The sequence below is a fragment of the Streptomyces sp. NPDC059398 genome, from assembly GCF_042751845.1.
Lineage (GTDB): Bacteria > Actinomycetota > Actinomycetes > Streptomycetales > Streptomycetaceae > Streptomyces.
Genome location: NZ_JBHYWP010000037.1, coordinates 1 through 44,740, shown reverse-complemented (window position 1 = coordinate 44,740; position 44,740 = coordinate 1). Strand labels below are relative to the sequence as shown.

Here is a 44,740-nt window from a genome sequence, read left to right as displayed (position 1 = left end):
TGTCGCCCCACAACCTCCCCGCTAGGTCGCGGGCGGGGGGCGCGCCCCCCGGGCCCCCCGGCGCCCCCCCCCCCCCCCCCCCCGCGGGGGCCCCCCCCCCCTTCTCCGTGCGTCCGGGTTCAGCGGAGGCCGAGCAGATGCTCCATGGCCAGCTGGTCCAGCGCCTCGAAGGCCATGGAGCGCCCGGCGGCCGCCCCCGCGTCGAACTCCTCGTACGCGGAACGGTCCGCCAGCAGCCCCTTGACGCCGTCCGGGGCGGTGGGCAGGGCCAGTTCGTCCAGGCGTGAGGCGGCCAGCGCCTCCCGGACGGCCGGGTCGGCGCGGAAGGCGAGTGCGCGCTCCTTGAGGATCAGATAGTTGCGCATGCAGTTCTTCGCGGACTCCCAGACGCCGTCGAAGCCGTCGGTACGCACCGGCTTGAAGTCGAAGTGGCGCGGACCGTCGTACCCGGCGCTCTCCAACAGGTCGACCAGCCAGAACGCCTGGCGGACGTCACCGGCCCCGAAGCGCAGGTCCTGGTCGTACTTGATGCCGGACTGGCCGTTGAGGTCGATATGGAAGAGCTTGCCCGCCCAGAGCGCCTGGGCGATGGAGTGGGCGGCGTTCAGCCCGGCCATCTGCTCATGGCCCACCTCCGGGTTCACCCCGTACAGCTCCGGGCGCTCCAGCCGGCCGATGAACGCGAGGGCGTGGCCGACGGTGGGCAGCAGGATGTCGCCGCGCGGCTCGTTCGGCTTGGGCTCGATGGCGAAGCGCAGCTCGTACCCCTGCTCCACGACATAGTCGCCGAGCAGGTCGAACGCCTCCTTCATCCGGTCCAGTGCCACCCGGACGTCCTTCGCGGCCCCGGACTCCGCGCCCTCGCGGCCGCCCCAGGCCACATAGGTCCGCGCGCCCACCTCCACCGCGAGGTCGATATTGCGGATGACCTTGCGCAGCGCGAAGCGCCGCACGTCGCGGTCGTTGGAGGTGAAGCCGCCGTCCTTGAAGACGGGGTGCGTGAACAGGTTCGTCGTCGCCATCGGGACCCGCATACCGGTGCGGTCCAGTGCCGCCCTGAAGCGCGCGACCTGTGCCGCGCGCTCGCTCTCCGACGAGCCGAAGGGGATCAGGTCGTCGTCGTGGAACGTCACGCCGTGCGCGCCCAGCTCCGCCAGGCGTTCCACGGACTCGACCGGGTCCAGGGCGGGGCGGGTCGGGTCGCCGAAGGGGTCGTTGCCCTTCCAGCCGACGGTCCACAGCCCGAAGGTGAACCGGTCGGCCGGGGTGGGGGTGAAGCGGTCCGGCATGATCAGCCTCTCTGCCGACGAGGGAGTGAGCGCCCGGCCGCCGTCCAGAGCTGCCAGGTCATTTTGTTTGCTGACAGTACTAATACGCCATGACTCTGGATGTTTCCAGGGTTTCTCCTTGACCGGCCGGAGCTGACCGGGTTGGAGCGCGGCCGACCTGACGTCTGCGGGCTGCACCGGTTCTGATTTGTTGTGTACGTGACCGAAAGGAGAGGCGGGCCCGGAAGTCCCGGACCCGCCCCTCGGTTCACTCCGTCCGGTCGTTCACCGGCTCGTCAGGAGAGCAGTTCCACCTCCGCCAGGGTCGCGGTGCCCGTGCTCACCAGGCGGTACTTCTTGTAGGTGCCCGGGTGGGCCACCGAGAAGACCCGCGTCTGCTTGTCGTAGGAGAACGACTCGTGCGAGCGCTTGTCCAGCGTGGTCCACTTCGTACCGTCGTCGGAGCCCTCCAGCTTCCACCCGGTCGGGGCCTTGGCCCGGTCCGAAGAGGTGAGGGTGTACTGGACGGTCCGCGTCGCCGACTTCACCGGCAGGTCGGCCGAGGTGAACGAGGCGTCCGTCTTCGACGTGTTGTCGAAGAGCGCACCGGAACCGGTGGTCGCGTCCTCGCGCGGCGACGGCACCTTGTCGTCCTTGGTGATGGAGACCGGGGCCGCCTTCTTGCCGGTGCCCCACTTGGACGGCTGCGGGCCCATGGCGAAGTCCAGGGTGCCGCCGTGCTGCAGGACGTCGTTCGGCAGCGCGGTGGAGTTCCACGCCTTGCCGTTCACCTTGAGGCCCTGGACGTAGATGTTCTTGGCGCTGTTCTGCGGCGCCTTGATCACCAGGTCCCTGCCGTTCTCCAGGTGGACGGTGGCCTTGGTGAACTGCGGTGAGCCGATGGCGAATTCGCCGCTGCCCATCACCAGCGGATAGAAGCCGAGCGAGGAGAAGACGTACCAGGCCGACTGTTCGCCGTTGTCCTCGTCGCCGAGGTAGCCCTGCCCGATGTCACTGCCCACGTACAGGCGGCTGAGCACGTCGCGGATTTTCTCCTGCGCCTTCCAGGGCTGCCCGGCCGCGTCGTACATATAGGTGACGTGGTGGGCGGGCTGGTTGCTGTGCCCGTACTGCCCCATCCGCACATCCCGTGCCTCGATCATCTCGTGGATGACGCCACCGTACGAGCCGGTGGTCTCGGGGCCCGCGGTCTGCGGAGTCGCGAAGTAGGTGTCCAGCTTCTTCGCCAGACCCGCCTGGCCGCCGTAGAGGTTGGCCAGACCGCGCGAGTCCTGCGGAGCGGTGAAGGCGTACCCCCAGCCGTCGGTCTCCGTGTAGTCGTAGCCCCAGACCTTCGGGTCGTACTTGTCGGCCGGCAGCCGCCAGCCGCCGTCCGGGGTCCTGCCCTGGAAGAAGCCGACCTCCGGGTCGAAGAGCTTCACATAGTTCTGCGCCCGGTTGAGGAAGTACTCGGACTCCTCCTTGTAGTGCGCCTCGTGGGTCTTCTTGTAGAGCGCCTTGCCCATCTGGGCGATGCCGTAGTCGTTGATGTAGCCCTCCATCGACCACGACATGCCCTCGCCGGTCGCGGTGGAGGCGTAACCGGTGAAGGGCGAGGTGTCCATGCCCTTGCGGCCGACGCCCGAACTCGTCGGGACGACCGTGGCGTTCTTCACGGCCGCCGCGTACGCCGCCTTCGCGTCGAACTTCACGCCCTTGACATAGGCGTCCGCGAACGCCACGTCCGAACTGGTGCCGGTCATCAGATCGGCGTAGCCGGGGGAGGACCAGCGGGCCGTCCAGCCGCCGTCCTTGTACTGCTGGACGAAGCCGTCGACCATCTTCCCCGCCTTCTTCGGGGTGAAGAAGGAGTACGCGGGCCAGGTCGTGCGGTAGGTGTCCCAGAAGCCGTTGTTGACGTACACCGAACCCTTCACGATCTTGGCGCCGGTGTGCGTCGGGGTGTTGTCACCGGCCTTGGCCGAGAAGGGACTCGCGTACTCGGTCTTCGAACCGACCTTCTCCGAGCCCGAGTTCGGGTACAGATACAACCGGTACATGGAGGAGTAGAGCGAGGTCAGCTGGTCGTGGGTGGCGCCCTGCACCTCGATCTTGCCGAGGATCCTGTCCCACTGGGAGCGGGCCTTCGCCTCCGTCCCCGCGAAGGTCGACGACGCCGGGAGCTCCTGGGCGAGGTTGGACTTCGCCTGGGCCACGCCGATCAGAGAGGTGGCGATGCGCAGGGTCACCGTGTGCTTCCTGCCCGGCTTGAAGCGCATATAGCCGGTGACGTTGTCGCCGCCCCCGCCGGTGAGCTTGGAGCTCGCCGTGACCGGGGTGTCGACGGTGCCGTACACGAACATCCGGGTGGCGCCGGTCGAGAGGCCGCTCTTGACGTCCGAGTAGCCGCTGAAGGTGCCGGTCTTCGGGTCGAGCGTGAGGCCGCCGTCGTTGGAGATGTTGTCGAAGATCATGCTGGCGTTGTCACCGGGGTAGGTGAACCGCATCATCGCCGCGTGGTCGGTCGGCGTCATCTCGGCCTTGAGGCCGTTCTCGAAGGTGACCCCGTAGTAGTCGGGCTTCGCGACCTCGTTCTCGTGCTTGAAGGGGAGGGCGCGCTTGGTCCGGGTGGCGTCCGGGGTTCCGGATGCCACCGACGGCATCAGCTGGAAGGTCTGCCGGTCGCCCATCCACGGGCTCGGCTCATGGCTGGCGCTGAAGGCCTGGAGGGTGGGCAGATTGTCGGCGTTGTTGCCGTTCGCATAGTTGTAGAGCCAGGTGCTGGAGCCCGCGTCGGTGACCGGCGTCCAGAAGTTGAAGCCATTGGGGACCGCGGTCGCCGGGAAGTTGTTGCCGCGCGAGAAGGAGCCGCTCGAATTGGTGCCCCGGGTGGTGAGGGCGTAGTCCGAGAGGTGCGCGGACGGCTTCTCGGCCTTCTTGGCCGCCAGCGAGATGTCGTCGATCCAGCCCCGGAACGTCGCCGGGCCCTTGGGGGAGTCGTACGCCACCAGGATCCGGTCGACGGTCTTGCCCGCGGCGACCGTCCCGATGTCCGACGCGACGGAATTCCACTGGTTGACGTAGAGCCGCTTGGCGGCCCCCTGCCCCTGCGGCGTCAGCAGCCCGCCGTTGGAGTCGGTGGCCTTCAGGTCGCTCAGATAGGTGCCGTCCGTGAAGGCGAGGTCGACCGCCACATTGGTGGACGGATAGTTCAGATCGGTCTTGCCCATTTCGGGGAAGACCTTGTAGGACAGCTCGGTGTTCCGGCTGATCCGGGTGTTGACGTCGAAGACCTTGTTGTACGAGTACGCGCGGCCCGTGCCCTTCTGGGTGCCCTCGTACCGCAGCGACCTGGTACCGGTGAAGCCGGCGCCCGTCTTGGCGGTCGGCGACGACGTGGGTCCGCTGTCCACCCGGGTGACCATGTCGGACGGCGGGGGCGTGCTCGTGTCGCCGTTGGAGAACTGCACGTCGGCGAGTTGCGTCGCGTCGGTGGCGCCGTTGTTGGCGGTGATGTCCAGGCGGTAGTGCGCGTACGCGGTGTCCGCGCCCGCGATGTCGTACGACTTCGTCTGGAAGCGCTTGTCGAAGTCCTGGCCCTTCTCGGTGCTGAGGGTCTTCCAGTCCTTGCCGTCGGTGGAGCCCTGGAGGGTCCAGTCCTTCGGGTCGCGCTCGGCGTGGTCGTTGGCGGACGTCATCGCGTACGTCTTGAGCTTGACCGCCTCGTCCAGATCGAACTCCACCCAGGCCGTGGGGTGGAAGGCGAGCCACTTGGTGTCCGGATTGATATCGATGAGGCTGCCCTTGCCCTCACCGCTTCCGGCGTTCTCGTCGCTGGCGCGCACCGTGACGACATGGTCCGTGACATTGCCGGGTATTCCCGCATTGATGGTGCCATCGATACCGGAGGAGCGTTTATGGCCGTCCGGGCCCACTTCCACGGTATTGCGCCAGTCCGGCTGCGGCTGGTCCGTCTCGAACGAAGAGCTGAACCCCTTGTCCGCCGCCTTGGGTTGGGCGGATTGGGCGACGGCCGCGCCCTGCCCCGTAACGACAAGCACAAAAGCGGCCGCCACCAGGGCGGCTGCCGGCCCGGCCCTGTGCCGAGGTCTGGTCTGCATGAGGGTCTTTCCTCTCACCTAAGCGCTTTGGACAACGTTGTCACGCTGATACGCAAGGTCCAGTAGGAAGGTAAGTGACATCCGAGTCAAGGGGGTTGACGCCGCACGGGCGGAAGAATTGAACGCGCTCTCACGACAGAGCCCTGCCCGGTGGGCGGAGTGCACCAGATGTCTGTGAGGTCTCAACTCGGGAAAGACTGACGTTCAAACCTGCATTCGATCTTGCCCAGTTGAAGGGAAGTGGACTATACCTGTCGACGTCCGCCACGCCGTGTCATCGGCGGCGGGCCAGGGGGGCGGGGATTCGGGGCGGGGCCTTCACGGCACCTCGGCCGTATTCCCAGCTTTCCCTCCTGTATCCAGTGCAACCCCAGCGTCAACTGAACGCGGTGGCGGGGCCCTTCGCCTGAGGCGAATTCTCAACGGGCGACCGGTACACCGCCTGAGTCCTGTAGAAGGCGAGGACTTGAGCATGGGATCCACCTCCGCCCGCACCAATGAGGGCCTCGGCCGTCGTGACCTGATCAAGCGGTCTGCCGCGCTCGGCCTGATCAGCGTCCCGACGATGAGTTTCCTCTCCGCTTGCGCGAGCAGTGACAGCAGCAGCGACAAGCAGGTCAAGAAGGGCAAGACCTCCGCGAGCAACCCGCTGGGTGTGAACGCGACCGCCCCGCTCGACATGGTCGTCTTCGACGGAGGCTTCGGCACCGACTACGCCAGGGCCGCCAACGCGCTGTACTCGAAGGCGTACCCCAAGTCGAAGGTGAACTTCTCGGCCACGCAGAAGATCCAGTCGGAGCTGCAGCCGCGCTTCAACGGCGGCACGCCGCCCGACCTGATCGACAACTCGGGCGCCGAGCAGATGGACATGGGTGTCCTGATCGGGAAGAAGCAGCTGACCGATCTGACGCCGCTGCTGGACGCGCCGTCCGTCGACGACCCGAGCAAGAAGGTCAGGGACACCCTCCGCGCGGGCATCGTGGAGATGGGTCAGTTCGACGGCGAGCCCTGCTACATCATGAACTACGCGTACACCGTCTACGGCGTGTGGTACTCGCAGACCGCCCTGGACAATCTCGACGTCGAGTACCCCAAGACCTGGGACGACATGCTCGCCGTCTGTGCCAAGGCGAAGAAGAAGGGCATCGCGGGCTGGACGTACGCGGGCAAGTACCCGTACTACATCCCCTTCTCGCTCTTCCCCTTCATCGGCAAGATCGGCGGCCGTGAGGTTCTCGACAACATCGACAACCTGGCCCCGAATGCCTGGAAGCACCCTGCGGTCAAGGCCGCCTTCGATGCCTACTACGAGCTCTTCAAGAAGGGCTACATCCTCAAGGGCACGCCCGGCATCGACCACATCCAGTCCCAGACGGCCTGGACCGAGGGCAAGGCTCTCTTCATCCCCAACGGCTCCTGGGTGGAGAACGAGGCGGCGAAGACCACGCCCAAGAACTTCCAGATGAAGGTCGGCGCACCGTCCAGTCTCGACTCGTCGGACAAGCTGCCGTACGGCACCATCTGGGCCTGCGGCGGTGAACCCTTCATCGTGCCGAAGAACGCCCACAACCCCTGGGCGGGCATGGAGCAGCTGCGCATCATGCTCAGCGAGGCCTCCTCCAAGAGCTTCACCACCAAGGTGAGGTCGCTGTCCGCCTTCAATGGCGGCACCGACGGTCTCAAGCTGTCGACGGCCCTCCAGTCGGGACTCGACGCGCTGAAGGCCGCAGGGGACAACGTCCTCAACCCGCGCCTGCAGGACTGGTACGTCAAGCTCCAGAAGGAGCAGATCGGCGTCTCCGTCCTCGGCGAGATGATGGCAGGCCGCATGACCCCGGCCGAGGCTGTCAAGAAGTGTCAGCAGTACACGGACGCGGCGGCCAAGGACACGTCGATCAAGCACTACAAGCACCAGTGAGCACGCGTCACCAGCGGCGGCACCCGCCGGAAGATCGGGGTCGGAACCATGCAACAAGGTAAGTACCGGTTCATTGTGGGGTTCTTGATACTCCCACTGGCGTTGTACGCAGTCTTCGTCATATGGCCGTTCATTCAGTCGATCTATTACTCGTTCACCGACTGGACCGGCCTGAGCCCGGACTTCAAGATGGTCGGCTTCGACAACTACAGCCGGATGCTCCATGACTCCACCTTCTGGAAGTCACTGGAACACAGCGTTCTGTTCGTGCTGTTGCTGCCGCTGGTGACGCTCGCCCTCGCGCTGTTCTTCGCCTTCATGCTGAATGTGGGCGGGCGGCGCCGCAAGGGCGCCGCCGTCGCGGGCGTACGCGGATCCGGCTTCTACAAGATCGCGTACTTCTTCCCGCAGGTGCTGTCGATCGCGATCGTCGCCCTGCTCTTCAGGTTCATCTACAACCCCGACGGGGGCATCCTCAACGGCGCCCTGAGCGCGGTCCACCTGGACAGCATCCAGCCGAACTGGCTCGGCGACCCGAAGCTGGCGCTCTGGTGCATCTTCGCGGTCCTGGTCTGGTCCCAGGTCGGCTTCTTCGTGGTGCTCTTCTCGGCCGGTATGGCCTCCATCCCGAAGGACTTCTACGAGGCGGCGCTGCTGGACGGCGCGAGCCGGGTCACGACGTTCTTCCGGATCACGCTGCCGCTGCTCTGGGACACCGTGCAGTCGGGCTGGGTGTACATGGGCATCCTGTCCCTCGGGGCCGAGGCGTTCGCCGCGGTGAACATCATGAGCGTGGGCCCCGGCGGCCCCGCCCAATCGACCACCGTGCTGCCGCTGTTCGTCTACCAGACGGCGTTCCGCGACGGAGCGGCCGGATACGCGACAACGATCGGCGTCGCCCTCCTCGTACTCACCATGGTCTTCGCCGCCATCGTGATGCGACTGGGCCGGCGCGAGCGGCTGGAGTTCTGAGATGAAGACCACTGAAACCCCTCCGGCCTCGCTCACCAAGGAGCAAGGGCCCACGCAGCCCGCCGCCGAGGCGCCCGTCGCGCCCCCGGAGAAGAAGAGCGGCAGCACCCTCAACGTCTTCTCGCACGGCGTCCTCATCATCTGGGCGGTCCTGGTCGTCGTACCGCTGCTGTGGGCGGTGATGTCCTCGTTCAAGAACGACCACGACATCCTCGCCGAGCCGTGGAAGCTGCCCGACCGGCTGCACTTCGAGAACTGGTCGCGTGCCTGGGGCCAGGCGCACATGGGCCAGTACTTCGGGCACACCATCGTGGTCGTCGGCTGTTCGCTCGTCGGCACGCTGCTGCTCGGCTCCATGGCCGCCTATGTGCTGGCGCGCTTCGACTTCCCCGGGAACCGGTTCATCTACTTCCTGTTCGTCGGAGGGATGAGCTTCCCGATCATCCTGGCGCTGGTGCCGTTGTTCTTCGTCATGAACAACATGAGCCTGCTGAACACGACCCAGGGCCTGGTCCTGGTCTACATCGCCTACTCACTGCCGTTCACCGTCTTCTTCCTCACCTCCTTCTTCCGGACGCTGCCGGGAGAAGTGGCCGAGGCGGCGACCCTCGACGGTGCCTCGCACACCAGGACCTTCTTCCAGGTGATGCTGCCGATGGCCAAGCCCGGACTGATCAGCGTGGGCATCTTCAACTTCCTCGGCCAGTGGAACCAGTACCTGCTGCCCACGGTGCTCAACACCGACCCGAAGCACCGGGTGCTGGCCCAGGGCCTGGTCGAACTGGCCACCAGCCAGGGGTACAAGGGCGACTACTCCGGCCTCTTCGCCGGTCTGGTGATGGCGATGCTGCCGGTCCTCGCGGCGTACATCATCTTCCAGCGGCAGGTCGTCGCCGGCCTGACCGCGGGAGCGCTGAAGTAGAACTCCCGCCTCAGTTCCCCCTCTTTTCCCACCCGAACCGCCCGGCGGCATCCGCTGTCGGGCGGTTCGTCCGTTTCGCGCCGGAGGCCGCCCGCTCATCCGTGTCTGCCCTTGCTCAAGGTCTTGACGGGAGAGAGGGCCAAAGGGTCAGCTGAGAGTTCACATGTTGGAGATAGGGCGGGGCTCAGCACACGCGCCCCGCGCGGGGACGGCCGTCGTGCCGTCCGCCAGTGGCAGGAGTGGATGAGTCGATGGAGACTCCGGGGTCGCAGACGTCTCTGCACCGGGCCAACCTTGAGCGGGTCGTACGCGCGGTGCGTATGGCGGGCTCGCTCACCCAGGCGGAGATCGCCCGAAGCACGGGGCTCTCGGCAGCCACCGTCTCCAATATCGTCCGTGAGCTGAAGGAGGGCGGCACGGTCGAGGTCACCCCGACCTCCGCCGGCGGCCGCCGGGCCCGCAGTGTCTCGCTGAGCGGCTCGGCGGGCATCGTGATCGGCGTCGACTTCGGGCACACGCACCTGCGGGTCGCGGTGGGAAACCTCGCCCACCAGGTGCTCGCCGAGGAGTCCGAGCCGCTCGATGTGGACGCCTCGTCCGCCGAGGGCTTCGGCCGGGCCGAGGAGCTGGTCAACCGGCTGATCGAGGCCACCGGGATCGGAGCCGACAAGGTCGTCGGCGTCGGCCTCGGCGTACCGGGGCCGATCGACGTCGAGTCGGGCACCCTCGGCTCCACCTCGATCCTGCCGGGATGGTCCGGCATCAATCCGAGCGACGAGCTGGCGTCCAGGCTCGGAGTGCCGGTGTACGTCGACAACGACGCCAACCTGGGCGCGCTCGGCGAGCTGGTCTGGGGGAGCGGACGCGGGGTCAGGGACCTCGCGTACATCAAGGTCGCCAGCGGTGTGGGGGCCGGTCTGGTCATCGACGGGCAGATCTACCGGGGCCCCGGCGGCACGGCGGGCGAGATCGGGCACATCACGCTCGACGAGTCGGGCCCTGTCTGCCGCTGCGGCAACCGGGGGTGCCTGGAGACCTTCACGGCGGCCCGGTACGTCCTGCCGCTCCTGGAGTCCAGCCATGGCACCGGTCTGACCATCGAGCGGGTCGTCCAGCTCGCCCGCGGCGGCGATCCGGGCTGCCGCCGGGTGATCGCGGACGTCGGCCGGCACATCGGCAGCGGCGTCGCCAACCTCTGCAACCTGCTCAACCCCACCCGGGTGGTGCTCGGCGGGGACCTCGCCGAGGCCGGTGAGCTGGTGCTCGGCCCCATCAGGGAGTCCGTGGGCCGGTACGCGATCCCCAGCGCGGCACGGCAGCTCTCGGTCCTTCCGGGAGCGCTCGGGGGCCGGGCCGAGGTGCTGGGCGCGCTGGCCCTGGTCCTCAGCGAAATGGGCGATTCAAGTCTTTTGGACGCGGCGCTGCCCTCCGGTGCTCCTGTCTTCACTTAGATAACGAATGACACCGTTGCCATCTCGTTAAGGATTTACTCCTTGACGCTGGCCTGGCAGCCGAGTTGACTCCAGGCACCTCGGCCGCAAAGTCGCGGCCTCGTCAGGGAGGTTTCTGAAGTGAACACGCAGATGCGTCGTGCCGCCGTGGCCGTGGCCGTCACCGCGATGGCTGTCTCTCTCGCCGCCTGTGGCAGCGCCAAGGAGTCGGGCGGGAGCAAGGACAAGGGCTCGAACTCCGCCAAGAAGGGCGATGCCCTCAACATCGGTCTGCTCCTGCCGGAGAACCAGACCGCCCGGTACGAGAAGTTCGACAAGCCCCTGATCGAGAAGAAGGTCAAGGAGCTGACGCACGGCAAGGGCAAGATCACCTACGTCAACGCCAAGCAGCAGGCGGACACGCAGAGCCAGCAGATGGACACCATGGTGACCAACCAGGTGGACGCCATCATCGTGGACGCCGTGGACGCCAAGTCCATAGCCGCCTCGGTCAAGAAGGCGAAGGACGCCCACATCCCCGTCGTCGCCTTCGACCGCCTCGCCGAGGGCCCGATCGACTCGTACGTCTCCTTCGACAACCAGACCGTCGGGAAGACCCAGGGCACCGCGCTGCTGAAGGCGCTCGGCTCCAAGGCCAAGTCCGGCAAGATCGTCATGATGAACGGCTCCTCCACGGACCCGAACGCCGCCGACTACAAGAAGGGCGCCCACTCCGTCCTCGACGGCAAGGTGAACATCGGCAAGGAGTACGACACCAAGGAGTGGAAGCCGGAGAACGCCAACTCCAACATGGAGGGCGCGATCACCGCCATCGGCAAGAAGAACGTCATCGGCGTCCTCTCCGCCAACGACGGCATGGCGGGCGGCGTCATCACCGCCCTCAAGTCCGCCGGTGTCAGCCCGATCCCGCCGGTCACCGGACAGGACGCCGAACTCGCCGGTGTGCAGCGCATCGTGGCCGGTTCGCAGTACATGAGCGTCTACAAGCCGTACCTGCGTGAGGGCCCGGTCGCGGCCGAGATGGCCGTGGCGCTCGCCAAGGGCCAGAAGCTCGACTCGATCGTCAAGACCAAGGTCGACAGCTCCAGCGAGAAGAACATCCCCTCGGTGATCTTCCCGGTCTACTCCCTGACCAAGGCCAACATCAAGGACACCGTCATCAAGGACGGGATCTACACGGTCAGCGACATCTGCACCCCGGCCTACAAGGCCGCGTGCGACAAGATCGGCCTGAAGTAACTCCCCTGCCCCGCAAGGGAGTCAGGCATCACTGAAGCCCGTCCGGCGCCCCGCCACCCCAACCGTCCCGCTACCGGGGCGGGGCGCCGGACGGTACACCCCGCTCAAGGGGTGCCCCCAAGCCACCGCGCTCTCCGGCAGCGCGGTATCCCCGCCGGTCAGGCGGCGAAGGAGATGGTTCAAGTGTCCGCTACGCCCGTGCTGGCGTTGCGTGGGGTCTCCAAGCGATTCGGTGCCGTCCAGGCGCTCACCGATGTGGAGCTTGAGGCCTACGGCGGTGAAGTGCTCGCCCTGGTCGGCGACAACGGAGCCGGAAAGTCCACGCTGGTCAAGACGATCGCCGGTGTGCACCCCATCGATGACGGCGTCATCGAGTGGGAAGGCAAGGCAGTACAGATCAACAAGCCGCACGACGCGCAGAACCTGGGCATCGCCACCGTCTACCAGGACCTCTCGCTCTGCGACAACATCGACGTCGTCGGCAACCTCTACCTCGGCCGGGAGCTGCGCAAGGGCGGCATCCTCGACGAGGTCGAGATGGAGCGCCGCTCCCGGGAGCTGCTGACCACGCTCTCGATCCGTATCCCCAGTGTGCGGATCCCGATCGCCTCGCTCTCCGGCGGTCAGCGCCAGACGGTGGCCATCGCGCGTTCCATGCTCGGTGAGCCCCAGCTCGTCATCCTCGACGAGCCGACGGCGGCCCTCGGCGTGGAACAGACCGCACAGGTGCTCGACCTGGTCGAGCGGCTCCGTGAGCGCGGCCACGCGGTCCTGCTCATCAGCCACAACATGGCGGACGTCAAGGCGGTGGCCGACAAGGTCGCGGTCCTCAGGCTCGGCCGCAACAACGGGGTCTTCGACGTGAAGAGCACCTCGCAGGAAGAGATCATCGCGGCCATCACCGGCGCCACGGACAACGCGGTGACCCGTCGTGCGTCGCGCGGTGTGGAGGTTCAGAAGTGAGTATCGACAAGACCCCCGCCGTGGACGTCGCGCCCGACGCGGTGGACGCCCCGGCCCCGGCCGCCGACGCGGTGACCGCCGTCGACCCGCGGCTCGTGGTGCGCGAGCAGGGCTTCGCCGGCTATCTGTCCGAGTTCAAGCGCAAGATACGCGCGGGTGAGCTCGGCTCCATACCCGTGATCGTCGGCCTGATCGTCATCGCGGCGATCTTCCAGAGCGTGAACTCGCGCTTCCTCACCGCGGGCAACCTGACCGACATCTCCGTCACCATGGTCGGTACGGGCATGATCGCGGTCGGTATCGTCTTCGTCCTGCTGCTCGGCGAGATCGACCTCTCGGTCGGCTCGGTCAGCGGTGTGGCGGGCGCCGCCTTCGCGGTGCTCAACGTCACACACGGGATGAACCAGTGGCTGGCCCTGGTGCTCGCCATCCTCACCGGCACGGTCGCCGGAGCGATCCACGGCTTCTTCTTCGCCCGCATCGGCGTCCCCGCGTTCGCCGTGACCCTGGCCGGTCTGCTGTTCTGGAACGGCTTCATGCTCCAGATCCTGGGCGACAACGGAACGATCAACCTGCCGGACGACGGCCCCATCGCCAACATGACCGGCTACTACTTCTCCGACGTGGCGGTGGCCTACGGCTTCGCGCTGCTCGGCGTGGTCGTCTTCTTCCTCACCTCGTTCCTCGACTCCCGGCGCCGTGAGGCCGCGGGCGTGCCCTCCCGGCCGCTCAGCGAGATCCTGATGCGTACCGCGGTGCTCGCGGTCGTGGGCTTCGCCGTCGCCTTCATCTACAACCAGTACAAGGGACTGCCGCTCGCCGTCCTGATCTTCCTGGTGGTGCTGGTCGGCACGGACTTCCTGCTGCGCCGCACCACGTACGGCCGCAAGGTCTTCGCACTCGGCGGCAGCGTCGAGGCGTCCCGGCGCGCCGGTATCAACGTCACGCTGGTCCGGATCTCCGTCTTCGCCATCGCCGGTACGTTCGCCGCCGTCGGCGGGCTCTTCCTGGCCTCCAAGATCGCCACGGCCAACCAGGGCGCCGGCAGCGGTGACCTGCTGATGAACGCCATCGCGGCGGCCGTCATCGGCGGCACCAGCCTCTTCGGCGGACGCGGCCGCACCTGGAACGCGCTGCTCGGTGTCCTCGTGATCGTCGCGATCCAGTACGGCCTGTCGCTGCAGGGCATCGCGTCGCCCATCCAGTACATGATCACCGGTGGTGTCCTGCTCGCCACGGTCGTCATCGACGCCGTGACCCGCAAGACCCAGAAGTCCGCGGGCCGCGCCTGACCGCACCGGAGCGCACATCGGACGCCCGGCCGGGGAGACCCGCGCCGGGCTCCCGTGCGTCCCGGTACGCCGAAAGGGTGACGTACAACGCACCGCCCGATGACGAGTGCCCCGGATGGAACATTAGACTCGACAGACCCGGCAAGGCTCGATCACAGTTCGAACGCAAGGAGGCACGGGTGCCGCTTCTGACCCGCATCAGGGGACCGCGCGATCTGGACAGGCTGGGCCCGGAGCAGCTGGAACAGCTGGCCGGGGAGATCCGGACCTTCCTGGTCGACGCCGTGTCCAAGACCGGTGGCCACCTCGGCCCGAATCTGGGTGTCGTCGAGCTGACCATCGCCCTGCACCGCGTCTTCGACTCGCCGAAGGACCGGGTGCTCTTCGACACCGGTCACCAGAGCTATGTGCACAAGCTGCTCACCGGCCGCCAGGACTTCGGGATGCTGCGCACCAAGGGCGGCCTCTCCGGCTACCCCTCGCGCGCCGAGTCCGACCACGACGTCATCGAGAACTCCCACGCCTCGACGGTGCTGGGCTGGGCCGACGGCCTCGCCAAGGCCAACCAGGTGCTCAAGAAGGACGACCACGTCGTCGCCGTGATCGGTGACGGCGCGCTCACCGGCGGCATGGCCTGGGAGGCGCTGAACAACATCGCCGACGCCAAGGACCGCCCGCTCGTGATCGTCGTGAACGACAACGAGCGCTCCTACGCGCCCACCATCGGCGGTATGGCCAACCACCTCGCCACGCTCCGCACCACCGACGGCTACGAGCGCTTCCTGGCCCGCGGCAAGGACCTGCTGGGCCGCACCCCGGTCGTCGGCAAGCCGCTCTACGAGACGCTGCACGGCGCGAAGAAGGGCCTCAAGGACTTCATCGCCCCGCAGGGCATGTTCGAGGACCTCGGCCTGAAGTACGTCGGCCCGATCGACGGCCATGACATCGAGGCCCTGGAGTCCGCGCTGGAGCGCGCCAAGGGCTTCGGCGGACCCGTCATCGTGCACTGCCTCACCGAGAAGGGCCGCGGATACCAGCCCGCCGAGCAGGACGAGGCCGACCACTTCCACGGCATCGGCCCCATCCACCCGGACACCGGTCTGCCGGTCAAGGCGTCGGCGGCCAGCTGGACCTCGGTCTTCGGCGACGAGATGGTCAAGCTCGGCCGGGAGCGCGAGGACATCGTCGCCATCACCGCGGCCATGCTCCAGCCGGTCGGCCTGACCAAGTTCGCGAAGGAGTTCCCGGGCCGGGTCTACGACGTCGGGATCGCCGAACAGCACGCCGCGGTCTCCGCCGCAGGACTCGCGACGGGCGGGCTGCACCCCGTCTTCGCGGTCTACGCGACCTTCCTCAACCGGGCCTTCGACCAGCTCCTGATGGATGTGGCCCTGCACAAGTGCGGTGTCACCTTCGTACTGGACCGGGCCGGGGTCACCGGCGACGACGGCGCCTCGCACAACGGCATGTGGGACATGTCCATCCTCCAGTGCGTCCCGACGCTGCGTATCGCCGCCCCGCGCGACGCCGAGCAGGTGCGTGCCCAGCTGCGCGAGGCCGTCCGGGTCGAGGACGCGCCGACCGTGGTGCGCTACTCCAAGGGCGTCGTCGGCCCGGCCGTCCCCGCCGTCGGCAGGGTCGGCGGGATGGACGTACTGCGCGAGGCCGGCACCACCACGCCGGATGTCCTGCTCGTCTCCGTCGGCGCGCTCGCCCCGATGTGCCTGGAGGTCGCCGAACTGCTCAACAAGCAGGGCATTTCCACCACCGTGGTCGACCCGCGCTGGGTCAAGCCCGTCGACGAGGCGCTCGCCCCGCTCGCCGAGCAGCACCGGGTGGTCGTCACCGTCGAGGACAACAGCCGGGCCGGGGGCGTCGGTTCGGCGGTCGCCCAGGCGCTCCGCGACGCCGGGGTCGACGTACCGCTGCGGGACTTCGGTATCCCGCCGCGCTTCCTCGACCACGCCTCGCGCAAGCAGGTCATGGCCGAGATCGGGCTGACGGCCCCGGACATCGCACGCCAGGTCACCGGCCTCGTCGCGAAGATCGACGGCCGGTACGAGACCCCGTCGGCCACGTCCGCCGAGCCGGCACGCGACTGACCCGCACCACGCCCGCGCGCGGCCGCGCGGCACCGGACGAGCCGGTGGGCCTACCTGTACGGGTGGTCCCACCGGCTCGTTCGTGTGAAAGGTCCCCCACAAGGGGTACATCGCACTCACGCGCTCCCATCATGGCGAGGACTACCAGCGTGGAGGTACACCCGTGAGCACCAGTCTCTTCCGGACGAAATCCGTGGAGCAGTCGATCCAGGACACGGAGGAACCGGAGCACGCGCTCAAGAAATCGCTGTCCGCACTGGATCTGACGGTCTTCGGTATCGGCGTCGTCATCGGCACCGGGATCTTCGTCCTGACCGGTCTGATCGCCAAGCAGACCGCCGGCCCCTCGGTGGCCCTGGCCTTCGTGGTGGCCGGTGTGGTCTGCGCCCTCGCGGCGCTCTGCTACGCGGAGTTCGCGTCGACGGTGCCCGTCGCCGGATCCGCGTACACCTTCTCGTATGCGTCCCTCGGTGAGCTGCCGGCCTGGATCATCGGCTGGGACCTGGTACTCGAACTCGCCCTGGGCTGCGCGGTGGTGGCCGTCGGCTGGTCCGGATATGTGCGTTCACTGATGGACACAGCGGGCATCGGAATGCCGCAGGCCCTCTCGGGCACGCAGAACGGGAAGTTCGGCTTCGACCTGCTGGCCGCCCTCCTGGTCCTGGTACTGACCGGGATCCTGGTGCTCGGCATGAAGCTGTCCTCGCGCGTGACGACGGTCATCGTGGCCGTGAAGGTCACCGTCGTCCTGCTGGTGATCATTGTCGGCGCGTTCTTCATCACCGGATCGAACTACCACCCCTTCATCCCGCCCGCCGTGAAGGGCACCGCCGGCGGCAGCCTCAAGGACCCGCTCGTCCAGCTCTTCGGGTTCGCGCCCGGCTCCTTCGGTGTGATGGGTATCTTCACCGCCGCCGCGGTCGTCTTCTTCGCCTTCATCGGCTTCGACATCGTCGCCACGGCGGCCGAGGAGACCCGTAACCCGCAGCGTGACGTGCCGCGCGGCATCCTCGGCTCGCTCGCGGTCTGCACCGTGCTGTACGTGGCGGTCTCGATCGTCGTCACCGGTATGCAGAAGTACACGAAGCTCTCCACGGACGCCCCGCTCGCCGACGCGTTCAAGTCGGTCGGACACCCCTTCTGGGCGGGCGTGATCAGCTTCGGCGCCGCCGTCGGCCTGACCTCCGTCTGTATGATCCTGCTGCTCGGCCAGAGCCGGGTCTTCTTCGCCATGAGCCGTGACGGCCTGCTGCCCAAGGTCTTCTCGCGCGTCCACCCCAAGTTCGGTACGCCCTACCGCTCGACGATCCTGCTCGGTGTGATCGTGGCGGTGGTGGCCGGCTTCACCTCGATCAGCGAACTCTCCGAACTGGTCAACATCGGGACGCTGTTCGCGTTCGTCCTGGTGGCCGTCGGAGTCATCATCCTGCGCAAGCAGCGCCCGGACCTGCCGCGCTCCTTCCGGACCCCGCTCGTCCCGCTGGTCCCCGTCGTCTCTGCGCTCGCCTCGCTCTGGCTGATGCTGAACCTGCCGGCCGAGACCTGGATCAGGTTCGGTATCTGGATGGTCATCGGGGGCGTCGTGTACGTCTGGTACGGGCGCCGCCACAGCCGGATGTCCGAGCGGGCCGGGAAGTAGCGCGACCCGGTGCCCGGGCCCTGTCCTGCTCGGGCACCCACGGCTCTCACCAGCCCGAATGTTATTCTCGGCGGTACCGTTCGACCGGTTGAGGGAAAGCTGGCAGCCAGCCATGTCGTCGCGTTCCGCACAGGCCACAGGTCCGGCCACGAGCTGCTGGCTGCTGCGGGGCAAGGACGGCGCACTCAGTGCGTACGCCCCGGCCGACGGCGGTCTGCTCCGCTGGACCGAGCAGCGGCCCGGCGGCCCCGACTGGACCGGCCCGCACTTCATCGAGGTCACCGGCCTCACCCACGCCACACTGGCCCAGGGCCCCGACACCTATGTCCATCTGGTCGCCCGGCGCACCACCGCCCGGGGTGTCGAGCTGGCGCAGGCGACGCAGTACCAGACCGGCCGGCCGTTCGGCCCCTGGCACTCCCTGGGCAACCCGCACAAGGAGGAGGACCGCGCACGCGCGGTCGGGGCTCCGGCGGCCGCGGTCGCCGAGGACGGCCGTCTCCATGTCTTCGTGCGCAACGCGGGCGGCGGGTTCAGCCTGCGAAGACAGGGGAAGTCCGGCAAGTGGGAGGGGTGGAAGGACCTGAAGGGCAGCCGTCTGCCGGACGCGATGCCCGCCGCGGTCGCCGTCGGCGGCCGGGTCGAGCTGCTGGCCGCGGGGGAGCGGCAGCTGTCGCGCTGGTGCCAGGACGAGCCGGGCGGCGACCTCACCGAGGCGGAGCCGTTCGACGCGAGGGCCGCCGCCGGATCCGTCACCGGTCTGTGCACGGCGGACGGCCGTGCCACGTACTACGGCTGCGCCCCGGGCGGGGCCGGGATCAGCGCGTACCGCACGGGCGCCGGCGCCCTGTCACTGGGCGGCGCACCGGACGGCGGACCGGTCGCGGTGCTGCGTACCCCCATAGAGGGCTTCGACTGCACGGTCCTCGCCCACCGCGCCAGGAACGGCCGTCCGGCCATCGCCGCCTGCCCCACCGAGGGCGAGGCGGACGGGCTGTGGTGGACGGAGACCGGCGAGCCGTCCCTGGGCGCGCCCTCGCTCGCGGTGGACGGGGAGGGCCGGGTGGTGCTCGCCGCCATCGCCGAGGACGGCACGCTGCGGGTGGCACGCCAGAAAGCGGAACCGGGGCTCGCGCTTGCGGCCTGGACCCGGGCCTGAGCGGCAGGCCCGGAGCCGGGCCTGCCGAACCGGGCCGGGCCCGGCCCGGACTTCCCCGAGCCGGGCCATGGGCCGGTCAACCGCCGTGCGCCGGGGACTTCTTCGCCGACTCGGGGACCTGCGAGTCCGTGCGGATCGCCTTCCACAACTGCGTGGCCTGCGGCTCCGCCGCCACCACACGGTTGGGGTCGGCCTTGTCGTACGCCACCGGGAGCATGATCGTCTCCATGGTGTCCGGGTTGACGCCCTTCATGCTGCGGGCGAACTCCGCCAGCTTGGTGAGCGAGGCCAGATCCGAGTCGGTGGTCAGCGACTTGGTGGCGGAGTTGGCGATCTTGTACGTCTTGGTGGGGCTGCTCAGCATGTCCTGCTTCTGCACCTCGCTCAGGAGGTCGAGGAGGAACTGCTGCTGGAGCCCGATGCGGCCCAGGTCGCTGCCGTCCCCTATGCCGTGCCTGGTCCGTACGAACTCCAGCGACTGGGTGCCGTTCAGCTTCTGCGGCCCCGCCTTGAGGTCGAGCCCGCTGGCCCCGTCGTGGATGTCCTGCGGGACATCGACGGTCACCCCGCCTATCGCGTCCACGAGCCCCTTGAACCCGGCGAAGTCGATCTCCATGTAGTGATCGATCCGGACGTGGGACATCTGCTCCACGGTCTTCACCACACAGGCCGGACCGACCTGCGAGTACACCGAGTTGAACATGACGCGCTGCGCGCCCGGCATCGAGGAGCCGTCGGACTTGGCGCACTCCGGACGGGTCACCAGGGTGTCCCGGGGGATGCTGATCGCGGTCGCCCTGGTGCGGCCCTGGGGCACATGGATGACCAGCGCGGTGTCGGAGCGGGCGCCGCTGACATCGCCGCCGGCTATCTTCCCGTTCTCCCCGGCACGTGAGTCGGACCCCAGGACCAGCAGGTTCTGTCCGGCGGTGGGCAGCTTCTCAGGACGGTCCTTGCCGAGCGACCTGTTGATGTCGACGCCCTTGATGTTGCCGTTCAGATTGCTGTACAGCCACCATGCGGTTCCGCCCGCGGCGAGCAGCAGCACCAGGAGTACGAGCAGAACGATGCGGAGCCCGCGACGGCGCTGCCGCGGGGCCTTGCGCGAGCGGGGCGGGGTGGTGGTGGCCTGAGTCATGCCGTAGGTGTCCTCTGATCCCGTTGATCGGCGGTTGGGGCGTGGGTGACGACCGACCGCGCCTGGCATGGGGGGACTGGCGGTCGGTCGGCTGCGACAGCGCGAAAACGAAGGGGGGCGTCGTTGCCGCCGGTTTCGATTGGCACCAGAGCATATAGGCAAGTGTGTGCGTCTTGTGTGCGTCTATCGTGCTGGTGTGCGTCAGGGGGAGGGAACCGCGGACTCCACGGCGCGAAAGGAGCGACAGCGCGATGGTGGCATCAACCGGGCCCCGTGCCGAGGAGTACGGGCGTCGTGACCCGCGGGCCGTGGCGTCCCCCGCCGGGCCCCGGCAGGAGGCGGGCGCCGCCCTGCTCGTCGCGGCCACACCCGCCGACGCGGCCGTTCTGCTGGCGGGGACGGGCGGTCCCGCCGAGGTCACCGTGGTCTGTCTGGAGAGCGGCGGGCCGCAGGAACGGCAGGCGTTCGAGCGGGCCGTCTCCGATGCCGTACGGCTGGGCCGGCGGGTCCGTGGCGAGCTCCGGGTCCTCGCCCGGCGCGACGACGCGGCGCAGGAGGTGCTGGCCGAACTCCACGCCGTACGGCCGTCGCTGGTCATCACCACCGGACCCGACGCCCCGTCCGGCGCTCCCGCCGGGGACCGCGGCGCCGAGCAGCGCCGCACCACCGCCGCGAGCGCCGCTCTGCGGGCGGCCGACGCCTACCAGCGCGAGAGCGGGCAGCCGCTCCTCGTCGACTGCCGGGACCCGGCGCTGCCCGACGCGTCCGGCACCGCGCTCCGCCCTCGGTACGCACCGCCAGCCACCTGGCTGATCAGGGGCAACGACGGCCGTCTCTCCGCCTATCTGCCCACGGCGGGGGCGGTGCTGCGCTGGACCGAGGACCGCCGCGGTGGCTGGTCGGACCCCGAACGGCTGGACGCACCGGGCCTGTTGCCCGGACTGACGGTGGTGCAGGGGCCGGACGGCTATGTGCGGCTCATCGGCCTGCGGCGCACCGAGGGCTCCGGCGGCGCGGCCACCGTGGACGTCGTGTGCGCGACGCAGTACCAGACGGGGCGCCCGGCCGGGCCGTGGCACTCGCTGGGCAATCCGCACCGGGCCGAACCGGAGCGGGGCCGTCATATCGGTTTCCCGGTGGCCGCGTTCGACGACGACGGGACGCTCCATGTCTTCATCCGCAACGACGAGCACACGGTGAACACCCGGCACGAGAAGCCCAACGGCTCCTGGTCCGCCTGGCGTCATCTGCGCGGCACGAAGACCGCGGACGAACTGGTCGCCCTCCGGGTCCCGGACGGCAGGGTGGAGCTCTACGCCCGGCTGCGGGACGTCCCCGGAACGGCGCGCTGGAGCCGGACCGGCCGCGACGGAGGCTGGGCCGAGGACACCACCCCCAACGTGCACGCCGCCCCGGACACCCTGGCGCCCGCCCCGGAGAGCGGCGCCCTGCGCTACCGCTACGCGGGGACGGGCGAACTCTGCCAGTGGCAGTGGAACACCCCGGGCCCGGTGACGCTGCTCAGCACCACCGCGACGGGCCGGGTCGGCGGCGCGGCCGGTGTCGGGATCGGCGGCTGGGCCTGCACCGTGCTGGTCTCCACCGACGCGTACGGCTACTGCCTGGTCGGGTTCCACATCGACGGACGGCCGGATTCCGGTGTGTGGTGGTCCGGTACGGAGCAGTGGTGTCCGGTGCCGCCCGCCCTCGTCCGGGACGGACAGGACCGGCTGACGATCGCTACGCTGGGTCCGGGCAACCGGCTCGTCGTCACGCGCCGGATGCCCGGCGGGCAGGGACTGGACCTCGGTCCCTGGACGTAGTTCTGCTCTGACCTGGGGTTCTGGGAGGCGGGCGCTGTGCGGCCGTCCGGCGGCGGCCTGCCCGCGCGTCACGAGACAGCGCTCTGTTCGAGGCCGGTCTCCGGGTACTATCCTGACTCCAGGTAAAGCTCAGGTGAACGTTTTGGGTGGGTCTTCCGAAGGTTTGCCGTCACTGTGGTGCCGCTTCCGCGTCCGTTCGTCGCGTACGCATGCCCTGGGGGGAGATGCGGGTCAGGGTGTGCGTTCGACGATGAGAAGAGGACGAGATTGATAGCCGCACTGATCCGCCATGCCGAAATAGCCAAGGGCAAGAACGTCCTTGTGCTGTTCCTGCTGCTGGCGAGCTACCTCGGCATGCTGGTCACGGGCGTTTTCGGCCTTCTCTGGGCCTTCGCCGCGGCCCTGGCCGTCAGTTACGCGGCCGACTTCTACCTGCACCGCGTCGAGCCCGATCTGATCCGCTTCCTCGGCAAGCTCAAGTGGGGACTCAGCATCCGTGTCCTGACACGGGAACTCGGCGTACTGGTGCTGCTGCGGGACACCGCGGGGGACGACCGTGACATCTTCACGGTGGTCTTCCTCGGCTTCGCCGCCGTGCACTCCCTGCGCCTGCTGTACACCTTCCTCTGCATGTTCATCAAGCGGCGCCGCGCGCTTCCGGTACGCGTGCGCAACCTGGACCTCAGCACCCTGAACATGCCCGAGCCGCCGCCGCCGATCGCCTTCAAGTCCTACGAGCGCAAACTGCTCCACCTGGACAGCGCGGTCATCGTCGGCGCCGTCGCCTCCCGCGCCACGCACGTGGTCGGGTTCTGTGTGCTCGGCGGGGCGCTCGCGGTGACCGTCGCCGTACTCGGCATGCTGATCCTGCTGCCCACCATCAGGCAGTGCCGCCGGGTGCCCAGCCACGAGCGCACCTTCCGCATCCTGAACAAGCAGGTCGCCAAGTACCGCCCCGAGGTTGTCCTCTACTTCACCTACGCGGCCGGCGCCCGGGACTCCGCCTACCAGGTCAACATGTGGCTGGAGACGCTCTCCCGGCTCGGCAGGCGCCCGTTGATCGTGCTCCGCGAGGTCACCACGCTGCGCTTCCTCGCGTACACCTCGCTGCCGGTGGTCTGCCTCCCCAAGGCCGACGACCTCAGCCTCCTCGAACTGCCCGAGGTCCGGGTGATCCTCTACCCGGCGAACGCGGGCAAGAACGTCCATATGCTGCGGGTCGCCGAGGCCAAGCACGTCTTCATCGGGCACGGCGACAGCGACAAGCTCGCCAGCAGCAACCGCGTGAGCAAGGTCTACGACGAGATATGGACGGCCGGCCAGGGCGGCGAGGAGCGTTACCAGCGGCTGCGCGGCACCATCCCCGGCTCCGCCCTCGTCCCGGTGGGCCGCCCGCAGCTCAGCGCGGTCGAGACGGTCTCGCCCCGCCCGCCCGGCCGGATGACCACCGTGCTGTACGCGCCCACCTGGGAGGGGTGGACCGCCGACCCGTTCCACACCTCGCTCATCCTGATGGGCGAGAAGCTCATCCGGATGCTGCTCAACCAGCAGGAGCCGGTGCGGATCCTCTACAAGCCGCACCCGCTGACGGGCAAGCGCTCGGCCGATGCGACCCGGGTGCACCGGCGCATCGTGGCGCTCCTGGAGGCCGACAACGCCCGGCGCGAGCGCACCAGGGAAGGCCGCGGCTCCCGCGCGTCGCAGGCCGACGGCGAGAAGCAGCTGGCCGCTCTGGAGAACCGGATGGCCCGGCTGAAGGCATGGACGGTGGTGGGGGTCTACGGCCTCTGGCACAAGGACAGGGCCATGCTCGCCCGGCCGCCGAAGGAGACCTGGGAGGAGCTTCAGACCCAGTGGCACGAGACCTTCTGGGCGGCGGGCGGCAGTGAGCGCCACCAGGTGGTCACCGGACAGCTGCCCTCGCTCTACAGCTGCTACAACGAGGCGGACATGCTGATCAGCGACATCTCCAGCGTCGTCTCCGACTTCGTGGCGAGCGAGAAGCCGTACGCCGTCTCCAACCCGTCCGACTCGGACCCCGAGCTCTTCAAGCAGCTGAACCCGGCGGCGTCCGCCGCGTACATACTCGGCCCGTCCTGCGAGGAGCTGGCCGTCTGTGTGGAGGCCGCGCGCTCCGGCGGCCGGGACCGGCTGGCCGGGCACCGGGAGCACCTCAAGCGCTATCTGCTCGGCGACGGGGACTCCATGGTCCGCTTCAACGACGCGGTGAACCGGCTGTTCGCGAAGGGCATCGGGGAATTCCCCGCCGGGGACACCGCCGAACCGATCCTCGCCAACCCGTTCACCCGGGGGACCGGCGCGGTGCCCCAGCAGCCGGTGGACTCCACGGTCCCCATCCCGCAGATCGGCTGGATCGGGCAGCAGCTCGGACCGCAGGAATCGATGGAACAGTACTTCTGACCCGTGGGTTTCCGACCTGTGAGCGATGACACGATCTGATGGAGGGTACGGCGATGTACGGGCAGGAGATGCCCCGCAGGCGGATGTTCGTCACGGGCGATTCCACGGTGGTGACGCGCTCCGTCGACTACCTTCCGATGGCCGGCTGGGGGCAGACGCTCCCGCTGTTCCTCACCCCGGCCGCGGTGGAAGTGGTCAACTGCGCACGGGCGAAGGCGAGTTCCAAGAGCTTCTACGACCGGGGCCGCTTCCAGTGGATCCTCGGACAGGCCGCCCCGGGCGACTATGTACTCATCAGCTTCGGCCAGGTCGACTGGGAGCCGGAGGCGGGCCTGCACACCGAGCCCTTCGAGGCGTACCAGCAGTACCTGCGGCAGATGGTGCACCTCACCAGGGAGGCGCAGGCCCACCCCGTGCTCGTCCTCACCCACGAGCGCCGCAAGTTCGACGCGTACGGCAACCTCCGGCGCTTCCTGCGGACCTATCCGATGGCCATGCGGGAGGTCGCACAGGAGCTGTCCGCCCCGCTCGTCGATCTCTACGCGCAGAGTCTGGCCTGGTGGGAGGAGATCGGCGGGGAGGCGGCGAGAGAGGTCTTCGCCCATCTGCGGCCGCACGAGAACCCCCGCGCCAATCTCAAGGGCGCGGACGACACCCATCTGCGCCCCGAGGCCGCGGTGGAGTGCGCGCGCTTCATCGCCCGTGCCCTGCGGGACCAGGGACTCGTCCCCCCGTCCTGGGTGCACAGCCTCGACCGGTCCGACTTCACCACCGACGAGATGGGCTGGCTGGACACCGCGACATTCAACCGGCTGACCAAGGAACGAGTGGCGCAGGTGCCCGCCGAGGCACGGATCGGAGCGGGACGGTGACCTTCCTCCTCGGCGTGGTCCGCATCCAGGAACCGGGCTTCCCCGACAGCGCGACACAGGCGGCCGTGCACTGCGAGGCGCACCCGCTGACCTCCGTCGCACCCGGACAGACCGTCCGGATCGCCCTGACGGTCCAGGCGGGACCGGGTGTCGCACACGCCTACGGCTATCTCGCCGAGGACTCCTTCGCCGGGGCCGCCGACGTGGTGGCGGCCCACGGCGCCGAGTACTCCTCGCTGCTGCGCCACTACCGGGTCCGCGCCGACGGCGGCGGAACCGGGACAGCCGTCCTGACCCTGCAGATCCGCCAGGGCACCGCCGAACACGCGCTGCGCCCCGCGGTCGCCGCCGCCATCCCCGGCCGGGACCCCCGCAAGGTGCTGCGCACCGAACCACTGGCCGACCAGGGAGTACGGATCAGGGGCTTCTCCGCCCCGGGCCGCGCCCTGAACGTCGCCGGGCCCGGGTACGAGCCCGCGCTGGTCGACGTACGGGACGGACTTCCGCAGGGCACGGTCGTGGTCGGCCACACCCAGCCGCGCTCCGGCCATGTGACCGTCACCCAGGAGGGCCTGCTGGCCTTCCAGGCGGCCCCCGGGGCGGCGGGCTACGACCACTTCCAGTACGCCGTGCAGGCGCCGTCGGGGGAGCGGGCCGAGGGCCGGGTGGTCATCCACATCGGTGATCTCTCCGAGACCCCGGGGCTGTTGACCCCGCCCGCCCTCAACGGGGCGGGCACCACCGCGCACGCGCCCTGGAACCAGCCGAAGATCCACGGCTCGCTGCCCTGGCCCCACGAGGGCGCACCGCTCCCCGGCTGACCCGCGGACCGCCCGCACCGCCCCCGTACGCAATGAAGTCTGGTGATCAGCGTCGTGAACCCCGTCTCTCTCCACCCCAAGGAACAGCCCGACGTCAGCGTGGTCGTCGACGTGGCCGATGCCGCGGGCCAGATCGGCGGCTGTCTGGAATCGCTGCTGGCCCAGGGCGACGACGGATTCCTGGTGGAGGTACTGGTCCTCGACCGCGGCTCCCGGGACGGCACCCGCGAGGTGCTCCAGCAGTGGGCGGCCCGCCACCCGGCGCTGAAGTGCTCGTCCGCGCCCACCCCTTCGGACACCCCGGCCCAGGCACGCAACGCGGGCATCGAGCAGTCGGCCGGACGCCATCTCCTCTTCCTCAGCGGTACCGACCGGCTGGCCCCCGGCGCGCTCAGGAGCATGGTGCGGGCGGCCGACGAGAACGACGCCGATGTCGTCCTGGGCAAGGTGGCGGGCCTGGACGGCCAGAAGGTCGGCACATCCATGTTCACCCGGAGCGCGGCCGACGCCGACCTCGCCACCTCGCGGGTCTACTGGTCGCTGAGCGCCGACAAGCTCTTCCGCCGCTCGCTGGTCGACCGGTGCGGGCTGCGCTTCCCCGAGGACTGGTCACTCGGCGACGACCAGGCGTTCACCGCGCTCGCCTATCTGTACGCGGACCGGATCTCCGTCGTCGCCGACCAGGTCTGTGTCGAGCAGGCCCGCCGGGTCCCCGGCGTGAACACCTCCCGGTTCAGCGGCTCACTCGCCGACCGGATGGCGCTCACCCGCCGGATGGTCGCCCTCGTCACCGAGCGGGTCCAGCCGGGCCCGCTCCGGGACCAGCTGCTCGCCCGCCACTTCGAGCTGGAACTCGGCAAGGCCACCGGCGCCACCTATCTGGCCTGCGAGGACCAGGAGTTGCGCCGGTCCGCGCTCAGCGAGTGCCGCGGACTGCTCGACCTCCACGCGGGCCCCGACGTCTTCCGCAGACTGCCCCGGCCGCTCTCGGTGCGCCTGGAGCTGATCCGCCGGGGCCTGTTCGCGGAGGCCGAGCGGATGATCGCGTTCGAGCAGGGCAAGGAGAAGGCCGCGCTGTTCGTCGAGCACGGGCGGGCCTACCGCCGGTACCCCTTCTTCCGGGATCCCGAAGCCGGCCTGCCCGACGCGTACTTCGAGATCACCCAGACCCTGCGGGCCAAACACCGGCTGACCGGACTGAGCTGGTCGGGCACCGTGCTCAAGGTGCAGGGCCACTGCTACATCGAGCAGTTGTCCACCCGCGACCCGGCCGTCCGCGTGGTGCTGCGCGAGCGCGCGAGCGGCGCCGAGTACCGCTTCCGCGTCTACACCACACCCACCCCCAAGCTCGACGCTGCGACCCGCGCCGACCGGGCACAGGCCGGGTTCGAGGCACGGCTCGACCTGTCGGCCGCCGACGGCTACCAGCCCGTCGCACCCGGCCTGTGGGACCTGTTCCTCCACGTCTCCTACCAGGGCGTCGGCAAGGAGGTACGGCTCGGCGGGGTCCGCGCGGACACGGTCACCGACCGCACCAGGCAGGGGGTCGTGGTCGGCGGGGCCGACGCCTCGGGCCTGGAGACGGTCTGCCACCTCTACGCGACGAAGGCCGGCAACCTCACCGCCGAGGTCTCCGCGAGGCGCCCGCTCCCGCAGTGACGGCCCCGCCGTACCGGCTGCCCCGGTGACGGTGCCGTACGGTCCTCACACCCGGCCGCACGTGTGGATCGCCAGCATCCTGGCCCGCGAGCCGCCGGTCGCGAAGCCCACACAGAGCTCAGGGCCGCCTTCCCGCCGCCTGACGGCGAGCCCTTCCGGCTCCCGGTAGGCGAGACCGGCCCCGGCGGTGATCCGGCGCGGGGCCGGGGGCCGGCCGCCGCGCAGATCGACCGCGGTGACCCGGGTATTGCCGCCGGAGATCTGCGGGTTGGCGCCGGATGACGGTGTGTACGCGTTGCCCGCGAGCTGGTACACCCGGTCACCGTAGAGCACGCAGCCCTGGAAGGTCTCGGCCGTGCTCCGTCCCCGCTGGGGCGCGGTGTGCAGCGGTTCGTAGCGGCCCGCGAGGAAGGCGTCCATGCCGTACACCGCGTACCACTGCTGCCGCACGCCGCCCGCCGCCACCGTCCAGTAGCTCACCATCACCCGGCGCGTGGCGTTGTCGACGCTGGGCTGGTTGGCCAGGGAGCCGGGGACCGGACGGTGGTGCCGCAGACCGGGGTGGCCGCTGTCGAGGACCGCGGCGTGCCGGAAGGCGAACCGGCTGATGGCGAGGCCGTACCCGGTATCGGGATGGGCCTGCGACTCCGTCCAGAGGAAGACGCCGGATGCGGACGGCTCGACGCCGAGCGAGACACCGTGGCCGAAGCCGCGCAGGAACATATGGCCGAGGGTCCGCCCGCCAGCGGAGAGCCGCGTCACACAGAGGTCGCCGCGCCTGTTCCGCTCCGCGCTCGTCAGCCGGCGCGGCTCACCGGGCAGCCGCACCCCGCCCTGGACCAGCTGGACGGCGTAGATGTCGCCCCTGCTGTCGTCGAAGGCGAACGACTGGGGGACCGTGGTCTGGTGGAGCGCGGTGGGGGCCAGGATCTGCGAGCGGCCGGCCGGCTCGGAGGCGCCGTCCCGGCCGTCCGTCCGCTGCTCCGTGAACCACAGGCCGCCGGCCACACCGCCGGCCGCTGCCGCCGCCGATACGCCCGCCCACAGCGCGGTCCTGCGCGAGTACTTCCGGTGTCTTTCCACGAACCGTTCCGCTCCCCGGCATCCGCCGTCCGGCAGACAGCCGGCCTGTCACTCCCACGAACCCGGGGAAAAGACCATTTTGTCATACCACCACGGCCGGACCTCAACGGCGTGTGCCCGCCCCGGAATCACCGGGACGGGCACACACACGCAGACACCAGGGCTCCCGGCGCGCGGGCTCCCGGGTCAGGCCGGAACGCTCGCCACGCCCTTCGCCAGGAACGGCTTGCCGTTCACCCGCTGCGACACACCCTCACGGTCCAGGTACGGCGTGATGCCGCCCAGGTGGAAGGGCCAGCCGGCGCCGGTGATCAGGCAGAGGTCGATGTCCTGCGCCTCGGCGACGACACCCTCCTCCAGCATCAGACCGATCTCCTGCGCCACCGCGTCCAGCACCCGGTCCCGGGTCTGCTCCTCGGAGAGCACCGAAGTGCCCTGCTTGAGGAGTGCGACGACCTCCGGGTCCAGCTCGGGCTTGCCCGACTCGTGGACGTAGAAGCCGCGCTTGCCCGCCTTGACGACGGCGGCCAGGTTCTCCGAGACGGTGAAGCGCTCGGGGAAGGCGCGGTGCAGGGTCTCCGAGACATGCAGACCGATGGCCGGGCCGACCAGCTCCAGCAGCACCAGCGGGGACATCGGCAGACCGAGCGGCTCCACGGCCTTCTCGGCCACCTCGACCGGGGTGCCCTCGTCGATGACGTTCTGGATCTCGCCCATGAAGCGGGTGAGGATGCGGTTGACGACGAACGCCGGGGCGTCCTTCACCAGCACCGCGGTCTTCTTCAGCTTCCGCGCCACACCGAACGCCGTGGCCAGCGAGGCGTCGTCGGTCTGCTCACCGCGCACGATCTCCAGCAGCGGCAGGATCGCGACCGGGTTGAAGAAGTGGAAGCCGACGACCCGCTCGGGGTGCTTCAGCTTCGACGCCATCTCCGAGACCGAGAGCGAGGAGGTGTTGGTGGCCAGGATCGCGTGCGCCGGGGCGACCGCCTCGACCTCGGCGAACACCTGCTGCTTGACGCCGATCTCCTCGAAGACCGCCTCGATGACGAAGTCGGCGTCCGCGAAGCCCTCGGCCTTGTCGAGCACACCGCTCACCAGGGCCTTGAGACGGTTGGCCTTGTCCTGGTTGATACGGGACTTCAGCAGCAGCTTGTCGATCTCGGCGTGCACATAGCCCACGCCCTTGTCGACGCGCTCCTGGTCGATGTCGGTGAGCACCACCGGCACTTCGAGGCGGCGCAGGAAGAGCAGCGCCAGCTGCGAGGCCATCAGACCGGCGCCGACGACACCGACCTTGGTGACCGGGCGGGCCAGGTTCTTGTCCGGGGCGCCGGCCGGGCGCTTGGCACGCTTCTGGACCAGGTTGAACGCGTAGATACCGCTGCGCAGTTCACCGCCCATGATCAGGTCGGCGAGGGCCACGTTCTCCGAGTCGAAGCCCTGCTCCAGGTCACCGTCCTTGGCGGCGGCGATGATGTCCAGCGCCCGGTAGGCGGCCGGGGCCGCGCCGTGCACCTTGGAGTCCGCGATGGCCCGGCCGCGTGCGACCGCGGCGTCCCAGGCTTCGCCGCGGTCGATCTCCGGGCGTACGACCTCGATCTCACCGCGCAGGACCGCCGAGGTCCAGATCAGCGACTGCTCCAGGAAGTCGGCGCCCTCGAAGATCGCGTCGGCGATCCCCAGCTCGTGGACCTGCGCGCCCTTCAACTGCCGGTTCTGGTTCAGCGAGTTCTCGATGATGACCGAGACCGCGCGGTCCGCGCCGATCAGGTTGGGGAGCAGCGCGCAGCCGCCCCAGCCGGGCACCAGGCCGAGGAAGACCTCGGGCAGCGAGAAGGCGGGCAGCGACTTGGTCACCGTGCGGTAGGCGCAGTGCAGTCCGACCTCCACGCCACCGCCCATCGCCGCGCCGTTGTAGTACGCGAAGGTGGGAACGGCCAGTGTGGAGAGCCGCTTGAAGACGTCGTGGCCGCCCTTGCCGATGGCGAGCGCGTCCGAGTGGGTCTTCAGCAGCTCGACGCCCTTGAGGTCGGCGCCGACCGCGAAGATGAACGGCTTGCCGGTGATGCCGACACCGGTGATCGTGCCCTCGGCCGCCTCCTTCTCGACCTGGTCGATGGCGGCGTCGAGGTTGGCCAGCGACTGCGGGCCGAAGGTGGTCGGCTTGGTGTGGTCCAGGCCGTTGTCGAGCGTGATCAGCGCGAACCTGCCCGCGCCGCCCGGCAGATCGAGGTGGCGCACCTGTGCCTGGGTGACGACCTCGTCGGGGAACAGCTCGGCCGCGCCCTTCAGGAGATCGGAGGTGGTGGTGCTCACTTGGTGCCTCCGGCTGTGGTGTCGAAGTGGGGGTTCTCCCAGATGACCGATGCGCCCATGCCGAAGCCGACGCACATGGTGGTCAGTCCGTAGCGGACCTGCGGGTGCTCCTCGAACTGCCGCGCCAGCTGCGTCATCAGACGCACTCCGGAGGAGGCGAGGGGGTGGCCGAAGGCGATGGCGCCGCCGTACTGGTTGACGCGCGCGTCGTCGTCGGCGATGCCGTAGTGCTCCAGGAACGCGAGCACCTGCACGGCAAAGGCCTCATTGATCTCGAAGAGACCGATGTCGTCGATGGAGAGACCCGCCTTGGCGAGGGCCTTCTCGGTCGACGGGATCGGGCCGTACCCCATGACCTCGGGCTCTACACCCGCGTACGCGTACGACACCAGGCGCATCCTGACCGGCAGCCCGAGCTCGCGCGCGGTCTCCTCGGACGCGATCAGCGAGGCGGTGGCACCGTCGTTGAGCCCTGCGGCGTTGCCCGCGGTGACCCGGCCGTGCGCCCGGAACGGCGTCTTGAGCCCGGCGAGCGACTCCAGGCTGGTGCCGGGTCGCATCGGCTCGTCGGCGGTGGCGAGGCCCCAGCCGGTCTCGCCGGCCTCGGCGTTGGTGTTGCGGACCGATACCGGCACCAGGTCCTGCTGGATCTTGCCGTTGGCGTACGCCTTGGCGGCCTTCTCCTGCGAACGCACCGCGTACTCGTCGGCGCGCTGCTTGGTGATCGTGGGGTAGCGGTCGTGCAGGTTCTCCGCCGTCATCCCCATGAAGAGGGCGGACTCGTCGACCAGCTTCTCGGAGACGAACCGGGGGTTCGGGTCGACGCCCTCGCCCATCGGGTGGCGTCCCATGTGCTCGACACCGCCCGCGAGGACGATGTCGTACGCGCCGAAGGCGATCGAGCCGGCGGTCGCCGTCACGGCCGTCATCGCGCCCGCGCACATACGGTCGACGGAGAAGCCGGGCACCGACTGCGGCAGCCCGGCCAGGATGCCCGCGGTGCGCCCGAGGGTCAGGCCCTGGTCGCCGATCTGTGTGGTCGCCGCGATGGCCACCTCGTCGATCTTGGCGGGGTCGAGATCCGGGTTGCGGCGCAGCAGCTCCCGGATCGCCTTCACGACGAGATCGTCGGCGCGGGTCTCGTGGTAGATGCCCTTCGGGCCCGCCTTGCCGAACGGGGTGCGGACGCCGTCGACGAAGACGACGTCCCGGATGGTACGAGGCACGAGAGCTCTCCTCCAGGGTGCGGGATGGCACTGCTGCTGCGGGCACGCCGGGGCGCGCTGCGCAAGGCCATGCTACCCACGGGTAACCATGCTGCCCAGTCCTTGGCCCGGGAGCGTCGAAGGTCACACACCGGTGGGCCCGGACGTGGAGCGGCGGTATCGGCGCGGGCGGGGCCGTTCGTCACCCCCGCGGCCCGGGACCGCTTCCGCCGCGTGCGGTCAGCGGGGCGCGGCGCCCCCGTCGAGAACCCCTGCCATGAGCCGGCGCGCGTAAGCCGCGTCGAGGCCGTCCGGGCGGAAGAGGATGCGGTACATCAGCGGGGCGACGACGCGGTCGATGACCGTCTCGACATCGGGTGCGTCTTCGTCCCGGTCGGCCGCGCGGCTGAGGATGATGCCGATCTGCTCGGCCGCGTAGGCCGAGCACTGGCCGGAGTTGCTGCCGTCCGGATCGCCGAGCAGCGCGTCGCGGATGTAGGCGCGACCCGCGGGGGAGGCCATCTCGTCGCGGAACTGCTCGGCCCAGACCGTCAGATCGGACGCCAGGTCACCGTGCTCCCCCGGAGCGGTGTCGGGGCGCAGACGTTCCACCGCGACGTCCGAGAGGAGTTCCTGGAGGTCGCCCCAGCGGCGGTAGATCGTCGATGGGGTGACTCCCGCACGCTGGGCGACCAGCGGCACCGTCAGGGCGTCCCTGCCCTTCTCGGACTCCAGTTCACGTACCGCGGCGTGCACCGATGCCTGGACCCGGGCGCTGCGCCCGCCGGGACGCACCATCTGTCTGCGGCTCATGGCGCCACCTTAAAGCAAACCGATTGCGTCTGGAGCGGTGCGGCCGGGCCGGCCCGTGCCCGTCTCAGAGCACCGGAGCGGGCACGCGGGCGGGCGCCGTCCGTTCGTAGGAGTGACCCACCCGCAGGAGCGCCGCCTCCCCGAAGGGCCTGCCGAGCAGTTGCATGCCGATCGGCAGGCCCGCCGCGTCGTGGCCGGCCGGTACGGAGAGCGCGGGCACACCGGTGATGTTGGCCGGGGCGGAGAGGCGTACATAGGCGTCGGACACGTTCTCCACCGTGCCGTCGGACCAGGTGATCGTCGACTGGCCGGCCGGTACCGCGGTCGCCGGGACGGACGGGGCGGCGATCACATCCACCTCGTCCAGCATGCGCTCCCACTCCTGCCGCATCAGCGTCCGAGCCCGCTGGGCACGCAAGTAGTCCCCTACGGGCATCAGTTCGCCGGCTTCGAGGAGGGCGCGGACGTCCGCCCCGTACAGTTCCGGGACCGCGCGCAGGGTCTGTTCGTGATAGGCGCTGGCCTCCGGGACCATCAGGCCCCAGTGTGTCGCCCGGACATAGCGCGTCATCGGGATCTCGACCTCGACGAGCTGAGCGCCGAGGCCCTCCAGCCGGCCGATGGCGCGGCGGACCACGGCCTCCACCTCCGGGTCGACGTGGTCGAAGTAGAAGTTGCGCGGCACCCCGACACGCAGCCCCGCGAGGTCCGTTGCGGGAGGTGGTCCGTAGTCCAGGCCGGGCAGCGCCAGACTGGCGGGGTCGCGTGGGTCGTGCCCGGCCAGGGCGCACATCACCAGGGCCGCGTCCTCGACGGTGCGGGTGAGGGGGCCGACGTGGTCCAGCGACCAGGACAGCGAGGTCACACCGTGGCGGGGCACGAGGCCGTAGGTCGGCTTGAGGCCGACGACCCCGTTGAGCGCGGCGGGTACCCGGATCGAGCCGCCGGTGTCGGTGCCCAGGGCGAAGGTCGCGGTTCCCGCCGCGACCGCGACGGCCGACCCGCCGCTGGAGCCGCCGGCGACCCGTCCCCGGTCCCGGGCGTTGTGGGTCTGCGGTGTGGTCAGCCCGTAGGCGAACTCATGGGTGTGGGTCTTGCCGACGAGGACCGCGCCCGCCGCCGTCAGGCGCGAGGCGACCGTGCTGTCGGCGGTCGCGCGATGGCCGGCCCGGACCCGGGAGCTGGCCGTGGTCGCCGTGCCGGCGACATCGATGAGGTCCTTCAGCCCCATCGGGATTCCGTGCAGCGGCCCCCGGAAACGGCCGGCCGCGGCCTCGCGCTCGGCGTCGAGCGCCGCCAGCCGCGCCCGTTCCGCCGTGACCGTGACATAGGCCCCGAGCGCCGGGTCCACCCGCTCGATGCGGTCGAGCACCGAATCCACCAGCTCGACGGGTGACACCCGGCGCTCCCGTATCGCGTCCGCGCCCGCCGCGAGGGACAGTTCAGACAGCTCCATCGTGCTGCTCCTCTCCCGCGCGGTAGGCGAAGGCGGGCGGGGTGTCACCGAAGTCCAGTTCCCGCAGGACGGAGACGACGGAGTGGATGTGATCGGCGACCGCCGCGACCCCGGCATGGCGGGCGTCCTCCAACGGCAGTCCGGCGCGGGCGGCGAGGCGGGCCGCTTCCGTCGGTGCGAGTGCGTCTGCGGACATGGGTGTTCTCTCCCTGAACAGGCTGGAAGCGGTGGGGCTGGTTCGGTGACCACACCATAAAAGCTAAAGTTTTGCTTTAGCTGACTGTAGGGTCTACGGTGCGTTAAAGCAAATATTTCGCGTTACGGGGAGGGTGTCCTCTGTCCCTCCCGTCCGGCGCTTTGCGGGCAACCCGCGGACAACGCCTCCGGCGGCCCGCCCGACGGCATCCGGCGAACGAAAGGAACCACCCGCCATGCACACTTCACCGGCCGACGAGTCCACCGTTCCCGCGCCCGCCCCCTCCTGGCCGGTGGGTGAGGTCACGGTCCACCGCATCGACGAGGTCCCCCTGCCGCCCGCGACCGGATCCTGGCTGCTGCCCGCCGCCACCGCTGACGTGGTCTCACCACAGCGTTGGCTGCGCCCCGACTTCGCGGACCACGACGGCATCCTGCACATCGACAGCCACAGCTTCGCGTTCGAGGCGGGCGGTCTGCGCATCCTCGTCGACACCGGCATCGGCAACGGCAAGACGCGTGCGAACCCGGCATGGCACCGTCTCCGGACCGGCTACCCCGAGCGCCTCACCGCCGCGGGATTTCCCCCCGACTCCGTCGACCTGGTCGTCCTCACCCACCTGCACACCGACCACGTCGGCTGGAACACCCAGGAGGTGAACGGCCGTTGGGTCCCCACCTTCCCCCACGCCCGCTATGTCACCTCTCGGACCGAGCGGCAGTTCTGGGCCGGTTACGACATGGACGAGTCACGTCGGCAGATGTTCGAGGACTCCGTCATCCCCGTGGAGGAGGCAGGACTGCTCGACCTCGTCGACGTCCCCGCCGAGATCGCCCCCGGGGTGCGCCTGCTGCCCACCCCTGGCCACACCCCCGGCCATATCGCCGTCGAGCTGACCAGTCGCGGCGAGACGGCGCTGATCACCGGCGACTGCGTCCACCACCCCGTCCAGTTCGCCCACCCCGCCATCGGCAGCTGCGTCGACATCGACCCTCAACAGTCCGAGGCCACCCGCCGCGAACTGCTGGGCTCACTCGCCGGTACCGGCACCCTCGTCCTGGGCACCCACTTCCCGCCACCCACCGCGGGCCGCGTGATCACCCACGGGGACGCCTATCGCCTCTCACCCGTCCCCCCGGCCTGACCGGTCCGCTTCTCCCCGCCGGTCATGGCTCCCGTGGTGTGCCGTGCCGTCCGTACAGCAGCGCGGCACCGCGCCCCGGAGGCCGGACGGACCCGCCCTGGAATTCGGCCAGAAATAGCGGTTGTCCAGCGGTTGTCCTGCCGTCTTCGCGCCGGAGAGATCGGGTGGTCCGCTCCACTTGTCCGGACTTGACCAGGTGAAGCCCTGGAGACGCGTGTCCTGGGATCGGGGTCGAATCCGTCGGTGGCCGGTCCCTGGACGGCCGGATGGCCGTCGGGGATGTCCGGGTCTGCGGCGGGGCCGTCGCAGACCCGGGTTGTCAGCTCCGGGCCGGCGGGTCCTGGACCGCGGCGGTCAGCAGCGGAGCGACCTGCTCGATCTGCCAGCGACGGGCACCCAGCCCGGCCAGCACGGCCGAGACCGACTCCACTGTCCGCTCCCGCGGCGGCTCCCAGCACACCCGGCGCACGGTGTCCGGGGTCATCAGATTCTCCTGTGGCATGTTCAGCTCATCGGCGAGTGCCGAAACGGCCGCGCGCGCAGCGGAGAGCCGGGCGGCGGCGGCCGGGTCCTTGTCCGCCCAGGCGCGGGGCGGCGGCGGGCCTGCCACCTGCTGGCCCGGCTGCGGGAGCGCGGTGTCGGGGAGCGCCTTCGCCCGGTCGACAGCGGCCTGCCACTGCTCCAGCTGGCGCTTGCCCATGCGGTGGCCGAAACCCGGCAGTGCGGTGAGCTCCTGGAGATTCGCCGGGAGACCGAGCGCCGCCTCGACGATGGCGCCGTCACCGAGGACCTTCCCGGGGGAGACGTCGCGCCGCTGCGCCACCGCGTCGCGGGTGTTCCACAGCTCCCGCACCACCGCCATCTGACGGCGCCTGCGCACCTTGTGCATCCCGGACGTACGGCGCCAGGGGTCCTTGCGCGGCGGGGCGGGCGGCGCCGAAGCGATGGCCTCGAACTCCTCCAGCGCCCAGCCCAGCTTCCCCTGTCCCTCCAGCTCCTCCTCCAGCGCGTCCCGGAGGTCGACCAGCAGCTCCACGTCGAGCGCGGCGTAGCGCAGCCAGGGCTCGGGGAGCGGGCGGGTCGACCAGTCGACCGCCGAGTGGCCCTTCTCCAGCGTGAAGCCCAGCACGCTCTCGACCATGGCGCCGAGGCCGACCCGCGGGAATCCGGCCAGCCGCCCGGCCAGCTCGGTGTCGAAGATCCGGCTGGGAATCATGCCTATTTCCCGCAGGCAGGGGAGGTCCTGAGTGGCGGCGTGCAGCACCCACTCGGCGTCGGCGATGGCCGCGCCGAGTGCGGAGAGGTCGGGGCAGCCCACCGGATCGACGAGGGCGCTGCCCGCGCCCTCACGGCGCAGCTGCACCAGGTACGCGCGCTGGCCGTACCGGTAGCCGGACGCGCGCTCGGCGTCGACGGCGACAGGCCCTGTCCCCGCGGCGAACGCGGCCACGACAGCGGCCAGTGCTTCATCGGTGGCAACCACCGGCGGAATGCCCTCGCGGGGCTCCAGCAAGGGGATCGGCGCCTGTTCGACGTCGGCCGGGGGAGCGCCCCCAGTGGTTCGCAGTGCTGTCTCTGCTGCGGTCTCTTGAGCGTCGGTCACCCGTCAAGGGTATCGGTGAACGCACAGCACCCGCCGACGTTGCGCTGCGTCGACGGGTGCTGAGGGGGCTGAAACCAGTCAGTGGCGTGCGGTGGTCCGCCCTGTCGGATCGATCACGTCAGTGGATGATTCCGGTACGGAGCGCCACCGCGACCATCCCGGCCCGGTCGCCCGTGCCGAGCTTGCGTGCGATGCGGGCGAGGTGGCTCTTGACGGTCAGGGCCGAGAGGCCCATGGAGACGCCGATGGCCTTGTTGGACTGACCTTCGGCGACCAGCCGCAGCACTTCGACCTCACGGCCGGAGAGCTCGCGGTAGCCACCCGGGTGGCTCGGGGTACCCGGGGGGCGGCGCTGCATCCGGGCGGCGCCGATGGGTGCGGCGCCGGGCCGGGTCGGGTGGCCGATGTTGTTGCGGGTGCCGGTGACGACATAGCCCTTGACGCCGCCCGCGAGGGCGTTGCGCACGGCGCCGATGTCGTCGGCGGCGGAGAGTGCCAGACCGTTGGGCCAGCCTGCGGCCCGGGTCTCGGACAGCAGGGTCAGCCCGGAACCGTCGGGCAGGTGGACGTCGGCCACGCAGATGTCACGTGGTTTGCCGACGCGGGGACGGGCCTCCGCGATGGACGACGCCTCGATGACGTCACGTACTCCGAGGGCCCACAGATGGCGGGTGACGGTGGAGCGGACGCGTGGGTCGGCCACGACGACCATGGCCGTCGGCTTGTTCGGGCGGTAGGCGACCAGGCTTGCGGGCTGCTCTAGGAGAACGGACACCAGGCCTCCTGGGGGGAAGGTGCGGAACGAGTGCCGGCCGGGGGAAGAGCCGGGGCGAACCGTGCTTGAAGGGTCACAGACTTCTTCGGCAGCAAACCCGCCCGCCTTTAGAGAATGATCACGATTTAGTGAGTAACAATTCGGGCAAATCGGATGCCTGACCGATCATTCGAAAGATGCCCGTGTCCCACGAAGACGCTGTTCATGCCGTTGCCGCGCCGCCCGGCGCGTCGGGCGGCGCCCCGGCCGGGGCTCGGGTAGTGCGCGGTAGCCGACGGGGCGTCAGCACACGGGGATGTCGGCACGGCGCGATCGAAGGGCGTGCGGGTCGTGGGCACGGCGCGATCGACGGGCGCGGGCTCGGCAGGCGTGCGGGTCGTGGGCATATGGCCGGTGGGCACGTAGCCGGTCGGCTCGCGCAGCGCGGGGGTGTGGCCGGGCGGGCGGTGGATGCGCGGCGGGTGCGACTCGGCAGTCGGGATGGCAGGGACCGAGGCGGTGCGGTGGGTGCGGTGGGTTCGGTGGGCGCGCGTCGGCAGAGGGGGCCACGGCGGTCCGGCGGGTGCGGTGGCAGGGGCGTGACGGTCCGGTGGGTGCGGTGGCAGGGGCGTGACGGTCCGGTGGGGGCGCGGCTCAGTGGGTGCGTGGTCCGCGGCGCTGCGGCAGCGAGACCACCCCGGCGTCCGGCGGTCCGACCGGCGGCAGCCCGGCGATCTGGCAGAGCAGATCGCACCAGGCGGCCAGGTGTGCCCCGGTGTCCGGCACCCCGCCCAGCCCCTCACGCGGGGTCCAGGAGGCCCGGATCTCGATCTGGGTCGCCGGCTTGCGCTCCGCGAGGCCGCCGAAATAGTGCGAACCGGCCCGTGTGACGGTGCCGCTGGCCTCCCCGTACGACAGTCCGCGCCCCTGCAGCGCGCCCGTCAGCCACGACCAGCAGACCTCGGGCAGCAGCGGGTCGGCGGCCATCTCGGGTTCCAGCTCGGCGCGGACCAGTGTCACCAGCCGGAAGGACCCCTGCCAGGCGTCGTGCCCGGCCGGGTCGTGCAGCAGGACGAGCCTGCCGTCGGCCAGGTCGTTGTCGTCCTCGACGACCGCGGCCTCCAGCGCGTAGGCGTACGGTGCGAGCTTGCGCGGCGGCTTGGTCGGGTCGATCTCCATCTCCGGCCGCAGGCGCGCCGACTGCAAGGCGTCGACCGCCTGCCTGAACTCGGGCGGGACGGGCGGGACGGAGTCCGTCTCCGTGCCGTTCGCACCGTCAGCGCCATCTGAAAATCGTTCCTGAGCCGCAGCCATGCGGGGAAGACTAGGCGGAACGACGCAGTTGCGTGCGGAGGGACACCCGGGCCGGGGAAACGGCTTCCCCCGCACATGCGAAACTTCTCCGCGTGAGTGTCAACGACCGCCCTCTGGGCGCCCAGAACCCGACAGCCGACTCCGCCTTCCTCAAGGCCTGCAGGCGTGAGCCGGTGCCGCACACCCCTGTCTGGTTCATGCGGCAGGCCGGCCGCTCACTCCCCGAGTACCTGAAGGTGCGCGAGGGGATCGCGATGCTCGACTCGTGCACGCGGCCCGACCTGATCACGGAGATCACTCTCCAGCCGGTCCGCCGCCACAAGGTGGACGCCGCGATCTACTTCAGCGACATCGTCGTACCGCTCAAGGCCATCGGGATCGACCTCGACATCAAGCCCGGGGTCGGCCCGGTGATCGCCCGGCCGGTCCGCACCCGCGCCGACCTCGCGCAACTGCGTGACCTTGAGCCTGCCGACGTCTGGTACGTCACCGAGGCGATGGGCATGCTCACCGCCGAGCTGGGGAACACCCCGCTCATCGGGTTCGCCGGTGCGCCCTTCACGCTCGCGAGCTACCTCGTGGAGGGCGGCCCGTCCCGCAACCACGAGCACACCAAGGCCATGATGTACGGCGAACCGGAGCTCTGGGCCGAGCTGCTCGACCGGCTCGCCGGGATCACCGCCGCCTTCCTCCGGATCCAGATCGAGGCGGGTGCGAGCGCCGTCCAGCTCTTCGACTCCTGGGTGGGCGCGCTCGCTCCGGCCGACTACCGGCGCTCGGTGATGCCCGCTTCGGCGAAGGTCTTCGACGCGGTGGCGCCGTACGGGGTGCCGCGCATCCACTTCGGTGTCGGCACCGGTGAGCTGCTCGGGCTGATGGGGGAGGCCGGCGCGGATGTCGTCGGCGTCGACTGGCGGGTGCCGATGGACGAGGCGGCCCGGCGGGTCGGCCCCGGCAAGGCGCTCCAGGGCAACCTCGACCCGGCCGTCCTCTTCTCCACCCCGGAGGCCGTCGCGGCCAAGGCCGACGAGGTGCTGGCCGCGGCGGCCGGTCTTGAGGGCCATGTCTTCAACCTCGGCCACGGCGTCCTTCCGACGACCGATCCCGACGCGCTGACCCGGCTGGTGGAGTACGTCCACACCCACACGGCCCGCTGAACGCCCAGCTCCGTTCCCGGTGTGCCGGACGGCCCCGACCGTTCGGCACACCCAGGGCCGTGAGCCCTGGCGTCCCTCCTGCTTACGCGGTTCCGCCCTGCTGCATCCCCGCCCGGCGCACCTCGGTGACCGCCTTCCGCGCGGCGACCAGCACCGGGTCCCAGACCGGTGAGAACGGCGGCGCGTACCCCAGGTCCAGCGTGACCATCTGCTCCACCGTCATCCCCGCGGTGAGTGCGACGGCCGCGATGTCCACCCGCTTCGCCGCGCCCTCCCGCCCCACGATCTGGGTGCCGAGCAGCCGCCCGGTCCGCAGCTCGGCGAGCATCTTCACCGTCATCACGGCCGCGCCCGGGTAGTAACCGGCGCTGTGGGTCGACTCGATGGTCGCCGTGACGTACCGCAGCCCGGCCGCGTCCGCGTCCTTCTCCCGCAGTCCGGTCCTGCCGATCTCCAGGTCGCAGACCTTGCTCACCGCCGTACCGACGACACCGGGAAACGTGCCGTACCCGCCGCCCACGTTCGATCCGATGATCTGGCCGTGCTTGTTCGCGTGGGTGCCGAGGGCGATGTGCCGGGTGCGGCCCGAGACCAGGTCGAGCACCTCGACGCAGTCGCCGCCCGCCCAGATGTTCCGGTGCCCGCGCACCCGCATCGACAGATCGGTCAGCAGCCCGCCGTACTCGCCCAGCGGCAGCCCCGCGGCGGCGGCGAGGCCGGTCTGGGGTTCCACGCCGATCCCCAGGACCACGATGTCCGCCGGGTATTCGGCGTCGTCGGTGGCGACCGCGCGGGCCCGTCCCCGCTCGTCCGTGCGGATGGCGGTGACCTCGGCGCCGGTCACCGTGGAGATGCCCATGCCGTCCATCGCGTCATGGACCAGCTTCCCCATGTCCGGGTCGAGCGTGGACATCGGCTGGGCGGCACGGGTCAGGACCGTCACCTCGTACCCGCGGTGCAGCAGCGCCTCCGCCATCTCGACGCCGATGTATCCGGCCCCCACGATGACCGCGCGGCTGCCGGACGCCGCCCGCAGCGACTCGATCAGGGCCTGGCCGTCGCCCAGCGTCTGCACACCGTGCACACCCGGCGCGTCGATACCGGGCAGCGGGGGACGCACCGGACGCGCTCCTGTGGCGATGACGAGCTTGTCGTACGCCGTCCAGCCGGCCGCCCCCGATTCCAGGTCGCGGGCGTGCACCCGCTGCCCCCCGACGTCGATCTCCGTCACCTCGGTCCGCATCCGCAGATCGATCGAACGGGCGCGGTGCTCAGCGGGGGTGCGGGCGACGAGATCGTCCCGCTCGCCGACCTCACCGCCGACCCAGTAGGGGATGCCGCACGCGGAGAACGAGGTGAACGGAGAGCGCTCGAAGGCGATGATCTCCAGCTCATCGGGGCCCCTGAGCCTGCGGGCCTGGGATGCGGCTGCCATCCCTGCCGCGTCCCCGCCGATGACCACTAGTCGTTCCACTGCCATTGCCTCTACCTCCGGGCCTGTCACCGCTTCGTCCACCGCTCTTCGTACCGGACTTCCTGCCCTCTCTCCGGTCGGTGAGCCGGTTCCGGACCGTCATGTCGGACCCCCGGAACCGATTTGAGAGGGTGGGGGCATGAATGCGGACACGCGTACGCCCCATGTCGTCGTCGTCGGAGGCGGGATCTCGGGTCTCGCGGCAGCCCACCGGCTGGTCGGCACCGGGGCCCGGGTCACGGTCCTGGAGGGGGCGGGCCGGGTCGGCGGGAAGCTCCACACCGGCGAGATCGAGGGCGTACGGGTCGACCTCGGCGCCGAGTCGATGCTCGCCCGGCGCCCGGAGGCGGTGGCCCTCGCGCGTGAGGCAGGACTGGGCGACGCGCTCCAGCCGCCGGCCACCAGCGGCGCCGCCCTCTGGAACAGGGGCGCGCTGACCCCGATGCCCACCGGCCATGTGATGGGCGTACCGGCCGGCCCGGACGGGCTCGGCGGTGTGCTCTCCGACGAGGGGCTGCGCCGTATCGGCCGGGACGCCGAGCTGCCGCCCGCCGACATCGGCGAGGACATCGCACTGGGCGAGTACGTGGCCGCCCGGATGGGCCGCGAGGTCGTCGACCGGCTGGTCGAGCCGCTGCTCGGCGGGGTCTACGCGGGCGACGTCTACCGCACCTCGATGCGCGCCGCCGTCCCCGCGCTCTACGAGGCCGCACGCGGCAACCCCACGCTCGGCGCCGCGGTGCGCTCGCTCCAGCAGCGCACCGCTCCCGCGTCCGGCCCGGTCTTCATGGGCATCGACGGCGGCATCGGCACGCTTCCGGTCGCCGTGGCCGACGCGGTACGCGCCGGGGGCGGCGAAGTCCTGCTGCACCGGCCCGCGCTGGAGCTGCGGCGCACCCCGGACGGCTGGCTGATCCGCACCGGCGGACAGGACGGCGGCCGCACCCTCGACGCGGACGCCGTGGTGCTCGCCGTACCCGCCTGGGCGGCCTCCGCGCTGCTGGCCGGTGAGGCGCCCGCCGCCTCCGCCGAGCTGGCCGCCGTCGAGTACGCCTCGATGTCGCTGGTCACCCTGGCCTTCCGCCGTACGGAGCTGCGGCTCCCCGAATCGACGGGCTTCCTCGTACCGCCCGTGGACGGCCACGCCATCAAGGCGTCCACCTTCTCCAGCCGTAAGTGGGCCTGGTCGGACGCCGACCCGGATCTCGTCGTGCTGCGGACCTCGCTGGGCCGCTACGGCGACGAGGAGCATCTGCACCGCGAGGACGCCGACCTGGTGGACCTCTCGTTGCACGACCTGGGCGAGGCCGTCGGACTCACGGCGAAACCGGTCGCCACCGAGGTGACCCGGTGGATCGGCGGGCTGCCCCAGTACCCGGTCGGCCATCTCGCCCGGGTGGCCCGGGTGCGGGCGGCGGTCGGCGCCCTGCCGGGGCTGCGGATCTGCGGCGCCGCCTACGACGGGGTGGGCATCCCGGCCTGTGTGGCGAGCGCCGGGCGGGCTGCGAAGGAGATCACAGCAACCCTGGCGTCGGGCACCACCGGCGGCGCGGGAGAATAGCGGCATGACTGATGCACCGGAGACCGTGACGTCCCCCAAGGCCCCGAACGCGGGCAAGAAGGCGAAGGACCTCAACGAGGTCGTGCGCTACACGCTGTGGTCCGTCTTCAAGCTGCGCGACGTGCTCCCCGGCGACACCGACCGCACCGCGGTGGCCGGTGAGGTCCAGGAACTGTTCGACCAGCTCGCCGCCAAGGACATCACCGTCCGCGGCACGTACGACGTCTCCGGGCTGCGCGCCGACGCGGACCTGATGATCTGGTGGCACGCTGAGACCGCGGACGAGCTCCAGACCGCGTACAACCTCTTCCGCCGCACCCGCCTCGGCCGCGCGGTCGAGCCGGTCTGGTCGAACATGGCGCTGCACCGCCCCGCCGAGTTCAACAAGTCGCACATCCCGGCGTTCCTCGCCGACGAGACCCCCCGCGACTACATCTCGGTGTACCCCTTCGTACGGTCCTACGACTGGTACCTGCTGGCCGACGAGGACCGCCGCCGGATGCTCGCCGAGCACGGCAGGATGGCCCGCGGCTACCCGGACGTACGGGCCAACACCGTGGCCTCCTTCTCGCTCGGCGACTACGAGTGGCTGCTCGCCTTCGAGGCCGACGAGCTGTACCGCATCGTGGACCTGATGCGTCATCTGCGGGGCTCCGAGACTCGGATGCACGTACGCGAAGAGGTCCCCTTCTTCACCGGCCGGCGCAAGTCGGTCGCCGACCTGGTGGCCGGGCTCGCCTGAGGCAAGCCCGGTCGTCCATGACCCGGAAGATCAGAGAACGGGCCGCGGGGGCGGCCGCCGCCGGTTGGGCACCGACAACCGCGCGCGGAGCCGGGGGGGGGGGGGGGGGGTGGCGCGCGCCCGCGGCCGCGCCCCCGCC

32 protein-coding genes are annotated in these 44,740 nt (G+C 70.0%); 19 read left to right on the top strand and 13 right to left on the bottom strand.

Features of this window, described 5'->3' with window-relative positions; translation table 11 throughout:
• Positions 1 to 119: 119 nt before the first annotated feature.
• The gene (gene xylA, locus ACFXBC_RS15940; protein WP_385023895.1) at positions 120 to 1,289 is read right to left on the bottom strand and encodes a xylose isomerase; all 1,170 of its coding nucleotides are present in this window, start codon (positions 1,287 to 1,289) and stop codon (positions 120 to 122) included.
• Between the two features lie 275 nt (positions 1,290 to 1,564).
• Positions 1,565 to 5,389: a GH92 family glycosyl hydrolase gene (locus ACFXBC_RS15935; protein ID WP_385023893.1), complete on the bottom strand. Its 3,825-nt coding sequence runs from the start codon at positions 5,387 to 5,389 to the stop codon at positions 1,565 to 1,567.
• Between the two features lie 472 nt (positions 5,390 to 5,861).
• Here ACFXBC_RS15935 and ngcE point away from each other — a divergent pair, with 472 nt between their 5' ends.
• The 10 genes from ngcE (at position 5,862) to ACFXBC_RS15885 (ending at position 19,046) form a co-directional block, all read left to right on the top strand.
• Positions 5,862 to 7,307: an N-acetylglucosamine/diacetylchitobiose ABC transporter substrate-binding protein gene (gene ngcE, locus ACFXBC_RS15930; RefSeq protein WP_385023891.1), complete on the top strand. Its 1,446-nt coding sequence runs from the start codon at positions 5,862 to 5,864 to the stop codon at positions 7,305 to 7,307.
• Positions 7,308 to 7,355: 48 nt separating this feature from the next.
• A complete protein-coding gene (locus ACFXBC_RS15925) occupies positions 7,356 to 8,279 on the top strand; it encodes a carbohydrate ABC transporter permease (protein WP_385023889.1) in 924 nt (307 codons plus the stop codon).
• A gap of 1 nt (position 8,280) precedes the next feature.
• Positions 8,281 to 9,201 (top strand): carbohydrate ABC transporter permease, encoded by a 921-nt coding sequence (locus ACFXBC_RS15920; RefSeq protein WP_385023887.1) that lies wholly within the window; start codon positions 8,281 to 8,283, stop codon positions 9,199 to 9,201.
• Between the two features lie 251 nt (positions 9,202 to 9,452).
• Positions 9,453 to 10,652 (top strand): ROK family protein, encoded by a 1,200-nt coding sequence (locus tag ACFXBC_RS15915; protein WP_385023885.1) that lies wholly within the window; start codon positions 9,453 to 9,455, stop codon positions 10,650 to 10,652.
• A 132-nt stretch (positions 10,653 to 10,784) separates the two neighbouring features.
• On the top strand, positions 10,785 to 11,891 hold the full coding sequence (locus ACFXBC_RS15910; RefSeq protein ID WP_385023909.1) for a sugar ABC transporter substrate-binding protein: 1,107 nt from the start codon (positions 10,785 to 10,787) through the stop codon (positions 11,889 to 11,891).
• 174 nt (positions 11,892 to 12,065) lie between these two features.
• Entirely contained in the window at positions 12,066 to 12,854 is a 789-nt protein-coding gene (locus tag ACFXBC_RS15905) for an ATP-binding cassette domain-containing protein (protein ID WP_385023883.1), read from the top strand.
• Positions 12,851 to 14,146 carry a sugar ABC transporter permease gene (locus ACFXBC_RS15900; protein ID WP_385023881.1) on the top strand — a complete coding sequence of 432 codons (1,296 nt, stop codon included), beginning with the start codon at positions 12,851 to 12,853 and terminating at the stop codon, positions 14,144 to 14,146. Before ACFXBC_RS15905 ends, ACFXBC_RS15900 begins: the two co-directional genes overlap by 4 nt.
• Positions 14,147 to 14,325: 179 nt before the next feature.
• Positions 14,326 to 16,248, top strand: a complete 1,923-nt coding sequence (gene dxs, locus ACFXBC_RS15895; RefSeq protein WP_385023879.1) for a 1-deoxy-D-xylulose-5-phosphate synthase — start codon at positions 14,326 to 14,328, stop codon at positions 16,246 to 16,248.
• Positions 16,249 to 16,411: 163 nt separating this feature from the next.
• Positions 16,412 to 17,887, top strand: coding sequence for an amino acid permease (locus ACFXBC_RS15890; RefSeq protein WP_385023877.1), 1,476 nt, complete (start codon positions 16,412 to 16,414; stop codon positions 17,885 to 17,887).
• A 112-nt stretch (positions 17,888 to 17,999) separates the two neighbouring features.
• On the top strand, positions 18,000 to 19,046 hold the full coding sequence (locus ACFXBC_RS15885; protein ID WP_385023876.1) for a hypothetical protein: 1,047 nt from the start codon (positions 18,000 to 18,002) through the stop codon (positions 19,044 to 19,046).
• Positions 19,047 to 19,122: 76 nt separating this feature from the next.
• On the opposite strand, the gene ACFXBC_RS15880 is transcribed toward ACFXBC_RS15885, so the two are convergent.
• The gene (locus ACFXBC_RS15880; RefSeq protein WP_385023874.1) at positions 19,123 to 20,184 is read right to left on the bottom strand and encodes an LCP family protein; all 1,062 of its coding nucleotides are present in this window, start codon (positions 20,182 to 20,184) and stop codon (positions 19,123 to 19,125) included.
• A gap of 251 nt (positions 20,185 to 20,435) precedes the next feature.
• Between ACFXBC_RS15880 and ACFXBC_RS15875 the strand changes: the two genes are divergently transcribed.
• The 5 genes from ACFXBC_RS15875 to ACFXBC_RS15855 all read left to right on the top strand — a co-directional run bounded on the left by ACFXBC_RS15875 (position 20,436) and on the right by ACFXBC_RS15855 (position 27,780).
• Positions 20,436 to 22,007: a hypothetical protein gene (locus tag ACFXBC_RS15875; protein ID WP_385023872.1), complete on the top strand. Its 1,572-nt coding sequence runs from the start codon at positions 20,436 to 20,438 to the stop codon at positions 22,005 to 22,007.
• Positions 22,008 to 22,274: 267 nt separating this feature from the next.
• Positions 22,275 to 24,428: a hypothetical protein gene (locus ACFXBC_RS15870; RefSeq protein WP_385023870.1), complete on the top strand. Its 2,154-nt coding sequence runs from the start codon at positions 22,275 to 22,277 to the stop codon at positions 24,426 to 24,428.
• Positions 24,429 to 24,481: 53 nt separating this feature from the next.
• A complete protein-coding gene (locus tag ACFXBC_RS15865) occupies positions 24,482 to 25,300 on the top strand; it encodes a rhamnogalacturonan acetylesterase (RefSeq protein ID WP_385023868.1) in 819 nt (272 codons plus the stop codon).
• Positions 25,297 to 26,121 (top strand): Ig-like domain-containing protein, encoded by an 825-nt coding sequence (locus ACFXBC_RS15860; RefSeq protein ID WP_385023866.1) that lies wholly within the window; start codon positions 25,297 to 25,299, stop codon positions 26,119 to 26,121. Before ACFXBC_RS15865 ends, ACFXBC_RS15860 begins: the two co-directional genes overlap by 4 nt.
• 42 nt (positions 26,122 to 26,163) lie before the next feature.
• A complete protein-coding gene (locus tag ACFXBC_RS15855) occupies positions 26,164 to 27,780 on the top strand; it encodes a glycosyltransferase family 2 protein (protein ID WP_385023864.1) in 1,617 nt (538 codons plus the stop codon).
• 45 nt (positions 27,781 to 27,825) lie between these two features.
• Here ACFXBC_RS15855 and ACFXBC_RS15850 read toward each other — a convergent pair whose 3' ends face one another.
• The 6 genes from ACFXBC_RS15850 to ACFXBC_RS15825 all read right to left on the bottom strand — a co-directional run bounded on the left by ACFXBC_RS15850 (position 27,826) and on the right by ACFXBC_RS15825 (position 34,852).
• Positions 27,826 to 28,863, bottom strand: coding sequence for a hypothetical protein (locus ACFXBC_RS15850; RefSeq protein ID WP_385023862.1), 1,038 nt, complete (start codon positions 28,861 to 28,863; stop codon positions 27,826 to 27,828).
• A gap of 186 nt (positions 28,864 to 29,049) precedes the next feature.
• Complete coding sequence (locus tag ACFXBC_RS15845; protein ID WP_385023860.1) at positions 29,050 to 31,182, bottom strand: 3-hydroxyacyl-CoA dehydrogenase NAD-binding domain-containing protein; 2,133 nt, start codon at positions 31,180 to 31,182, stop codon at positions 29,050 to 29,052.
• Positions 31,179 to 32,408 carry a thiolase family protein gene (locus tag ACFXBC_RS15840; protein ID WP_385023858.1) on the bottom strand — a complete coding sequence of 410 codons (1,230 nt, stop codon included), beginning with the start codon at positions 32,406 to 32,408 and terminating at the stop codon, positions 31,179 to 31,181. Before ACFXBC_RS15840 ends, ACFXBC_RS15845 begins: the two co-directional genes overlap by 4 nt.
• A gap of 219 nt (positions 32,409 to 32,627) precedes the next feature.
• Entirely contained in the window at positions 32,628 to 33,200 is a 573-nt protein-coding gene (locus tag ACFXBC_RS15835; protein WP_385023856.1) for a TetR/AcrR family transcriptional regulator, read from the bottom strand.
• A gap of 64 nt (positions 33,201 to 33,264) precedes the next feature.
• Positions 33,265 to 34,656 carry an amidase gene (locus tag ACFXBC_RS15830; protein WP_385023854.1) on the bottom strand — a complete coding sequence of 464 codons (1,392 nt, stop codon included), beginning with the start codon at positions 34,654 to 34,656 and terminating at the stop codon, positions 33,265 to 33,267.
• Positions 34,643 to 34,852 carry a hypothetical protein gene (locus ACFXBC_RS15825; protein WP_385023852.1) on the bottom strand — a complete coding sequence of 70 codons (210 nt, stop codon included), beginning with the start codon at positions 34,850 to 34,852 and terminating at the stop codon, positions 34,643 to 34,645. Before ACFXBC_RS15825 ends, ACFXBC_RS15830 begins: the two co-directional genes overlap by 14 nt.
• Positions 34,853 to 35,087: 235 nt before the next feature.
• Here ACFXBC_RS15825 and ACFXBC_RS15820 point away from each other — a divergent pair, with 235 nt between their 5' ends.
• Positions 35,088 to 35,996 (top strand): MBL fold metallo-hydrolase, encoded by a 909-nt coding sequence (locus ACFXBC_RS15820; protein ID WP_385023850.1) that lies wholly within the window; start codon positions 35,088 to 35,090, stop codon positions 35,994 to 35,996.
• Between the two features lie 319 nt (positions 35,997 to 36,315).
• On the opposite strand, the gene ACFXBC_RS15815 is transcribed toward ACFXBC_RS15820, so the two are convergent.
• The 3 genes from ACFXBC_RS15815 to ACFXBC_RS15805 all read right to left on the bottom strand — a co-directional run bounded on the left by ACFXBC_RS15815 (position 36,316) and on the right by ACFXBC_RS15805 (position 39,667).
• A complete protein-coding gene (locus tag ACFXBC_RS15815; RefSeq protein ID WP_385023848.1) occupies positions 36,316 to 37,599 on the bottom strand; it encodes an HRDC domain-containing protein in 1,284 nt (427 codons plus the stop codon).
• A gap of 118 nt (positions 37,600 to 37,717) precedes the next feature.
• The gene (locus ACFXBC_RS15810) at positions 37,718 to 38,374 is read right to left on the bottom strand and encodes a response regulator transcription factor (RefSeq protein WP_164259399.1); all 657 of its coding nucleotides are present in this window, start codon (positions 38,372 to 38,374) and stop codon (positions 37,718 to 37,720) included.
• 633 nt (positions 38,375 to 39,007) lie between these two features.
• Complete coding sequence (locus ACFXBC_RS15805; protein WP_385023846.1) at positions 39,008 to 39,667, bottom strand: DUF3000 domain-containing protein; 660 nt, start codon at positions 39,665 to 39,667, stop codon at positions 39,008 to 39,010.
• 92 nt (positions 39,668 to 39,759) lie between these two features.
• Between ACFXBC_RS15805 and hemE the strand changes: the two genes are divergently transcribed.
• Positions 39,760 to 40,824 (top strand): uroporphyrinogen decarboxylase, encoded by a 1,065-nt coding sequence (hemE, locus tag ACFXBC_RS15800; RefSeq protein WP_385023844.1) that lies wholly within the window; start codon positions 39,760 to 39,762, stop codon positions 40,822 to 40,824.
• A gap of 82 nt (positions 40,825 to 40,906) precedes the next feature.
• On the opposite strand, the gene ACFXBC_RS15795 is transcribed toward hemE, so the two are convergent.
• On the bottom strand, positions 40,907 to 42,304 hold the full coding sequence (locus ACFXBC_RS15795) for an FAD-dependent oxidoreductase (protein WP_385023842.1): 1,398 nt from the start codon (positions 42,302 to 42,304) through the stop codon (positions 40,907 to 40,909).
• Positions 42,305 to 42,437: 133 nt separating this feature from the next.
• On the opposite strand from ACFXBC_RS15795, the gene hemG reads away from it, so the two are divergent.
• On the top strand, positions 42,438 to 43,859 hold the full coding sequence (hemG, locus tag ACFXBC_RS15790) for a protoporphyrinogen oxidase (protein ID WP_385023840.1): 1,422 nt from the start codon (positions 42,438 to 42,440) through the stop codon (positions 43,857 to 43,859).
• 4 nt (positions 43,860 to 43,863) lie between these two features.
• Positions 43,864 to 44,601: a hydrogen peroxide-dependent heme synthase gene (gene hemQ / locus ACFXBC_RS15785; protein WP_385023838.1), complete on the top strand. Its 738-nt coding sequence runs from the start codon at positions 43,864 to 43,866 to the stop codon at positions 44,599 to 44,601.
• The last annotated feature ends 139 nt before the right edge of the window (positions 44,602 to 44,740 follow it).

What these genes read in the sequence shown, in the direction of transcription:
- ACFXBC_RS15830 (WP_385023854.1), bottom strand. Translation starts at nt 34,656, where the DNA reads ATGGAGCTGTCTGAACTGTCCCTCGCGGCGGGCGCGGACGCGATACGG.
- ACFXBC_RS15795 (WP_385023842.1), bottom strand. Translation starts at nt 42,304, where the DNA reads ATGGCAGTGGAACGACTAGTGGTCATCGGCGGGGACGCGGCAGGGATG.
- ACFXBC_RS15825 (WP_385023852.1), bottom strand. Translation starts at nt 34,852, where the DNA reads ATGTCCGCAGACGCACTCGCACCGACGGAAGCGGCCCGCCTCGCCGCC.
- ACFXBC_RS15875 (WP_385023872.1), top strand. Translation starts at nt 20,436, where the DNA reads ATGGTGGCATCAACCGGGCCCCGTGCCGAGGAGTACGGGCGTCGTGAC.
- ACFXBC_RS15935 (WP_385023893.1), bottom strand. Translation starts at nt 5,389, where the DNA reads ATGCAGACCAGACCTCGGCACAGGGCCGGGCCGGCAGCCGCCCTGGTG.
- ACFXBC_RS15835 (WP_385023856.1), bottom strand. Translation starts at nt 33,200, where the DNA reads ATGAGCCGCAGACAGATGGTGCGTCCCGGCGGGCGCAGCGCCCGGGTC.
- ACFXBC_RS15885 (WP_385023876.1), top strand. Translation starts at nt 18,000, where the DNA reads ATGTCGTCGCGTTCCGCACAGGCCACAGGTCCGGCCACGAGCTGCTGG.
- ACFXBC_RS15920 (WP_385023887.1), top strand. Translation starts at nt 8,281, where the DNA reads ATGAAGACCACTGAAACCCCTCCGGCCTCGCTCACCAAGGAGCAAGGG.
- hemG (WP_385023840.1), top strand. Translation starts at nt 42,438, where the DNA reads ATGAATGCGGACACGCGTACGCCCCATGTCGTCGTCGTCGGAGGCGGG.
- ACFXBC_RS15915 (WP_385023885.1), top strand. Translation starts at nt 9,453, where the DNA reads ATGGAGACTCCGGGGTCGCAGACGTCTCTGCACCGGGCCAACCTTGAG.
- hemQ (WP_385023838.1), top strand. Translation starts at nt 43,864, where the DNA reads ATGACTGATGCACCGGAGACCGTGACGTCCCCCAAGGCCCCGAACGCG.
- ngcE (WP_385023891.1), top strand. Translation starts at nt 5,862, where the DNA reads ATGGGATCCACCTCCGCCCGCACCAATGAGGGCCTCGGCCGTCGTGAC.
- ACFXBC_RS15805 (WP_385023846.1), bottom strand. Translation starts at nt 39,667, where the DNA reads ATGGCTGCGGCTCAGGAACGATTTTCAGATGGCGCTGACGGTGCGAAC.
- ACFXBC_RS15905 (WP_385023883.1), top strand. Translation starts at nt 12,066, where the DNA reads ATGGTTCAAGTGTCCGCTACGCCCGTGCTGGCGTTGCGTGGGGTCTCC.
- ACFXBC_RS15910 (WP_385023909.1), top strand. Translation starts at nt 10,785, where the DNA reads ATGCGTCGTGCCGCCGTGGCCGTGGCCGTCACCGCGATGGCTGTCTCT.
- xylA (WP_385023895.1), bottom strand. Translation starts at nt 1,289, where the DNA reads ATGCCGGACCGCTTCACCCCCACCCCGGCCGACCGGTTCACCTTCGGG.
- ACFXBC_RS15925 (WP_385023889.1), top strand. Translation starts at nt 7,356, where the DNA reads ATGCAACAAGGTAAGTACCGGTTCATTGTGGGGTTCTTGATACTCCCA.
- ACFXBC_RS15865 (WP_385023868.1), top strand. Translation starts at nt 24,482, where the DNA reads ATGTACGGGCAGGAGATGCCCCGCAGGCGGATGTTCGTCACGGGCGAT.
- ACFXBC_RS15820 (WP_385023850.1), top strand. Translation starts at nt 35,088, where the DNA reads ATGCACACTTCACCGGCCGACGAGTCCACCGTTCCCGCGCCCGCCCCC.
- ACFXBC_RS15880 (WP_385023874.1), bottom strand. Translation starts at nt 20,184, where the DNA reads ATGACTCAGGCCACCACCACCCCGCCCCGCTCGCGCAAGGCCCCGCGG.